Origin of the sequence: Georgenia wangjunii, from assembly GCF_036421975.1 — a bacterium.
Classification (GTDB): Bacteria; Actinomycetota; Actinomycetes; order Actinomycetales; family Actinomycetaceae; genus Georgenia_A; species Georgenia_A wangjunii.
The window spans coordinates 455744-513282 of sequence record NZ_JAZGON010000001.1; the positions used below are offsets into that span (position 1 = coordinate 455744).

The 57539-nt window shown below is 73.8% G+C and carries 55 protein-coding genes and 1 tRNA gene (2 of these 56 running past the window's edge); 31 read left to right on the top strand and 25 right to left on the bottom strand.

From position 1 onward, the window contains the following. A protein-coding gene (locus V2J63_RS02045; RefSeq protein ID WP_331229308.1) for a Na+/H+ antiporter subunit A crosses the window boundary here: on the bottom strand, positions 1-358 show its start. Its footprint begins 2693 nt before the window's first position; the window shows 358 of its 3051 coding nt (coding positions 1-358); its start codon is at positions 356-358; its stop codon lies beyond the left edge, outside the window. A gap of 574 nt (positions 359-932) precedes the next feature. Here V2J63_RS02045 and V2J63_RS02050 point away from each other — a divergent pair. From V2J63_RS02050 to V2J63_RS02060, 3 genes are read left to right on the top strand one after another with little or no spacing between them, the layout of a single operon-like run. Continuing rightward, positions 933-1820: a hypothetical protein gene (locus V2J63_RS02050; protein ID WP_331229309.1), complete on the top strand. Its 888-nt coding sequence runs from the start codon at positions 933-935 to the stop codon at positions 1818-1820. A 20-nt stretch (positions 1821-1840) separates the two neighbouring features. Continuing rightward, positions 1841-2341 (top strand): phage holin family protein, encoded by a 501-nt coding sequence (locus V2J63_RS02055; protein WP_331229310.1) that lies wholly within the window; start codon positions 1841-1843, stop codon positions 2339-2341. Further along, positions 2338-2946: a DUF3618 domain-containing protein gene (locus tag V2J63_RS02060; RefSeq protein ID WP_331229311.1), complete on the top strand. Its 609-nt coding sequence runs from the start codon at positions 2338-2340 to the stop codon at positions 2944-2946. Before V2J63_RS02055 ends, V2J63_RS02060 begins: the two co-directional genes overlap by 4 nt. Positions 2947-3052: 106 nt before the next feature. Here V2J63_RS02060 and V2J63_RS02065 read toward each other — a convergent pair whose 3' ends face one another. Next, complete coding sequence (locus V2J63_RS02065; protein ID WP_331229312.1) at positions 3053-4093, bottom strand: hypothetical protein; 1041 nt, start codon at positions 4091-4093, stop codon at positions 3053-3055. Then, complete coding sequence (dcd, locus tag V2J63_RS02070; RefSeq protein ID WP_331229313.1) at positions 4090-4671, bottom strand: dCTP deaminase; 582 nt, start codon at positions 4669-4671, stop codon at positions 4090-4092. Before dcd ends, V2J63_RS02065 begins: the two co-directional genes overlap by 4 nt. Before the next feature lie 157 nt (positions 4672-4828). Here dcd and V2J63_RS02075 point away from each other — a divergent pair. The 9 genes from V2J63_RS02075 to V2J63_RS02115 all read left to right on the top strand — a co-directional run bounded on the left by V2J63_RS02075 (position 4829) and on the right by V2J63_RS02115 (position 14391). Further along, a tRNA-Gly gene (locus V2J63_RS02075) sits at positions 4829-4902 on the top strand. Positions 4903-5015: 113 nt separating this feature from the next. Then, complete coding sequence (locus V2J63_RS02080; RefSeq protein WP_491062207.1) at positions 5016-6434, top strand: site-specific integrase; 1419 nt, start codon at positions 5016-5018, stop codon at positions 6432-6434. Positions 6435-6587: 153 nt separating this feature from the next. Then, positions 6588-6797, top strand: coding sequence for a helix-turn-helix domain-containing protein (locus V2J63_RS02085; RefSeq protein ID WP_331229315.1), 210 nt, complete (start codon positions 6588-6590; stop codon positions 6795-6797). Then, positions 6794-7951, top strand: a complete 1158-nt coding sequence (locus V2J63_RS02090; protein WP_331229316.1) for a hypothetical protein — start codon at positions 6794-6796, stop codon at positions 7949-7951. Before V2J63_RS02085 ends, V2J63_RS02090 begins: the two co-directional genes overlap by 4 nt. 26 nt (positions 7952-7977) lie before the next feature. Continuing rightward, complete coding sequence (locus V2J63_RS02095; protein WP_331229317.1) at positions 7978-8181, top strand: hypothetical protein; 204 nt, start codon at positions 7978-7980, stop codon at positions 8179-8181. Between the two features lie 92 nt (positions 8182-8273). Beyond that, positions 8274-8945, top strand: coding sequence for a recombinase family protein (locus V2J63_RS02100; RefSeq protein WP_331229318.1), 672 nt, complete (start codon positions 8274-8276; stop codon positions 8943-8945). A gap of 168 nt (positions 8946-9113) precedes the next feature. Continuing rightward, entirely contained in the window at positions 9114-12437 is a 3324-nt protein-coding gene (locus tag V2J63_RS02105) for a type ISP restriction/modification enzyme (protein ID WP_331229319.1), read from the top strand. Positions 12438-12581: 144 nt separating this feature from the next. Then, the gene (locus V2J63_RS02110; RefSeq protein WP_331229320.1) at positions 12582-13298 is read left to right on the top strand and encodes a PIN domain-containing protein; all 717 of its coding nucleotides are present in this window, start codon (positions 12582-12584) and stop codon (positions 13296-13298) included. Between the two features lie 463 nt (positions 13299-13761). Beyond that, complete coding sequence (locus tag V2J63_RS02115; protein WP_331229321.1) at positions 13762-14391, top strand: hypothetical protein; 630 nt, start codon at positions 13762-13764, stop codon at positions 14389-14391. 65 nt (positions 14392-14456) lie between these two features. Here V2J63_RS02115 and V2J63_RS02120 read toward each other — a convergent pair whose 3' ends face one another. Then, positions 14457-14984, bottom strand: coding sequence for a MarR family winged helix-turn-helix transcriptional regulator (locus tag V2J63_RS02120; protein WP_331229322.1), 528 nt, complete (start codon positions 14982-14984; stop codon positions 14457-14459). 222 nt (positions 14985-15206) lie between these two features. Beyond that, a complete protein-coding gene (locus V2J63_RS02125) occupies positions 15207-15932 on the bottom strand; it encodes a M50 family metallopeptidase (RefSeq protein WP_331229323.1) in 726 nt (241 codons plus the stop codon). Between the two features lie 65 nt (positions 15933-15997). Between V2J63_RS02125 and V2J63_RS02130 the strand changes: the two genes are divergently transcribed. The 6 genes from V2J63_RS02130 to V2J63_RS02155 all read left to right on the top strand — a co-directional run bounded on the left by V2J63_RS02130 (position 15998) and on the right by V2J63_RS02155 (position 23395). Then, positions 15998-16978, top strand: coding sequence for a TIGR03885 family FMN-dependent LLM class oxidoreductase (locus V2J63_RS02130; RefSeq protein WP_331229324.1), 981 nt, complete (start codon positions 15998-16000; stop codon positions 16976-16978). Between the two features lie 8 nt (positions 16979-16986). Beyond that, on the top strand, positions 16987-18657 hold the full coding sequence (locus tag V2J63_RS02135; protein ID WP_331229325.1) for an alpha-amylase family protein: 1671 nt from the start codon (positions 16987-16989) through the stop codon (positions 18655-18657). A 272-nt stretch (positions 18658-18929) separates the two neighbouring features. Then, the gene (locus V2J63_RS02140; protein ID WP_331229326.1) at positions 18930-21497 is read left to right on the top strand and encodes a circularly permuted type 2 ATP-grasp protein; all 2568 of its coding nucleotides are present in this window, start codon (positions 18930-18932) and stop codon (positions 21495-21497) included. Next, positions 21494-22609 (top strand): transglutaminase family protein, encoded by a 1116-nt coding sequence (locus tag V2J63_RS02145; protein WP_331229327.1) that lies wholly within the window; start codon positions 21494-21496, stop codon positions 22607-22609. Before V2J63_RS02140 ends, V2J63_RS02145 begins: the two co-directional genes overlap by 4 nt. Then, on the top strand, positions 22509-22976 hold the full coding sequence (locus tag V2J63_RS02150) for a PPOX class F420-dependent oxidoreductase (protein WP_331229328.1): 468 nt from the start codon (positions 22509-22511) through the stop codon (positions 22974-22976). The genes V2J63_RS02145 and V2J63_RS02150 overlap by 101 nt, the downstream gene beginning before the upstream one ends. Before the next feature lie 5 nt (positions 22977-22981). After that, entirely contained in the window at positions 22982-23395 is a 414-nt protein-coding gene (locus tag V2J63_RS02155) for a (deoxy)nucleoside triphosphate pyrophosphohydrolase (protein ID WP_331229329.1), read from the top strand. A gap of 59 nt (positions 23396-23454) precedes the next feature. Here V2J63_RS02155 and V2J63_RS02160 read toward each other — a convergent pair whose 3' ends face one another. The 8 genes from V2J63_RS02160 to V2J63_RS02195 are packed head-to-tail and all read right to left on the bottom strand — an operon-like array spanning position 23455 to position 30675. Further along, positions 23455-24420 carry a variant leucine-rich repeat-containing protein gene (locus V2J63_RS02160; RefSeq protein WP_331229330.1) on the bottom strand — a complete coding sequence of 322 codons (966 nt, stop codon included), beginning with the start codon at positions 24418-24420 and terminating at the stop codon, positions 23455-23457. Further along, the gene (gene aroD, locus V2J63_RS02165; RefSeq protein WP_331229331.1) at positions 24417-25208 is read right to left on the bottom strand and encodes a type I 3-dehydroquinate dehydratase; all 792 of its coding nucleotides are present in this window, start codon (positions 25206-25208) and stop codon (positions 24417-24419) included. Before aroD ends, V2J63_RS02160 begins: the two co-directional genes overlap by 4 nt. A 44-nt stretch (positions 25209-25252) precedes the next feature. Next, positions 25253-26164 carry a hypothetical protein gene (locus V2J63_RS02170; protein ID WP_331229332.1) on the bottom strand — a complete coding sequence of 304 codons (912 nt, stop codon included), beginning with the start codon at positions 26162-26164 and terminating at the stop codon, positions 25253-25255. Further along, the gene (locus tag V2J63_RS02175; RefSeq protein ID WP_331229333.1) at positions 26161-27324 is read right to left on the bottom strand and encodes a vWA domain-containing protein; all 1164 of its coding nucleotides are present in this window, start codon (positions 27322-27324) and stop codon (positions 26161-26163) included. The genes V2J63_RS02170 and V2J63_RS02175 overlap by 4 nt, the downstream gene beginning before the upstream one ends. Next, positions 27321-28337, bottom strand: a complete 1017-nt coding sequence (locus V2J63_RS02180) for a vWA domain-containing protein (protein ID WP_331229334.1) — start codon at positions 28335-28337, stop codon at positions 27321-27323. Before V2J63_RS02180 ends, V2J63_RS02175 begins: the two co-directional genes overlap by 4 nt. Beyond that, positions 28337-28789, bottom strand: a complete 453-nt coding sequence (locus V2J63_RS02185) for a hypothetical protein (RefSeq protein ID WP_331229335.1) — start codon at positions 28787-28789, stop codon at positions 28337-28339. The genes V2J63_RS02180 and V2J63_RS02185 overlap by 1 nt, the downstream gene beginning before the upstream one ends. Beyond that, complete coding sequence (locus V2J63_RS02190) at positions 28776-29663, bottom strand: DUF58 domain-containing protein (RefSeq protein WP_331229336.1); 888 nt, start codon at positions 29661-29663, stop codon at positions 28776-28778. Before V2J63_RS02190 ends, V2J63_RS02185 begins: the two co-directional genes overlap by 14 nt. Positions 29664-29676: 13 nt before the next feature. Beyond that, entirely contained in the window at positions 29677-30675 is a 999-nt protein-coding gene (locus V2J63_RS02195; RefSeq protein WP_331229671.1) for an AAA family ATPase, read from the bottom strand. 208 nt (positions 30676-30883) lie between these two features. Here V2J63_RS02195 and V2J63_RS02200 point away from each other — a divergent pair, with 208 nt between their 5' ends. Then, the gene (locus tag V2J63_RS02200; RefSeq protein ID WP_331229337.1) at positions 30884-33022 is read left to right on the top strand and encodes a bifunctional copper resistance protein CopD/cytochrome c oxidase assembly protein; all 2139 of its coding nucleotides are present in this window, start codon (positions 30884-30886) and stop codon (positions 33020-33022) included. Positions 33023-33237: 215 nt separating this feature from the next. Here the strand turns inward: V2J63_RS02200 and V2J63_RS02205 are convergent, their stop codons facing one another. Continuing rightward, on the bottom strand, positions 33238-33942 hold the full coding sequence (locus V2J63_RS02205; RefSeq protein ID WP_331229338.1) for an LmeA family phospholipid-binding protein: 705 nt from the start codon (positions 33940-33942) through the stop codon (positions 33238-33240). A 66-nt stretch (positions 33943-34008) separates the two neighbouring features. On the opposite strand from V2J63_RS02205, the gene V2J63_RS02210 reads away from it, so the two are divergent. Both V2J63_RS02210 and V2J63_RS02215 read left to right on the top strand, forming a co-directional pair. Further along, positions 34009-35301, top strand: a complete 1293-nt coding sequence (locus tag V2J63_RS02210; RefSeq protein WP_331229339.1) for a hypothetical protein — start codon at positions 34009-34011, stop codon at positions 35299-35301. Between the two features lie 67 nt (positions 35302-35368). Further along, positions 35369-35611: an LPXTG cell wall anchor domain-containing protein gene (locus V2J63_RS02215; protein WP_331229340.1), complete on the top strand. Its 243-nt coding sequence runs from the start codon at positions 35369-35371 to the stop codon at positions 35609-35611. A gap of 60 nt (positions 35612-35671) precedes the next feature. Here the strand turns inward: V2J63_RS02215 and V2J63_RS02220 are convergent, their stop codons facing one another. The 5 genes from V2J63_RS02220 to V2J63_RS02240 all read right to left on the bottom strand — a co-directional run bounded on the left by V2J63_RS02220 (position 35672) and on the right by V2J63_RS02240 (position 40869). Then, entirely contained in the window at positions 35672-36535 is an 864-nt protein-coding gene (locus V2J63_RS02220) for a hypothetical protein (protein ID WP_331229341.1), read from the bottom strand. Between the two features lie 96 nt (positions 36536-36631). Further along, positions 36632-37273, bottom strand: coding sequence for a signal peptidase I (lepB, locus tag V2J63_RS02225; RefSeq protein ID WP_331229342.1), 642 nt, complete (start codon positions 37271-37273; stop codon positions 36632-36634). Further along, a complete protein-coding gene (locus tag V2J63_RS02230) occupies positions 37270-38157 on the bottom strand; it encodes a DUF305 domain-containing protein (RefSeq protein WP_331229343.1) in 888 nt (295 codons plus the stop codon). Before V2J63_RS02230 ends, lepB begins: the two co-directional genes overlap by 4 nt. Before the next feature lie 145 nt (positions 38158-38302). Beyond that, positions 38303-40045: a copper amine oxidase gene (locus V2J63_RS02235; RefSeq protein ID WP_331229344.1), complete on the bottom strand. Its 1743-nt coding sequence runs from the start codon at positions 40043-40045 to the stop codon at positions 38303-38305. Positions 40046-40059: 14 nt separating this feature from the next. Next, the gene (locus V2J63_RS02240) at positions 40060-40869 is read right to left on the bottom strand and encodes a hypothetical protein (RefSeq protein ID WP_331229345.1); all 810 of its coding nucleotides are present in this window, start codon (positions 40867-40869) and stop codon (positions 40060-40062) included. A 261-nt stretch (positions 40870-41130) separates the two neighbouring features. Between V2J63_RS02240 and V2J63_RS02245 the strand changes: the two genes are divergently transcribed. Both V2J63_RS02245 and V2J63_RS02250 read left to right on the top strand, forming a co-directional pair. Beyond that, the gene (locus V2J63_RS02245) at positions 41131-43260 is read left to right on the top strand and encodes a S9 family peptidase (RefSeq protein WP_331229346.1); all 2130 of its coding nucleotides are present in this window, start codon (positions 41131-41133) and stop codon (positions 43258-43260) included. A gap of 84 nt (positions 43261-43344) precedes the next feature. Beyond that, entirely contained in the window at positions 43345-44568 is a 1224-nt protein-coding gene (locus V2J63_RS02250; protein WP_331229347.1) for a PP2C family protein-serine/threonine phosphatase, read from the top strand. A gap of 3 nt (positions 44569-44571) precedes the next feature. Here V2J63_RS02250 and V2J63_RS02255 read toward each other — a convergent pair whose 3' ends face one another. From V2J63_RS02255 to hisC, 4 genes are all read right to left on the bottom strand, one after another. Next, positions 44572-46035: a dihydrolipoamide acetyltransferase family protein gene (locus tag V2J63_RS02255; protein ID WP_331229348.1), complete on the bottom strand. Its 1464-nt coding sequence runs from the start codon at positions 46033-46035 to the stop codon at positions 44572-44574. A 23-nt stretch (positions 46036-46058) separates the two neighbouring features. Next, on the bottom strand, positions 46059-47063 hold the full coding sequence (locus tag V2J63_RS02260) for an alpha-ketoacid dehydrogenase subunit beta (protein ID WP_331229349.1): 1005 nt from the start codon (positions 47061-47063) through the stop codon (positions 46059-46061). Then, on the bottom strand, positions 47060-48268 hold the full coding sequence (gene pdhA / locus V2J63_RS02265; protein ID WP_491062005.1) for a pyruvate dehydrogenase (acetyl-transferring) E1 component subunit alpha: 1209 nt from the start codon (positions 48266-48268) through the stop codon (positions 47060-47062). Before pdhA ends, V2J63_RS02260 begins: the two co-directional genes overlap by 4 nt. 260 nt (positions 48269-48528) lie before the next feature. Continuing rightward, the gene (gene hisC / locus V2J63_RS02270) at positions 48529-49614 is read right to left on the bottom strand and encodes a histidinol-phosphate transaminase (RefSeq protein ID WP_331229351.1); all 1086 of its coding nucleotides are present in this window, start codon (positions 49612-49614) and stop codon (positions 48529-48531) included. A gap of 49 nt (positions 49615-49663) precedes the next feature. Between hisC and V2J63_RS02275 the strand changes: the two genes are divergently transcribed. Continuing rightward, entirely contained in the window at positions 49664-50041 is a 378-nt protein-coding gene (locus V2J63_RS02275; protein ID WP_331229352.1) for a phage holin family protein, read from the top strand. A 40-nt stretch (positions 50042-50081) separates the two neighbouring features. Here the strand turns inward: V2J63_RS02275 and V2J63_RS02280 are convergent, their stop codons facing one another. Then, positions 50082-51650 (bottom strand): hypothetical protein, encoded by a 1569-nt coding sequence (locus V2J63_RS02280; RefSeq protein WP_331229353.1) that lies wholly within the window; start codon positions 51648-51650, stop codon positions 50082-50084. Continuing rightward, entirely contained in the window at positions 51647-51946 is a 300-nt protein-coding gene (locus tag V2J63_RS02285) for a hypothetical protein (RefSeq protein ID WP_331229354.1), read from the bottom strand. Before V2J63_RS02285 ends, V2J63_RS02280 begins: the two co-directional genes overlap by 4 nt. Positions 51947-52133: 187 nt before the next feature. Here V2J63_RS02285 and V2J63_RS02290 point away from each other — a divergent pair, with 187 nt between their 5' ends. The 7 genes from V2J63_RS02290 to V2J63_RS02320 all read left to right on the top strand — a co-directional run. After that, entirely contained in the window at positions 52134-52649 is a 516-nt protein-coding gene (locus V2J63_RS02290) for a low molecular weight protein-tyrosine-phosphatase (RefSeq protein ID WP_331229355.1), read from the top strand. After that, positions 52646-53449, top strand: a complete 804-nt coding sequence (locus tag V2J63_RS02295; protein WP_331229356.1) for a fructosamine kinase family protein — start codon at positions 52646-52648, stop codon at positions 53447-53449. Before V2J63_RS02290 ends, V2J63_RS02295 begins: the two co-directional genes overlap by 4 nt. A 191-nt stretch (positions 53450-53640) precedes the next feature. After that, the gene (purB, locus tag V2J63_RS02300; protein WP_331229357.1) at positions 53641-55104 is read left to right on the top strand and encodes an adenylosuccinate lyase; all 1464 of its coding nucleotides are present in this window, start codon (positions 53641-53643) and stop codon (positions 55102-55104) included. A gap of 77 nt (positions 55105-55181) precedes the next feature. Then, on the top strand, positions 55182-55814 hold the full coding sequence (locus V2J63_RS02305) for a vitamin K epoxide reductase family protein (RefSeq protein ID WP_331229358.1): 633 nt from the start codon (positions 55182-55184) through the stop codon (positions 55812-55814). A 92-nt stretch (positions 55815-55906) separates the two neighbouring features. After that, a complete protein-coding gene (locus V2J63_RS02310; protein ID WP_331229359.1) occupies positions 55907-56188 on the top strand; it encodes a metal-sensitive transcriptional regulator in 282 nt (93 codons plus the stop codon). Between the two features lie 58 nt (positions 56189-56246). Continuing rightward, the gene (locus V2J63_RS02315) at positions 56247-56501 is read left to right on the top strand and encodes a heavy-metal-associated domain-containing protein (RefSeq protein ID WP_331229360.1); all 255 of its coding nucleotides are present in this window, start codon (positions 56247-56249) and stop codon (positions 56499-56501) included. A gap of 167 nt (positions 56502-56668) precedes the next feature. Further along, positions 56669-57539, top strand: the 5' portion of a protein-coding gene (locus V2J63_RS02320; RefSeq protein WP_331229361.1) for a heavy metal translocating P-type ATPase. It continues 1769 nt past the right edge of the window; 871 of the gene's 2640 nt are visible here — the first part of the coding sequence; its start codon is at positions 56669-56671; its stop codon lies off the right edge, out of view.

Here is a 57539-nt window from a genome sequence, read left to right on the forward strand (position 1 = left end):
TCTTCGCGCTGGCCGAGAAGTAGGCCGCGCAGTAGACGAGGACGAGGGCCCCGACGCCGCCGACGAGCAGCACGAGGAGCCACGCGAGCGTGTCGAGACGGAAGTCCAGGGACAGCCCGAGCGCGGGCACCCAGGACACGGTCTGCGTCGGGAACGGGCTCCCCACGACAGGCATCGGGCTGAAGCCGGAGCTCGCGGCATCGCCGGCGCTGAGGACGGCCGGCGTCTTCGTCAGCGCCCACACGAACGCCGTGGCCGGGACCAGCGCGAGGACGGCGAAGAACCGCCGTCCCCAGACCTTGACGCATGCAGGTGCGACCATCGCCACCACGAGGTGGATGATCAACAGCTGCAGCACTGGCCGCTCCATGGTCGTCAGCGGGTCGGTCAGGACGTTTCCCCGGACGGCCGACGCGTGCGTTGACCATCCGGACGGCCGACGCGGGCGTTGACCATGACGGCGGGCCACAGCTGGGCCGAGATTCGCCTGCACAGGGCGGTTGCATCCTAACAAGCAGTTCACCGGCCTCGCCCCTCCGCCGCTGCGGTGGTCGCCCCGGGCGCCGGAGGGGTGAGAGACGCCGCGGGCGCCCCGCCAGGCGCCCCGCCCCGGCCGCGCCGAGACCCTGCGCACCGGGAACTTGTGCAACGGTTGTGAACAACCCTGTGGACGGCAGGTGAACGTCCGGTGCGCGCCGGTGGGCACGGCCGGTCGCGACCGACGGACGACGGACGTGAGCGGTGGACTAGCCGCGGTTCCGCCCGGTTCCCGCTCCACATCCGCCGCCCCACCGTCCGCCCCAGAGAGGCGCACGGGCACGTCGTCGCCCGCTCGAGAGGCGCAGATCACGTCGAGGGTCCACGATGGTCCGGTGAGTTCGCGTCAGTAGTGGTGCGAAACCGATTCAGGTCCATGACCGAAGGGACTGACAATGACTGACGGATACACGCGGCCGGCTGGCGACCCCGATCTTCTCGGGGGTCCCGTCCCGCCGCCCCCCACACCTCCCGCCCCGACGACCCCGCCGGCCCCGCCCTCGCCGTACGAGCAGACCTCGTCCGACTCCGGCGGCGTCAAGGACGCCGCCAAGGGTGAGGCGTCCAACGTCGCGCAGAACGTCGGCGACAACGCCAAGAAGGTGGCCGGCACGGCCGCCGAGGAGGCAAAGAGCACCGTCGCCGAGGCATCCCGCCACGCGAAGGGCCTCCTCGACCAGACCCGCACCGAGCTGAGCGACCAGGCCGGCAGCCAGCAGCAGCGGCTCGCCGGTGGCCTGCGCGCCTTCTCCGGCGAGCTCAGCCAGATGGCCGACGGCGCCGAGCAGCCCGGTGTCGCCTCCGACCTCGCCCGCCAGGTCTCGCAGTTCGTCGAGCAGGCCGGCGACTGGCTCGAGCAGCGTGACCCGAGCGCCGTCCTCGACGAGGTGCAGCGTTACGCGCGCCGCCACCCCGGGACCTTCATCGCCGTCGCGGCCGGTCTCGGCATCGTCGCCGGCCGCCTCGCCCGCAGCCTCAAGGACAACGCGTCCGACGACGGCGCTGACGTGCCCCGTTACGGCACGACGGCGCAGGGCGGGTCCGGCTACACCGGCACGACGACCGCACCCACGGGCTACGGCACCGCGTACGGAGCCGGCGCCGGAACGACGCACGGCTACAGCACCGCGGCGACGACCGGCGGCACGCCGTCGTCTGCCACCGGCTACACCGCCCCGCCGAGCGACGACCCGGCGCTCTACGACGCCCCGGCCGAGTCCGGCCCCGGCGGGCCGTCCGCGCCCGGCGCGAACCCGTACCAGAACCCGGGTGGCGGGCTATGACAGCGTCGAACGAGCCGGGCATGCCCCCGACGATCCACCCGCCGGCCGGAGCAGTGCCCCCCGCCGGCGCGTCACCGGCCGGCGGGGCGACGCCTCCGCCGGGCACGCGCGCGGCCGACCCGAGCAACGCCTCGGTCGGTGAGCTCTTCAGCCACGTGAGCGAGGACCTCTCCACGCTCGTACGGCAGGAGATCGCCCTCGCCAAGGCCGAGGCAACCCAGACCGCGACCCAGGCGGGCAAGGGCGCCGGCATGTTCGCCGGTGCCGGCGTCGCCGGGCACTTCGTCCTGCTGTTCCTCTCCCTCGCGCTGTGGTGGTTGCTCGGCGCGTGGATCGGCGACGGCGGCGACCGGCCGGCCCTCGGCTGGTCGGCGCTCATCGTCGCCGTCATCTGGGGCGTCATCGCGGCCGTGCTGGCCTCGATGGGCCGCAAGGAGCTGAAGCGCGCGAAGGGCATGCCGCAGACAGCGGACACCATGAAGAAGATCCCGGACGCTCTCAAAGGACAGGAGCACGCATGAGCACCAACGACCCGGACCAGATCCGCGCTGACATCGAGCGCACCCGGAGTGCACTGAGCAACGACGTCGACGCGCTCACCGACAAGGTGAACCCGAGCAACATCGCGCACCGCCAGACCGAGAAGGTCAAGGACACCGTCGCCGGCGTCAAGGACAAGGTCTTCGGATCTGCCTCGTCGGCCTCGGACAGCGTCCGCGGCACGGCGGGCTCGTTCAGCGACTCCGCCGGCTCGCTCGCCGGCTCCGCGAAGGACGCCCCGCACCTGGCCAAGCGCAAGGCGGAGGGCAACCCGCTCGCCGCCGGCCTCATCGCCTTCGGCGTGGGCCTGCTCGTCTCCTCGCTCATCCCGTCCTCCGAGAAGGAGCGGGACATCGCCGAGCAGGCGAAGTCGAGCCAGGCGGTCAAGGACGCGACCGAGGCGGCCAAGAGCGCCGCCAAGGAGAGCGCCGAGCACCTGCGTGAGCCCGCACAGGAGGCCGCCCAGCAGCTCAAGGAGTCTGCGACGGAGTCCGCCGAGCGCGTCAAGAGCGAGGGCACCGACGCGGCCGGCGACGTCAAGGACACGGCGCAGCAGTCGAAGGAGAACGTCCAGGACGCTCGCTGACGCCCGCGGGCGCCGGTCCAGCGGCGCATGCGGACGACGAGGACCCCGGGCCCATCGGCCCGGGGTCCTCGTACGTCAGCGGGCGGGAGCCGCGGGCAGCGCCCGCTCAGCCGGTGCCGCCCAGCTCGGTGGGCGCGACGAGGAACCCGTCGTCGTCGCAGATCTCGCCGCCGGCCACGTCGTGGAGCGCGACGGCCACCCGCTCGACGAGCGCGCGGACGCGGTCCCGGGCGCGCCGCAGCCCCAGCGGCGGCCGCGGCCCGAACGCCACCTCGGGGTCCACCGGCCGCCAGCGCACCTCGTACGCGACGACGCCCCGGCGCGCCCAGGCGGCACCCCGCAGGATCGCGGGCGCCTGGTCCTGACCCGCCGCGGCGACCTCGAGGAGACCGTCCGGGCCGAGGTCGGCGACGGCGGCGTACCCCTCGAGGACGTCCTGCCGCTCGAGCGCCGCGGTGTCGAAGGCGTCCGCCTCTGCGTGCAGCCACGCCCGTTCGTCCGGGTTCATCTCGGCTACCGCGGCGGCCCGCGGTCCTGCGGGGTCCACGGCGAGCCGGTCGGCGCCGGGCACGCCGCCGGCGTCGGGAAGGTCATCGATCGCCGACCGTATGCCTGGCAGGACGGGCTCGAGGACGCGCACGCACGCCTCCGGCTCGAGCCACACCGGGGAGTAGAGGGTGAGGTCGACGGCGGTGGCCGGGTCCGGCACGAGGACCGCACCGGAGCCCGCGACCCGCAGGGCTCCCCCGAGCCGGCGAGCCTGGGCGAGCAGGTGGTCGAGCACCACGCCCTCGAGCCCCGTCGGCGGCCCCTCCGGGAACGCGTCGAGCAGCCCGCCGAGGCCGAGGAGCTCGGGCGGCACCGGGCCGGAGCGCTGGACGGGGCAGCGCAGGAGGAAGGCGAGGACGGCCCAGGGCGGCAGGTCGAACGCCCGGCGGAGGGCGTCGTCGAGGCCCCAGGGCCCGGTGAGGTGGGCGTCGCCGGTGACCCGCAGCGTGGTCGGGCCGAGCCATCCCGCGTCGTCGAAGTGGCTCGCCGCGAGCGCGTCGACCTCCGCCACGTCGACGTCGGGCGGGAGGACGAGGAGGTGGCGCGGCTCCGCGAGCGCCCGGTCGAGCGCGGGGGCGTCGGCGGGCGGGACGGTCACGGCGCCAGGTCGATCCGGTGGAAGCTGAGGTGGGAGCGGGAGGCCGTAGGGCCGCGCTGACCCTGGTAGCGCGAGCCGCTGGCGCCGGAGCCGTAGGGGTGCTCGGCCGGGCTGGAGAGCTGGAAGAAGCAGAGCTGGCCGATCTTCATCCCCGGCCAGAGGAGGATCGGCAGCGTCGCGGTGTTGGACAGCTCGAGCGTGACGTGACCGGTGAAACCCGGATCGATGAAGCCGGCGGTCGAGTGCGTGAGGAGGCCGAGCCGACCGAGGGAGGACTTCCCCTCGAGGCGCGCGGCGACGTCGTCGGGCAGGGTGACGAGCTCGTACGTGGCCCCGAGGACGAACTCGCCCGGGTGGAGGACGAACGGCTCGCTCGGTCCGACGTCGACGAGCCGGGTGAGGTCAGGCTGCGGCGCGGACGGGTCGATGACCGGGTACTTGTGGTTGTCGAAGAGGCGGAACCACCTGTCGAGCCGGACGTCGACGCTCGACGGCTGGACCATCGCCGGGTCGTAGGGGTCCAGCTGGACGCGGCCGGAGTCGAGCTGGGCGCGGATGTCACGGTCGGAGAGCAGCACGCGTGCGATTGTGCCGCACGACGGCGCCGCGGTCATCGCCGGGGCGCCGACCGGGGCCGGCGGGGGCCGCTCGTGAGCCGTCGCGCGCGCCGTCCCCGATTTCGACGCCCGGCGCGGGGCCGGGTATAGTGGGGCGCCGTACCGGCTGGCCCGGCACGCGGGTGTAGTTCAATGGTAGAACTTCAGCTTCCCAAGCTGATAGCGCGGGTTCGATTCCCGTCACCCGCTCCACACCATCACTGCAGGTCAGATAGCCCGCGCACTCCCCCCGCTACGGTTTTCTGGCGGCGTCCTTCTCGGCGTTCGTGCCACTACGTGCCACTACGCCTGACAGGAACCCCTCCGTGCCCCGAGCACCCAAGCGCCACCGACGCCAGTTCGGCACCATCCGCACGCTCCCGTCGGGCAGACACCAGGCCCGTCATCGCACCCCCGATGGGGAGATGGTCGCCCTCGGCACCTTCGCCACCCGGGCCGAGGCGGATGACGCGATCGCCGTCGCCCAGGCCGGCATGGCAACCGGCACGTGGCACGACACGAGAAACGGCGACCGCAGCCTCGCCGAGTACATCGATCACCTGATCGATACCCGCGGTGAGCTTCGCGACCGCACCCGTGCCCTGTACCGCCGACTGCTCACAGAGTGGGTCGACGCCCCGCTGCAGTCGGTCGCCAGCCGGGGCGCCGCACGTGTCGTCCACCTCGGCGCACGGCACCTCAGCGACCTCGCCTCGGCAGATATCCGCGAGTGGCACGCCGCGGTACAGGCCGAGGCTCGACGCCGCGCCGTCGACCGGCATCACCGGGCGCAGACCTCACCGAAGCAGACCAACTCGGCGATCCGCACGTGGGCACGAACGCAGGGCCACACGGTCGCTGACACCGGCCGCATCTCCGCCCACCTCCGCGACTCCTGGGAGCGCGCCGGGAGCCCGGCCAAAACACCGCCAACGCCGCCTCCCATGAACGCCGGGAGCACCGAGACAGCTCAGGCCTACCGGCTCGTGCACATGGCTCTCGCCCACGCGGTCGAGGACGGCCTTATCCGCGCCAACCCGTGCAAGATCAAGAACGCCGGCCAGGGTGACGAGCGGGACCGCGCTGAACGCGTCCCGGCCACAGCCGAGCAGGTCGCACGCATCGCCGATCACATGCCCGACCGCTACCGTGCCGCCATATGGGTGGCCGCGCTCAGCGGGCTACGCGCCGGCGAACTCTTCGCGCTCCAGCGCAAGCACGTCGACCTGCGCTCGGGCGAGCTGCGGGTCGTCCAAGCCCTTGAGGCGCCGGGGAACGGGCGCCTATTCGGCCCGGTCAAGTCAGCCGCAGGTCGACGCACCGTCACGATCAGCGAACCCGCCCTCTCGCACCTCGCGGCCCATATGGACGAGTTCACCGGCCCTGACGCCGAGTCGCTGATCTTCGCCACCGCGAGCGGGCGCCCACTCAGTGGTGGGCACCGCACCAAGATGTTCACTCGCGCTCGCGAGGCGGCCGGCAGGCCGGACCTCCACTGGCACGACCTACGTCACACCGGTGCCGTCTTCGCGGCGAAGGTAGGAGCAACCCTGCCCGAGCTCCAGGCACGTTTCGGCCACGCGAGCGCCCGCGCCGCCCTCCGCTATCAGCACGTCCTACCTGGGGCTGACTCGCGTATCGCGGAGGCCATCGCTCTCCTCTTCGACGACGAGGCCGAACACCCCTCAGCACGACCCGTTCCAGAATCCGAGCTGACGATCGCGGAGGCGACACCAGCCGCGTAATTCCGCCGCTTCCCGGCGCGCGACTCGCGCCAAGTTGGGTCGTCGATGCGCCCGAGCCACCGCGGTCGCCCTCGCTGGCGCGCCGCACTTCTTACCTTTCCACCCATGACCACGGCTACCCATAGTGATCCCCCCGCGCACACCCGACCCGGCATGCCTCGGCTACTCCGCGTCCCGGAGTGGGCCGAGTACGTCGGGTTCAGCGAGCGCACGGTCCGCTCGCTGATCGAGCAGCGCAAGGTCGCCGTCGTGCACGTCGGGCGGTCGGTGTACCTCAGGCCTGAAGAGGCCGACCGACTCATCGCCGAGGGCACCTCGGCGAGCCGTCGGCCGGCCACCAACCGCCGGCGGGCTGGGCGGTGACCACCGCGATCCGCGCGATCAGCGACCAACGCTCGCCGCGAACGACGCCCGCATCTGCGCCTACTGACAGGGAGCAGAGGACCCCAGATATTGACATCACTGGCTTCGGCATCGACACGATCCGAGTGTGGGGACACGTCGACGTAGGCGCCTTCGCCCAGCCGGTGCAGCGACTCAAGCAGACAGTGATGCCCGGTGGTGAACTGTCCCCCCTCTTCCCAACAACGAGCTCCGCCCGTCTGCCCGGCGGAGTGGAGCTGACTGTCGCACCGAAGGACGGGCGGGCGACCGCCGTGGCCGAGTTCTCCGTGCCCCGATGGCTACGCGGCGACAACACGCAGCCAGCGACTCTGGAGGAGACTCGCGACGTGATCGCCGAGTTCCACGCCATGGCCGGCACCTACGTCGACTGGGAGTGCAGCGCCGAGGAGTTCGGCCTTCAGCGCCTCGACATCGCCCGCGACTTCGCGCGCGTCCTTCGCCCCGGTGACCTGCTCGAGCGCCTCAGCCACATCAAGGCCCCGCGGTGCACGACGAAGCTCTACCGCACCGAGGACTGCACTGGCACTCAAACCCTCTACCGACGGACCGAACGGTGGACCACCCGGCTCTACGAGCGAGGGCATCAATACGCAGAGAGGGCGACCGCCCGGCCTGGCGAGCGTGCCCACTGGGAAGAGCTCGCGACACAGGAGCACTCGAAGGTCCGGTACGAGGTGCAACTGCGCACCGCGGTCCTGCAAAGCGCCGGCCTGCCGACGGTCCAAGACCTCACGCACCAGGCTATGTGGGCACAGGCCGAGAAGTACTTCCACAAGTCATGCTTCGGCTCCACCGTCGGCGACGGCGCTGCACCGCTCATCGCCGCCGCCACCCGGGCACTCGGGCATGAGGAGGACCCGAGGCTCAAGTATCTCGGTGCCGTGCTAGGCCACGCGTGGCTAGAAACCCTCGGTCTGGCGCCGGCGGTCTCTCGCAACACCGCGGTCAAGTACCGCGGGTACGCCGCAGATTGGAACATCTCGGCACGCGACCTCGTGCACGGAGATTTCCCTCGCGTCCGGCTGGACCTCCGATCAGGGACGCTGGTCCCGGACCAATACCTGCTTGGTGAGGCTGGCGCCCACGTGGCGCCAAAGCACGCGGCGACGTAAGGCAGCAGGGAGGGGAGGATCGTCCCGTGGACCACCCGACGCCCTTCGCGCCCCTCGATGACCGCCCGCCCGACGAGCGGGCGATCCGCCGGGCGCTAGAAGTTCTGCAGCAAGTCCACGAGGACATGGCTCCTGCCACGCCTACCGAGGCGGCCTTCATCGCCGGCGCCACGGCGGCCCTCTCATGGGTCGTGGGCCGAGAGCCAACGGAGCACCCCCTCCACGCCTGATGCGCGTGCCCGACGTCTCCGCGGGGCAACTGTCCGCGCCTGTCGAGAGGTCGAGCCGTATACCAAAGGACCGTTTGGTATACGGTACAGGCATGGCCCGACCGAAAACAGCCCCGTCACGCCCTCGCCCTCTGGCCCTCGCCTACCTCCGGGTGAGCACCCTGGACCAGGTCGAGCACGGCGCCTCGCTAGAGGCACAGCGGGCCGCCCTCACGACAGAAGCGGACCGCCGGGGCTGGGATGTCGAGTTCGTCGTCGACGAGGGCGTCAGCGGCAAGATCAACCCGGTCAAGCGCGCCGGGCTCGGCCCCGCCCTCGCCGACCTGGACACCGGCAAGGCCGACACGCTCATGGCCGTCCGTCTGGACAGAGTCAGCAGGTCGGTGGCGGATTTCGCCGCTCTACTCGACCGCGCGGGCAAGCGGGGGTGGGGGCTCGTGCTCCTCAGCCCCGCCCTCGACCTCGCTGACCCCGCCGGGCGGTTCACGGCCAACGTTCTGGCGAGCGCCGCCCAGTACGAGCGCGAGCTGATCAGCGCTCGCACGCGCGAGGGCCTAGCGCAGCGGCGCGCGGAAGGCGTCCGCCTCGGTCGCCCGAGAACCGTTCCCGCCGACGTCGTTGGGCGCATCCGCGACGCGCACAAGCGGGGGGACTCCTGGCACAAGATCGCCGACGACCTCACCACGGATGGCGTGCCCACGGCGCAAGGCGGCGCCCGGTGGTGGCCCGCCACGGTGCGAAAAGTCGGTCAGACAGAGCGTTAAGCCTGATCTCGGTCCCCTATATCTGCAGTTCTTGCGCCCTCCACACGCGCGCGCAGGCGTACGCGCGTGGGGAGGGCGTTCGCGACAGAAGGGCACACTCCAGGTCAACGACGCGCTCGGCCGATATGGTGCTGGAAGTCAGATGATCACCTACGGAGGTCTCCAACCGTGCCGACAAAGCCGCAGGCCTGGGTGGACGACGCCGTCGCCGCCTTCGGCGCCGCGTGCCAGGCCAAGCTCGCAGGCCCGGGCGACCGGGAAGCCGCGATCCGCTCGCCGCTTGAGGGTCTGCTCGGCGCCGCCGGGGAGCACCTGGGTGTCAAGGCGGTCTTTCACGACGAGGTCCGGGACACCGAGCGTCAGGTCCGCCCCGACTACGGGGTGAGCGTCAAGGGCGCCATCACCGGTTACGTCGAGGTCAAGGCCCCGGGACGGGGCATCGACCCGCTGGGGTTCACCGGGCACGACAAGCGTCAGTGGGAGCGCCAGCGGGACCTGCCCAACCTCGTCTACACCAACGGCACCCAGTGGCGGCTCTACCGCGACGGTGAACTCGTCGCAGGCCCGGTCACCTTCACCGGCGGCACGCTGGAGGAGGCGGGCGCGGACCTGGCGGCGCCACCGGACTTCGAGTCACTCGTCACCGACTTCCTACGCTGGCACCCCGCACCGATCACGTCCGTGGGGGCGCTCGTCCGAGCGATCGCCCCGCTCACGCGGCTGCTGCGCGGGGAGGTCCTCGACCAGCTCGCCGCCGAGCGCCGGGCGATCAAGGACGGCGCCGACGAGTACACCCAGCCGTTCCTCGGCCTCGCCCGGGACTGGCGGGCACTGCTCTTCCCCTCCGCCGACGACGGCACCTTCGCCGACGGATACGCCCAGGCGGTCACGTTCGCGCTTCTCCTGGCCCGGACCGAGGGCATCGACGTCGCCGGCCGGCCCCTGCACGAGGTCGGCGCCGACCTCGGCGACGACCACTCCCTCATGGGCAAGGCGCTCCAGCTCCTCACCGACGACGTCGCCGCCGACTTCCGCGTCACCCTCGACCTCCTCGTGCGCATCGTCGGCGCGGTGGACTGGCCGCGGGTGCGCAAGGGCCGCCGCGACACCTACCTCCACCTGTACGAGAACTTCCTCGAGCAGTACGACAACGACCTGCGCAAGCAGTCCGGCTCGTACTACACCCCGCGCGAGGTGGTCGAGGATATGGTCCGCCTCACCGAAGAGGCGCTCGTCACCCGGCTCGGCAAGGACCGGGGTTTCCGCGACCCAGACGTGCTCACCGTCGACCCAGCCATGGGTACTGGCACCTACCTGCACACCATTCTCGAGCGGGTCGCCGAGCAGGCGTCCGAGGCCGATGGGCCGGGCGCCGTCCCCGGAGTCGTGTCGCAGGTCGCCGAGCGACTCGCCGGCTTCGAACTCCAGATGGGCCCGTACGCGGTCGCCGAACTGCGGGCCACCGACCTGCTCGCCTCGCACGGGGCCGCGGCCCCGCCCGGCGGCATGCACTTCTACGTCACCGACACGCTCGACGACCCCGACGCCGAGCAGAACCAGATCGGCTCCGGCCTTCAGCTCATCGCGCAGTCCCGCCGCAAGGCCAACGAAGTTAAGGCCAAGGCCAACGTCACCGTCGTCATCGGTAACCCGCCCTACCGCGAGCGCGCCGAGGGCATCGGCGGTTGGGTCGAGCAGGGCAGCAAGGCACATGGTGACCACGCGCGTCCCATCCTCGAGGACTTCCGCGATCCGACGACGGCCAGGCACTTCCACAACCTCAAGAACCTCTACGTGTACTTCTGGCGCTGGGCGACATGGAAGGTCTGGGAGTCCACGCTTGACGACGCTGACGACGGCGACGCGGGGGTCGTGTGCTTCATCTCCACCTCCGGCTACATCGGTGGTCCGGGCTTCACTGGCATGCGCAGATACTTGCGCGAGCACGCCAGCGAGGGCTGGATCATCGACCTCACGCCCGAGGGTCAGACCCCAGACGTACGCACCCGCATCTTCCCCGGCGTGCGCCAGCCGCTCGCCATCGGCCTCTTCATCCGGAAACCCGAGGCGCGCGAAGACGCACCCGCCACAATCCACTACCGCGCCGTCCACGGCGTGAGGGCAGAGAAGTTTGCAGCGCTGAGCCGGATAAGGCTGCACGACGACGGCTGGCGCACAACGCGCACTGGGTGGGCGGCGCCACTGACGCCCGCTGCTGAGACAGCGTGGGACGACTACCCGGCGCTCAACGACCTCATGCCCTGGACATCTCCGGGCGTCACCGGCAACCGTCGTTGGCCCTACGCCCCCTCTCGTGCAGTGCTCCAGGCTCGATGGAACACACTGCAGGGCGAGATCAGCCCGGATCGCCGCGCCGAACTGCTCAAGGAGACGGACACCCGGGCCCTGCGCAGTTCCCCAAAACCGCTGCCAGGCTTCGGGCACCGGGACACACTCGTACCGCTGGCGCAGGATCGTGGTGCCCTCACCGAGCCGATCCGGCTCGGGTATAAGTCCTTCGACCGCCAATGGATCATCCCGGACGCCCGTGTGCTCGACCGACCACGGCCAGACCTTTGGGCGTCCCGTGTACCCGGACAGGTGTTCGTCGTCGAGCAGCATTCCGAGCCGATCGACGGCGGTCCCGGCCTAGTTTTCACCGCCCTCATCCCTGACCTGCACCACTTCAACGGTAGGGGGGGCCGCGCCCTGCCCTTGCTCCATCCCGACGGCACCGCGAACGTCGCGTCTGGCCTGCTGCCCGCGCTCGCCGCCCTACAGGCCCGAGACGTCGGGGCCAAGGACGTCCTCGCCTATGTCGCCGCCGTCGTAGCCCACCCCGCCTTCACCCGGACGTTCGCCGATGAGCTCACCACACCGGGCCTCCGCGTCCCACTCACCAGCGAGCGCGCCCTCTTCGCTGAGGCCGTCGCGCTCGGCCAGGCGGTGATCTGGCTGCATACCTACGGCGAGGCGTACGCGGGAGCCGACCGACCCAAGTCGCAAGTGCGCTATCCGCACGGCGATGGCCGGCAGCCACTCGCCCGCACCCCGATCGCGACCATGCCGACGGGAGTGGACTACGACGCCAAGCGCGCCGTCGTCGTCCTTGGGGACGGAGAGTTCGGGCCAGTGCGGCCGGAGGTGTGGGACTACGCCGTCGGCGGCAAGAACGTCATCAAGTCCTGGGTGAACTACCGCAAGGCCGTGCCGGGTGGAAAGAAGACGTCGCCGCTGGATCACATGCATGTCGACATGTGGGACCCGAACTGGACGACCGAGTTCATCGACCTACTCACCGTCCTCACCCGGCTCGTCGAGCTCGAGCCGGCCCAAAGCGACCTGCTCGATCGCGTCCTCGCCGGTCCGGTGCTGACCATGGATGACCTGCGCGCCGCCGGCGTGCGCTGGCCGACCAAGCCCACCGACCGCAAGCCGCGCTACCCGGTCCCGACCGTGCAGAGCCCGGCGCAGGGCATCCTCGACCTCTGAGAGCCTGAGGAACGATGCACTCACACAGCGATGTTCGCCACATCTCCGAAGTCTTGCGGCACTTGAGCAAGTCGGGGTAGGTTCCAGGCATAGCTCCCCACCGTCCTCCGGGACTGGTGGGGCTTTTTTTCTCTGGAGGCGCCGATGCCTGATCTAGCCAGCACGTTGGTGGTCATCGACTACCAGAACGTCCACCTCTCGGGGCACGACGTGTTCGCGCCGTCTGGGCTACCGAAGCATGAGTCCCTGGTGCATCCGCTCCACTTTGCGTCGCAGGTCGTCGCAGCACGCAATCGCGTGTTGTCGATCCAGGCGGTCCGCGGTCAGGACCTCGACCGACCACAAGCCCGCCTCGACAACGTCGTAGTCTTCCGTGGACTACCCAGCAACCTACGGAACCCGAACGCCTACAGGCGCTCACTCGCGCAGCAATCCGAGTGGACCCGAGATCGGCGCGTGTCCGTGAACTATCGAACGCTCCGGTACCACCGCGACGGGTACGACTGGATCCCACAGGAGAAGGGCATCGACGTCCTGGTCGCATTGGAGCTCGTACGAGCCGCCGATCGGCGTACACACGACATCGTCATTCTGGCGTCCCACGACACGGACCTCGAGCCCGCGTTGGCTGCGGCGATCGAGGGCCCAGCGGAAACCGGGATCTCACTCCTGGGCGCGGTGGTGGAGACTTCGGCCGCCCCGGACGCGACGACCGTCGTGGAGGTGCAGCCGCGGCCACATGTCGAGACGGCAGGCTGGCGAGGATGCAAGGTTCTGAAGGCTCCCGGCCACCGGGTATGGCACACCGCACTCGACGCCCAAGCGTTCGTTGCAGCCCGCGATCGCAAGGACTACAGCTAACGCCTCGGCCGTGCGCGTCGTGCCACAACGTGCCACTCACCCGTGTATCTGGACGTCATTCGACGGTTCTCCCCGTATGCTCGACCAGCACGATTCCGCCGACTCGGGCGTCGTGGCAGGCCACCGAAACCGTCGCCCGTCAGCTTCCCAAGCTGATAGCGCGGGTTCGATTCCCGTCACCCGCTCCACTCGGACCCCAGGACCTCGCGTCCTGGGGTTCCGTCGTCCCAGGGGCGCGCCCGATCTCGCGTCCTGGGGTTCCGTCGTCCCAGGGGCGCGCCTGATGACGGCGCCCGCCCGCCCGGCTCCGCCCGTCACGGCACCGACCCGCGCGACCCCTTCCGCCGCGATAGTCGCCTGTCGACGATCGTCACCCTCGCCCGCCGCCCCTGCGGCGTCACCGTCGGCGCGAGCGTCGCCAGGTGGCGTGGAACACCCCGGGCCCCGCGTCCGTTCACCCCGTGTGACCACCGCCGCAGACACCCGCTCCGACGACCCCGCCCATACCGGGCCCGGCCGACCAGCCGCCGACACCGGTGCCGACGCCGGATCGGCCACCGCGCTGGCGCACGCCCGGCGCTTCGTCCAGCGCCGCCAGCCCAGCGAGCACCTCGTGCAGGTGCTCGGCCTCCACGACGAGGCCGACGGCGTCGCCGCGTCCCGCCAGGAGATCATGCGCCGCGTCGAGGGCCTCACCGGCATGCGGCTCGGCGAGATCGAGGCGCTCGCCGCCGTCGCCGCGGGCGCCGAGCACCACCGCGAGGTGGCACGCCGCACCGGGCAGCCGGACCGCGCCGCCGCGGCGACGGTCGACGGGCTCGTGCGCCGCGGCGCGCTCGGGCGCCACCGGCACCCGGCGGAGCCGGACGCCGCGAGGGAGCCGACGCTCGTCCACGTCACGCCGCGGGGTGAGGCGGCTCTGCAGCAGTCCGAGGCGCTGCGCGTCCGCCTGCTCGACGCCGCCGTCGACACCCTCGGGCACGAGGAGCTCACCCGGGTGCGCGCGGCTGCCACGACCCTCACCGACACGCTCGGCGCGACACCAGCGGCGGAACGGCGCGCCATCGAGCGCCGTGCAGCCGAGGCGTCCTGACCCAGCGACCCGGTGCCGCTGGGGGGCAGAGCAACCGAAGGACCCGGAGCCGCGCCCATGCCGGATCAGGCGGAGCGACCGCGACCGCGCCCGTGCCTCGGCTCGTGCCCGGGCGGGCGCACCCGCTCGAGCACCGGGACGAGGACCTCCTCGAGCTGGCGCACCTGGGCGCGCGTAAGCCCGTCGAAGACGAGTGCGCGCACCTCGGCCGCGTGGGCCGGGGCGGCGGCGTGGACCTTGTCCATCCCCGCCTCCGTGAGGACCGCGTTGCGCGCCCGGGCGTTGTGGGGAGAGCGCTGCCGCTCGACCCATCCCTGCTTCTCCAGGCGGGTGATGACGTGCGAGAGCCGTGACAGCGACCCGCTCGTCAGCTCGGCGAGCTCGCTCAGCTGGAGCGTGCGGTCCGGCTGCTCCGAGAGCATCGCCATGACCATGTACTCGTAGAACGTGATCCCCGCGTCGCGCTGCATCCGCGCGTCGAGCGCCGCCGGGAGGGTCGTGATGAGCTCGGCGAGATTGAGCCACGCGGCCATCTCGCCGTCGTCGAGCCAGGGGACGGAGCCGTCGGCCACGTCCGTGCCGTCGTCGGGCATGTCTCCCCCTCGTTTAATTGAACCTTCAACTGCAGTGAATCATCCCTCCTGGTGCACCGCAACCCTGAGGTCGGCACCCTGCACCGGAGCCGGGCGCCGGACCGCGCGGCCGGCGACCCGGGCCGGGTACGGGCGCAGCGTCAGCACCGGTGCCGTACGTGCCCCCGCGGGGTGCTGCCAGGGTAGCGGGCGGCCCCGGTCGCCACGGGGGCACGGAGCCGGTCAGTGGACGAGCAGCTCCCACAGGTGCCGGGCCGTGAGCCAGCTGGCCGCGCCGAGGACGAGCGCGAACGTCGTCGTCCACACCCCGGCCGGCAGGGGCGTGAGCTGGGCGAGGACCGCGGGGTCCGAGCCGCGCTCACGCGCGCCCATGACGGCGCCGAGGTGACGCCACGCGCCGAGGAGGAGGACGACGCCCAGGCTGACGAGGACGAGCCCCTGGGCCGCCTCGCCCCCCGCCCACCACAGCCACCCGGTGCCGGCGAAGGTCGCGAGCACGATGACGGCCGTGAAGAGCGAGCGGGACCGGACCAGCGCGACGGCGAGGAGGACGACGAGCGCGGCGAGGACCGGCGCCGCCCACCCGTGGGACCCGGCGTGGACGAGCCCGGCGCCGACGATCGCCGGCGCCGGGTACCCGGCCCACGTCGTGACGACGCGGCCGGGCCCGCGCGACCGGCCGACGGTGACGGCGTGGCCGGACATGTCCGCGCGCAGGACGAGGCCGGTGAAGGAGCGGCCCACCGCCATGCCGACGACGGCGTGGCCCAGCTCGTGGACGACCGTGACGACGACGCGGAGCAGGCGCCACAAGACGGGCACGAGGACGACCGCCACGCCGGCCGCGAGCGCCGCACCCACCCAGAGGTCGGTCGTCGCGGCCTCGCCGAGCGCCGGTCCCGGGCGCAGGCGGGAGAGGACGTCCTCCCACACGCTCGCCGGATCCATCCGCCCATCCTGCCCGGCGTGCGCCCGGGAGGCGGAACCCGGCCACGCCCGCTAGACAGGACGACGTGACCGTCATCGGCTACCACGCCTCCCACGAGCAGATCCACCCGGCCCAGCTCCTCGCGGACGTCCAGCTCGCCGAGGCCGCGGGCTTCGGCGCCGCCATGTGCTCCGACCACCTCGAGCCGTGGTCGGAGCGCCAGGGCGAGTCCGGCTTCGCCTGGTCGTGGCTCGGGGCCGCGCTCGCGACGACCAACCTGCGCTTCGGCGTCGTCACCGCCCCCGGCCAGCGCTACCACCCCACGGTCGTCGCCCACGCCGCGGCGACGCTCGCCGCCATGTTCCCCGGCCGCTTCTGGGCGGCGCTGGGCAGCGGAGAGAACCTCAACGAGCACGTCACGGGTGCGACGTGGCCCCGCAAGGACGCCCTCCAGCGGCGGCTCGAGGAGTGCGCGGACGTCATCCGGCGCCTCCTCGACGGCGAGGTCGTCTCCCACGACGGGCTCATCACCCTCGACCGGGCGCGCCTGTGGACGTTGCCCGAGATCACCCCGCCGCTCATCGGGGCGGCGCTCAGCGTCGCCACCGCCGAGCGCTGCGCGACGTGGGCGGACGGCCTCGTGACGATCAACGCCGAGCCGGGCCACCTGCGCGACATGCTCGCCGCCTACCGCGACAACGGCGGGCGGGGGCCGGTGATCCTCCAGGTGCACCTGTCGTGGGCGCCGACGGAGGACGAGGCGCTCGCGATCGCCCACGACCAGTGGCGCTCGAACGTCTTCGCGCCGCCGCTCATGGCGGACATGCCGACGGTCGCGCACTTCGACGCGGCGGCCGAGCACGTGCGGCCCGAGGACGTGCGGGAGTCGGTGCTCGTCTCGGCGGACCCCGCGCAGCACGCGGAGCGGCTCGCGGACCTCATGAGCCTCGGGTTCGACGAGGTCTACCTCCACCACGTCGGCAAGGTCCAGCGCCCCTTCATCGAGACGTTCGCCGAGCACGTCCTGCCCGAGCTCGCCGGCGCGACGAGCCCCACCGATCCCTGAGGAGCACCGTGCGCATCACCGACACCTCCGACCTGTGGTGGAAGAACGCCGTCATCTACTGCCTCGACGTCGAGACGTTCTTCGACTCCGACGGCGACGGCGTCGGGGACTTCGCCGGGCTCGCGCAGCGGGTGGACTACCTCGCCCAGATGGGGGTGACGTGCCTGTGGCTCATGCCCTTCTACCCCTCGCCCGGGCGGGACGACGGCTACGACATCACCGACGGCTACGGGGTCGACGCGCGCCTCGGCAACCACGGCGACGTCGTCGAGCTCATCCGCACGGCGAAGGACCGCGGCATGCGCGTCATCGCCGACTTCATCGTCAACCACACGTCCGACCAGCACCCGTGGTTCAAGGCGGCGCGCTCGAGCAAGGACGACCCGTTCCGTGACTTCTACGTGTGGCGCGCGGACCCGCCGCCCGACACGTCGGAGAAGGTGGTCTTCCCGGACAAGGAGGACTCGATCTGGGAGCACGACCCGACGACGGACGAGTGGTACCTCCACCACTTCTACTCCCACCAGCCGGACCTCAACGTCGCCAACCCCAAGGTCAAGGAGGCGATCGCCAAGGCCATGGGCTTTTGGCTCCAGGTCGGCTTCGACGGGTTCCGCGTGGACGCCGTGCCGTTCTTCCTCAACGAGGGGGGAGTCGAGCAAGGCGACCTCGAGCAGCCGCACGAGTACCTGCGCGCCATGCGCACGTTCCTCTCGCGCCGCAGCGGGCAGGCCGTCCTCCTCGGCGAGGTCAACGTGCCCTACCCCGAGCAGGTCGCGTACTTCGGCGGGAAGGAGGGCGACGAGCTCAACATGATGTTCGACTTCGTCGCGATGCAGGCGATGTACCTCTCCCTCGCCCGCCAGGACGCGCGCCCGCTCGCCAAGGCGCTCACCGAGCGCCCGATGGCGGAGATCTCGCCCGACTCCCAGTACGCGACGTTCGTGCGCAACCACGACGAGCTCACCCTCGACAAGCTGACCGAGGAGGAGCGGCAGGAGGTCTTCGCCGCCTTCGGTCCCGAGCCGGAGATGCAGGTGTTCGACCGCGGGCTCAAGCGGCGGCTGCCGCCGATGCTCGACGGCGACCCGCGGCACGTCAAGATGGTCTACAGCCTCCTCTTCGCGCTGCCCGGGACGCCGACCCTCTTCTACGGCGAGGAGATCGGCATGGGCGAGGACCTCTCGCGCGAGGGCCGGCTCGCCGTCCGCACCCCGATGCAGTGGACGGGCGGCGAGAACGGCGGCTTCTCCACCGCCGAGCCCGAGGCGCTCGTCGCCCCGGTTGTCACCGGGGCGTACGGGCCCGAGCACGTCAACGTCGCCGACGCACGGCGTGACCCAGACTCGCTGCTCCACCACATCACGACGCTCGCCCAGCGCTACCGCGAGTGCCCCGAGCTCGGGTGGGGCGCGGTGGAGATCCTCGACCAGCCGCACCGGGCGGTCCTCGCGCACCGGTGCACGTGGGGCGAGGCGAGCATGGTGCTCCTGCACAACTTCAGCCCCGAGCCGGTCACCGTCGCGCTCGAGCTCGACGACGCCGAGGGGACGGTCTTGTCCGACCTGCTCCAGGACGACGACCACCGGGTGGGCGAGGACGGCGTGGAGATCGCGCTCCAGGGCTACGGCCACCGCTGGCTCAGGGTCCAGCACCCGGGCGACCGCCGCCTCCCCTGACGTCCGTGCTCCCACTGGCCAGCCCGCGCCCCCAACCCCCGGCGATCATGCAGACGTGCCGGCGCCCGACCGCCCGCCCACGCGAACAACCGCTCGTGATCATGCAGACGTGCCGGTGGCGCGGGGCACTTCTGCATGATTACGAGGGGGCGGGTCGAGGAGGTGGCCGGGCGGCAAAGGTCGGGTAAAGTTCGACGGGAATCCGACGGCCCCCGCGCTTGACCAGTCCTTGGCGGGAGTCGCGAGCCGATCCGGGCGGGCGGGAGCGCGCGATGACCGACCTGCTCGCTGCCTACGCCGCCGCCGGCCCCGGTCACGACGAGATGCTCCAGGCCAGCGGCGCGGCACGCACCGCATGGGACCGGCTCGCCGCCCGCGCGCACCTCGGCAACGGTGAGGAGCTCGCGGCGCGCGCGGAGGAGGTCACCTCCCTCCTCGCCGACCACGGCGCCACCGCACCCGGCACGGGTGACGCCTGGCAGCTCGACCCGCTCCCGGTCCTTCTCGACGAGGTCGAGTGGACCCGGCTCGAGGACGCCGTCCGTCAGCGCACCGAGCTCCTCGACGCCGTCCTCGCCGACCTCTACGGCCCCCGGCGCCTGCTCTCCTCCGGGATCCTCCCGCCAGAGCTCGTCCTCAGCCACCCCGGGTTCGTGCGAGCCGCCGACGGCATCCGCCTGCCCGGCGCGCACCAGCTCGTCGTCGCCGGCGCGGACGTCGCACGCAACGCCGACGGCTCGTGGGTCGTCATCACCGACCACGCGCAGGCCCCGTCGGGCATGGGCCACGCGATGGAGGACCGGCGCGTCGTCTCCCAGGTGCTCGCCGGCCTCTACCGCCACTCCCGCATCCGGCGCATCGGTCCGTTCTTCCACGCGCTCGGGCAGGCCCTCGCCGGCGTCGCCCCGGAGGCCGCCGGGGACGGCGCGCGGGTCGCCCTCCTGACGTCGGGCCCGTCCTCGCCCACGGCCTTCGACGAGGGCTACCTCGCCGCGATGCTCGGGATCCCCCTCGTCCAGGGCACCGACCTCGTCGTCGAGGACGGCCGCGTGTGGGCGCGCGCCCTCGACGGGCGCGCGCCGGTCGACGTCCTCCTCCGGCGCGTCGACGCCCGCGACTGCGACCCGCTCGAGCTGCGCGGGGGCACCGGACTGGGGACGCCCGGGCTCGTCCAGGCCGCCCGCACCGGCACCGTCTCCGTCGTCAACCCCTTCGGCAGCGGCGCCCTGGAGAACCCCGCGCTGCTCACCTACCTCCCGCGCCTGAGCCGCGCCCTGCGCGACGAGGAGCTCACGCTCGGCTCCGCCGTCACGTACTGGTGCGGCGAGCGCTCCATGTGCTCGCACGTCATCGCCAACCTCGCCCGCCTCGTCATCAAGCCCATCGGGTCCGCGCCCGGCTCGACGGTCCACGGGTGGGAGCTGACGAACGGTGAGCGCGCGGACCTCGCCGTCCGGATCTCCCACCGCCCCTGGGCGTGGGTGGGCCAGGAGCCCGTCGAGGCGTCGACGACGCCGACCGTCGAGGGCCGCGGCCTCCGGGCCTACCCCACGGTCCTGCGCACGTTCGCCGTCGCGCGCGGGGAGACCTACGACGTCATGGCCGGGGCGCTCGGGCGGGTCACGCCCGACGGCGGCCGCAGCCTGAGCGCACCGCACCCCGCGGGGGCTGCGAAGGACGTGTGGGTCCTGTCGGCCGAGCCGTACGCCGCCGCCGAGTCCTGGCCCGGGGAGCCCGAGCTCCTCCCCCGCCGTGCCGAGGCGACGGGGATCGCCCCGCGGGCGGCCCGGGAGCTCTTCCGCCTCGGGCGCGCCACGGAGCGTGCGGAGGGCACGGCTCGGCTGCTCCGGGCCGTCGCCGACCGGCGGGACGACGAGGGGACGACGACGCGCCCCGGTGCCCAGCACGGCGCGGACCCGGGCGCCGGCGCCGTGCCGATCCTCCTCGCAGCGCTGCGCGGTGAGCCGACCGGGATCGCCGGCGCCGCGGTGGACCTGCCGGGCGACGCACCCGCCCCACCCAGCCCGGCGCGGGACCTGCCGCTGTCACAGGTCGTCACGGACCCGGCCGTCCCGGGCACGATCGCGCACGCCGTCGCCGCGATGGTGCGCAGCGCCGCGTCGGTGCGTGACCTCCTCTCCCCCGACACGTGGCTCGCGCTGTCCTCCCTCGAACGGACCCTCGCGCTCGAGCGCCGCCGCCGCGCGGGCAGCGAGGCAGACACGGAGGCCGAGCTCGGTCTCGGGCCCGTCCTCGGCCGCGTCCTCGAGGGGCTGCTCGCCCTGTCGGGCGTGTTCACCGAGTCGATGGTCCACGACGTCGGGTGGACGCTGCTCGAGGTCGGGCGCCGCCTGGAGCGTGCCCAGCACCTCGTCGCCGTGCTCGCGGCGACCGTGACGACCCGGCACGAACCCGCCGTCGACGCCCTCGTCCAGCGGTCCGTCCTCAGCGCCCACGAGTCGGTCCTCACCCATCGACGGCGCTACCCGGGGCAGCCGCCGCTGCGCGGGATGCTCGAGCTCCTCCTGCTCGACGGCGCGAACCCTCGCTCGCTCGCGTTCCAGCTCGACCGGATCGGCGAGCTCCTGGCGGACCTGCCCGCGGTGAGCCGGGGCCCGCAGTCCCGTGACCAGCTCCTCGCCGACGTCGTGGACCTCCTCACGGAGATGCCGCTCGACGCGGTCGTCGCCGAGGCAGGGCCGGGGGGTGAACGCACGCGACTGGCGGAGACACTCACGTCGATGGCCTGGCGCCTGCAGTCCCTCGGTGCCGAGATCACCGCGGTCCACCTCACGTCCCCCCGGCCCGCGCAGTGGCCCGGAGAGGTGTGGACGCCGTGAGCGCGCGCGACGCGGCGGGTCGTCACTACCGGCTCGTGCACCGCACGACGTACACCTACCCGGAGCCGGTGACGTCCTCGTACGGGCTCGCCGTGCTCACCCCCCGCGACGGGTTCGGTCAGACCGTCCGCGCGAGCACCGTCCACGTGGACCCGGCGCCCGCCGAGCGGGCCGAGCACACCGACACCAGCGGCAACCGCACGACGCACTTCCGTGTCGCCGAGCCGCACACGGTGCTCGAGGTGCGCGCGGAGTCCGTCCTCACCGTCACCCGTAACCCCGTGCAGGTCGACCACGTCCCCCAGCTGGCCTGGGAGGAGGTCGTCGCGGCGGCACGGACGATGCGCACCACCGGCGCCGGACGGCACGGCGAGGGCACGGCCGCCGTCCTCGCCGTCGTCGACGGCGCGCTCCCGTCCGAGCTCGTCGAGCCCGACGACGAGGTGCTCGCCTACGCGCTGCCCTCCTTCCGTCCCGGTGTGCCGCTCGTCCACGTCGTCGCCGACCTCGCCCACCGGATCCGTACCGACTTCACCTACCGGACCGGGTCGACGACGATCCACACCCGCCTGCCCGAGGTCCTCGCCCGCCGGACCGGGGTGTGCCAGGACTTCGCGCACCTCATGTGCGCGTGCCTGCGCGCGCTCGGCCTGCCCGCCCGCTACGTCTCGGGCTACCTCGAGACCCTCCCCCCGCCGGGCCGGCCGAAGCTCCGCGGCGTCGACGCCTCGCACGCCTGGGTCGCCGTGTGGCTCCCGGGCGGCGGCTGGCTCCACGTCGACCCGACGAACGACCAGTTCATCGACGACCGGTACGTCGTCCTCGGCTGGGGCCGCGACTTCCGCGACGTCTCGCCACTGCGCGGCATCGTCCTCACGACGGGCACGGGTTCTACGCTGTCGGTCGGCGTCGACCTCGAGCCGATCCCGCTGGCGGAGGCGCTCGCGGTGACCGACCGGCGCCGCCAGCACGCGGGCGAGGACCGCCCTGGCAGCGACCGAAGGAGCAGAGATGGCACGCACGATCGCGACGACGAGCACGGTCGACCGCGCGGCGATGGAGGAGTTCGTCCGGCCGCGCCACCGCGCGGTCCTGCTCACCCACCGGCGTGACGGCGGGGTCCAGATGTCCCCGACGGCGTGCGGGATGGACGCGCAGGGGCGCCTCGTCGTCTCGACGTACCCGGACCGCGCCAAGGCGGTGAACCTGCGCCGCGACCCGCGCGCCTCGGCGTGCATCCTCTCCGAGGACTGGAACGGTCCCTGGATCCAGCTCGACGGCACCGCCGAGGTGCTCGACATGCCCGACGCGCTCGAGCCGCTCGTCGACTACTTCCGCGTCATCTCCGGCGAGCACCCGGACTGGGACGAGTACCGCGAGGCGATGCGCGCCCAGGACAAGTCGCTCGTCCGCGTGACGGTCACCCGCTGGGGACCGGTCGCCACCGGCGGCTTCCCCGCCCGCCTCGTCGAGGACTGAGGGGCGTGCCCGCGCGGCTCGTCGCCGCCGCCGCGATCCTCGACGACCTCGCCGCCCCGACGCGCATGCTCGCCGCCCGCCGGTCCGCGCCGCCCGAGCTGGCCGGGCAGTGGGAGCTGCCGGGCGGGAAGGTCGAGCCGGGCGAGAGCGCGACGCAGGCCCTGCACCGCGAGCTCTCCGAGGAGCTGGGCGTCGCCGTCGTCCTCGGCGAGCGGGTGGTCGGACCCGCCGACGGCGACTGGCCCATCCTGCGTGGCATGACGATGCGGGTGTGGCTCGCCGTCGTCGCCACCGGCGAGCCGCAGCCCCTGCTCGACCACGACGAGCTGCGCTGGGTGGAGCGCTCCGGCTGGCGCCAGCTCCCCTGGCTCGCACCGGACCGCCCCATCCTCGAGGCGATCCTCTCCCTGCGGCCCTGACGTCGGTGGCGCGCGGGGGCGCCGGCGGGCCCCGCCCCAGCGCCAGCGGCGTCAGGGCCTCAGAGCACCGACTCGCACCAGACCGTGCTCGGCTCGTAGCGGTAGCCGCACGTGTCCCCGAACTCCTCGTACTCGGAGCCGAGCGGGGAGTCGCGGTAGAGGTCGTCGCAGGCCACGCCGTCGCCCTGCTCGCAGGCGTCCCACAGCCGGTCGAGCTCGGCGTCGTCGCCGTAGCCCTGGGGGCCCAGCGAGCCGAGCGCGAAGATCGCGACCCCGCCCAGGACGAGGAGGACCACGATGCCGCCGACGACGGCCGCGACGATCGCGCCGGTCCGACGGCGGGGCTGGGGCGCGTCCCAGGGGGGCGAGGTGCCGTACGAACCGGCCGGAGCGCCGTACGGGGCCGGCGCGCCGGAGTACGGGTCGGCCGGGCCCGAGTACGGGTCGGCCGGTCCGGTGTACGGGTAGGGACCCTCGCCGGCCGGGCCGGAGCCCCCTCCGTACCCGCCTGCCCCGCCGTACGAGCCGGGCGCCGCGGGCCCACCCTGCGCGGCGTACGCGCCGGGCGCGGCGCCGGGACCCGCGGTGTACGGGTTGTCCGAGGCAGCACCGCCCCGTAGCGCGGACGGCGCGGCAGCGGGGGCGGGGAACGACGTCGACCGGGTGCGCGGCCCGGTTGACCCCGCGCCGGGCGAGGTCGCTCCCGGCGCCGGAGGCCCGTGCGTGGGCTGCCCGCCCGGAGCCGGCAGGGAGCCGTCAGCGGGCCGCCCGCCCGGGGGGCCGTACGCCGGGGCGACCGGTCCTGCGGTGGTCGGCGGCGCGCCCCCGGGCCGGCGGGCGAGCGCCGCGCGCACGGCCGGGTCCGCGAGGGTCCCGAGCCACTGGAGCACGACGGGCGGCGCGGACGGGTTCGCCGCGACGAGCTGGCGCAGGTCCGGGCGCTGCGCAGCCATGGCGGAGAGCGTCTCCGGCGCCGTCCCGGGGTCCGTCGCCTGGTGGACGGTGAAGTCCTGCGGCCCGCTCATCGGGCTTCCCCCTCGGTCGCGGCGTCCGAGAGGTAGCGGTGGACGAGCCCGACGACGGGCGCGAGCAGCGCGACGTCGACCTGCCCGGGGGCCGAGGCCCGGTCGAGGGCGCCGAAGGTGAGCGCCGACCCGAAGATCTGCCCGCCCAGGCGGGACACGACGCCCGCGGCACCCATGGCGATCGTGATGACGGGCGGCCCGAGGCGGCCGGAGGCGGTGAGCGTGGCGTCGAGCAGGGTGAGCACGTCGCGGGGCTCCCGCGGCGTCACGGCCACCTTGAGCAGGTCCGCGCCGAGGTCCGCCATCCGCGCGAGCCGGGCGACGATCTCCGCCGCCGGCGGGGTGCCCGCGAGGTCGTGGCTGGAGGCGAGGACGGCGACGCCCCGGGCGCGGGCCGCGTGGACGAGCGGCGCGAGGAGCGCCGGGGGGCGGCCCAGCTCGAGGTCGACGGCGTCGGCGTGACCGGAAGCGAGGACGGCCTCGGTCAGGGCGGCGTACGCCGCGTCCGTGACGTCGGCACGCCCGCCCTCGGCGACGCTGCGGAGCGTGACGACGAGCGGGACCTCCCCCAGGGCTGCCCGGATCGCGGCGAGCGCGGCGAGGACGGCGCCGGCGTCGTCGTGGCGGTCGAACAGGTCCACCCGCCACTCGGCGACGTCGACCGGGGCGACCGCGAGCCGCGCGGCCTCGTCGCGCAGCGCGGGTGCCGCCGGGGAGGTGAGGGAGACGGCCACCTTGGCCCGTCCCTCACCGACCCGCACGCCCCGCAGGTTCACCGCGTCCACCACGTGCCCGCTCCCTCGTCCGCGCTCATCCGTGCCGCCCTGACTGTCTACCAGTTCTGGCCCCCGCCGAAGCCGCCGCCCTCGCGCTGCTGCTGCTCCTGGCGGTCCCGCTCGGCCTCGCGGTTGCGCTCCTCGAGCTCCTCCTGCTGCTCGTCGGGCGTGGGCTCCGCGCTCGGCTCGGGCGTCGGCGTCTGCGTCGGGTCCGGCGTCGGCTGCTCGCCGGGGTCCGGGGTGGGCGTCGCGCTCGGGTCGGGCGTCGGCTCCTCGGTCGGGCCCTCGCTCGGGTCCTCCGTGGGGTCCTCGCTCGGGTCGGCGCTCTCCTCCTCCTCGGCGCTCTCCTCCTTGCTCTTCTGCCGCTCGCTCGTCTCCTGGTTCTCCTGCGAGGCGGCGCACGGGTCGAGGACCTCCCATGCCTCGGCGAAGTGCGCGGCGGCCATGGCGTCGTCACCGACCGCGACGGCGTCGTCGCCCATCGCCTCGATCGCGAGCGAGAGGTTCGTCCGCACCCGGCACTCGGGGCTGCGCGGGTCCTTCGTGCCCTCCGGCGCGTCGGGCAGCGGCCCCGCCTCGGGGACCTCGACGAGGGCGCCGCGCAGCGCCTCGACGGCGAGGAACGTCTCCCCGGCACGGTAGTGGGCGGTGCCGGCGTTGAAGGGGGCCTTCCACGGCTCGACGAGGCGCGCCCACGGCTGCTCCTGGGCGGCGTACTGGTCGGCGGCGTCCGCGAAGCGGCCGGCGTCGTAGTGACGCGTGCCGAGGACGTTGCCGAGGACCGTGCCGAGGAGGACGCCGCCCGCGAGGAGGAACGCGAGGACGACCGGGGCGGACCACGCGAGCAGCCGGCGGCGGCGCTGGAACCGTGGCGCGAGCGGCGGGTGGCCAGTGGCGCCGGGGCCGCCGCGGGTGCGGCCGCCGCGACGGGCGCGCGCGTCGTCGCTGCGGGGTCGGATGCGGATCATCGGCGTGCCCTCCTGCCCGGCACCGGCACGGCGGCGGGCGCCCGACCAGGAGTCGGCGCGGCTCCCGCGGGTGCGGCCGCGGTCGGCGCGGGCGCGGCGGGCGCCGGAGCGCCCGGTGCTGCCGCCGCCGGCCGCGGACTGCCCGCGCCGGCCCGCGGGAGCCGGCGCGCGAGGAACCACGCCTCCCACGCGAGGAGGGCGGCGAGCGCCGCGGCGGCCGGCCAGTACACGTCCGCGTAGACCGAGACGTCCCGCCGGCCGTCGGCGGCGATGTCCTCGACGTCGACCCCGGCGACGAGCGGCGTGACGTCACCTGGCTCGATCCGGTGGACGTAGTCGACGCCGAGCTGCTCGGCGATGCGGCGCAGCGTGGTCTCGTCGATGCGGGAGACCGCCGGGGGGTTCCCCGGCTCGGTCGGGTCGACGATCCACGGGGCGTCGGTGCCCGGTCCCGTGCTCGGGGTGCCGTCGTAGAAACGCATCTGACCGCCCTCCGCGGTGCCGTAGCCGAGGACCGCGCCGCCGTCGACGAGTGGCGCGAGCCCGGCGAACGACGCCGGCTCGGCGTCCCCGGTGGAGGCGTCGCCGTCGGTGTTCTCGCCGTCGGAGAGGAAGAAGACGAGCCGGACGTTCTCCGGGTTGCGCTCGGCCGCCCCCTCGAGCGCCGTCGTCAGCGTCGCGAGCGGGCGGTCGACGGCGGACCCGGCGGAGTAGGCCGTGATCTCCTGGACGAGGGTCTCGGCCCACGTCCGCACCGCGCGCGAGTCCGTCGTCAGCGGGAGCTGCCGCGTGGCCTGGCTGTCGAAGGCGACGACGGAGTACCGGGCACCGGGCATGGCGTCGACGAGGGCGACGACGTCGTTGCGCACGCCCTCGAGCCGCGGCTGCCCGTCGTCGTAGTCCTCGGCGGCCATCGAGCCGGTCCGGTCGACGACGAAGAAGAGCTCGGCGTTGGACTGCACCGTCGTCGTGCTCGCCGGCACGGCCGGCGCGAGCGCGACGACGGTGAGGCAGGCGACCATGCCGGCGCGCCGCAGCCAGGCGAGGGCGGTCCCGTCGCCGCCGCGCCGCGCCCGGTAGGCGAGGACGGCGCACACGAGGAGCAGCGGGCCGAGGACGCTGACGATCGCCCACAGGGGCCAGGCCATCCGCAGGATCATGTCCGCAACCTCCAGCCGAGGAGGACGAGGCCCGCCACGCCGAGCACGGCCACCCACAGGACCGACTCGGGCCGGTCGGTGATGACGACTTCCGGCTCCGCGTCGAGCTCGACGGCCTGCTGGGAGCCGATGTCCTCGATGATGCCCTCGACGGCGGCCGGGTCGTCCGCGTCGTAGAAGAGGCCGCCGCGATCGGTGATCGCAGCCCGGAAGTCCTCCTCGTTCTGCGGGGAGTAGGACTCCTCCGAGGAGGCGAACAGGCCGTAGAGGCGCACGTCCATCTCCGCGGCGAGCTCCGCCGCCTCGTCGAGCTCATAGATGGGGGTACCGAGCACCTCGTTGTCCGTCGCGAGGATGATCGAGCGCGACCGGTCGGTGTCTCCCGCGTCGAAACCGAGGGCGCACGTGGCCAGGCCGTCCCCGACGAGGGAGGAGGCCTCCTGGTCGAGGGAGACGGTGCCCGTGATGAAGTCCTCGAGCCGCGCGAGGTCGGCGGGGTCGTAGAAGACGGAGTCGAGGTCGACGTCGAGGGCGACGGCGGCCGCGTCGAGCTCCTCCTTGACGAGCGCGTAGTCGTCCGTGAGCGGGAAGACCGTGCGCGAGGTCGAGTTCCACACCGACAGGGCGATGCGCTCGCCGTCGAAGCTCTCGACGAGCTCGGAGAACTTCTGCACGATCTCGGTGTCGAACTCGATCATCGAGCCGGAGACGTCGAGGCACAGGACGATGTCCCGCGTCGCGAGGATCTCGGCGCGCACCTGCCGCTCGACCGGACGGGCGACGAGGACGGCGCTGCCGACGGCCGCGACGAGGAGGAGGACGCCGAGGGCGCCGAGCCCCGCGCGCAGGAGCCGCATGCGGCGGTGGTAGGCCGGCAGGCGGGTGAGGTAGGCGCTGTTGGCCACCCAGCGCACGTCGTCCTCGGCACGCGGGGGGCGCGCGAGGAACCAGCCGGCCACCGCCGCGGCGACGACGAGGGCGACGACGACGGGCAGGAGCCACTCGTGCTGCATCACCACTGGTTGATCACCGCCCGGGCCTGGTCGGCCGCGGCAGCCGCCTCGGCGTCGCTGCGGCGCGCGAAGGAGGGCTCCTCCCACACGGCGAGGAGGTCCCCGATCTGGCGGGTCGGGTCGTAGGAGGCGACGTCGGCGCGGGTCCACGAGCTGACGTCGCGGCCGATGCGCTCGGACGCGAACGCGCGCATCGTGCGGGCGAGCTCGAGGTGCAGGCCGCGCAGGTCGAGCTCGTCGTGGCGGTACCGCTCGACGGTCTCCGCGACGACGCGCTCGTAGCGCGCACGCCCGGCCGCGTCCATGTCCGGCGTCTTCGCGGCGCGCTCGCGGCGGGTGCTCAGGAGCACCCACGTGTACCAGCCGGCGACGGCGAGGAGGAGGAGCGCGCCGAGCGCCGGCACCCACCCCGTGTACGCCTCGGGGGGCAGCAGGGAGTCAGCGCCGGACACGTCGTTGCCTCCGGAAGAGGTCGAGGAGGGCGTCGACGACGTCGTCCGAGCTCGCGGCGACGACCTGCTCGATGCCGCGGCGGCGCAGCATGGCGCGCACCTCGGCCTTGCGCTCGGCGACCGCCGCCGCGGCCGCGGCGTGCAGCTTCTTGTCCGCGCGCAGGAACGCGGGCAGGGCGACCTCCCCGTCGATGTCGGCGACCGGCCCCTCGCCGGGGGTGGTCGCCAGGGCGTCAGCGACCGAGATGACCATGATCTCGTGGCGGGTCCGCAGCCGGCGCAGCGCGTCCTCGTGCTCGGGCAGCGGGCGGGCCTCGTCCGTGATGACGACGACGAGCGAGCGGCGCGTGAACCACGTGAGGACGCGGTCGAGGACACGGGCGAGGTCCGACGGCGGGGCGTCGAGGGCGAGGTCCTTCTCGAGGATGGTCAGCAGCATCTCCATGTGGCCGGTCCCCCCGCGGGCGGGCACCTGGGTCATCCGCGCCGAGTCACCGGCGACGAGCGCCACGAGGTCACCGCGCGTGCGGGCGAGGTAAGCGACGACGTCGGCGGCGAAGAGCGCGACGTCCGCCTTGCGCTCCCCGCTCGGGGCCGTCGCGGCCATGTTCCGCCCGGTGTCGACCGCGAGGACCATCGCGAGGTTCGACTCGCGCACGAAGCGCCGGATGATCGGGTGCCCCGCGCGGGCGGAGGCGGACCAGTCGATGTCGCCGACGTCGTCGCCCGGGCGGTACTCGACCATGTCGTCGAAGTCCTGCCCGTGGCCCGTGTAGATCGAGCGGTGGCGCCCGTCGAGCAGGCCGGAGGCACGCCGGACCGTGGGCAGGTCCAGGCGCGCGCGGACCTTGGCCAGGCGCGAGGCGGTCGACATCGGGGGCGGCGTCCTACGGGGCCGGGACCGCGGCGAAGACGGCGTCGATGAGGGACTCGGGCGCGACGTTGTTCGCGAGGGCGTCGTACGTGCGCACGAGCCGGTGACGCAGGACGCTGTGCCGCAGCGCCTTGACGTCGTCCGGCACGACGTACGTGCGGCCCTGCTGGAGCGCGTACGCCTGCGCGATGCGCATGAGGGCGATGGCGCCGCGGGGGCTCGCGCCGACGCGCACGTGCTGGGAGAAGTTCGGCAGCGGGCGCGGGCCGCCGCCCCGGGTCGTGTTGATGATCGCGACGATGTACTGCTTGATCGAGACGTCGACGTACACCTGCTGCGCGAGGCGCTGGAGGAAGAGGACGTCCTCGAGCCCGAGGGGCGCGGTCGTCAGCGGGGCCTCGAGGGAGCCGGAGTTGATCCGCTCGAGGATGTCGAGCTCCTCGTTCGGCGTCGGGTAGGTGAGGACCTCCTTGACGAGGAACCGGTCCATCTGGGCCTCGGGCAGGACGTACGTGCCCTCCTCCTCGATGGGGTTCTGCGTCGCCAGGACCATGAACGGCTTGGGCAGCGGGTAGACCTCGCCACCGATCGACGTCTGCTTCTCCTGCATCGCCTCGAGCATCGCGGACTGCGTCTTCGCGCTCGAGCGGTTGATCTCGTCGAGGAGGACGAGGTTGGCGTGGACCGGGCCGAGCTGGGTCGTGAACTTCCCGGTCGCGTAGTTGAAGATCTGCGTGCCGACGATGTCGTTCGGCATGAGGTCCGGCGTGCACTGGATGCGGTGGAAGCTCCCCGAGACGGCGGCGGCGAGCGTGTGCGCCGCGGTCGTCTTCGCGAGGCCGGGCACCGACTCGAGGAGCACGTGGCCGCCGGCGACGAGGGTCGAGACGAGCGCCGTGCGCAGCACCTCCTGGCCGACGACGCGCTGGCCGAAGATGTCGGTGATCCGCCGCAGGAGGACGGCCGCGCGGCGGCTGTCCTCCGACTCGATCGTCGCGGTCGCGGGCGCCATGCCCGTCGCGGTGGCGGACGTGCTGCCCGCCGAGCCCGGTGTGCTCATCGTTCCCCGTTCCTCGCGCGTCCACCCGCAGGTGTCCGCTCTCGTGCCGCGCGTTGGTCCCGCGCGAGTATGCCACCCGTGGCTGACGGCACCGTGCCCGCACCCGCGCCCGCTCGCCGAGCGGAGGGACGCGCCCGCCGTGACGACCTACGCTGAGGGCGTGCCGACCCCGCCGGAGAACCTACGTCTGCCGCGCGCCGCCGTCGTCGCCGGCGCCCTCGTCGGGATCGTCGTGCTCGCCGTCGCGCTCTCCTACTCCGGTGCCACGGCGCCCTCGCTCGTGCTCGACCCGGGCGCGCTCGTGCGCTGGGGCGTCCCGGTGGCGACCGTCGTCGTCGATGCGGCGACCGCCGTGACGATCGGCGCCCTCGCGCTCTGCGCCGTCGTCCTGCCGTTCCAGCGCGTGAGCGCCCGTGCCGGGACCACGACCGGTACGGGCGAGGCGCTCGACGCCGGCGCCCCTGAGCGCGCCGGCGCGCAGGGGCCCAGCCGCGAGCGCGTCAGCCGCGCCGCCCGGGACCGGGCCTCCCGGGACGCCGTCGACGTCGACGGCGGCGCGTGGCGCACGGCTGCCCGCGTGGCCGCCGTCGGGGCCGGCGTGTGGACGCTCGCCTCGCTCGCTCGCCTCGTCCTCGTCTACGCGCGCACGGCCGGCCAGCCCGTGGGCGGCGCCGACTTCGGTACCGGGCTCGCGCAGTTCGCCACCGAGATCCCGCTCGGCCAGAACCAGCTCGTCGCGACCGGGCTCGCCGCGCTCGTCGCCGTCGCCGCCGTTGCCGTCGGCTCGCTGACGACGGCGGCCCTCGTCGCGGCGCTCGCGCTCGGCGCCCTCGTCCCCATCGCGCTCACCGGCCACGCCGCCGGTGCTGCGAGCCACGAGCTCGCCGTCTCCTCGCTGTGGCTCCACGTGGCCGGGGTGAGCCTGTGGGCGGGCGGGCTCGTCGTCCTGTGCCTCGTCGCCCCGCGGCTGCGCGGGGACCTCGTGGCCAGCGTGACCCGCTACTCCACGCTCGCCGGCTGGTGCTTCGCGCTCGTCGGGCTCTCGGGCATGATCAACGGCTGGATCCGCATCGGCTCGCTCGCGGGGCTCGGGACGGAGTACGGCGTGCTCCTGCTCGCCAAGGTCGCGATCTTCGTCGCGCTGGGCCTGGCCGGCTGGGCGCACCGGCGGACGACGATCCCGCGGCTCGCCGAGGTCGCGCCGGGGCGGGCCGCGCGCAGCTGGGCCTTCTGGCGCCTCGCCGCCGGAGAGGTCCTCCTCATGGGCGCCGTCATGGGGGTGGCCGTGGCCCTGGGCTCGACCGCCCCGCCCACGCCGCAGGAGCCCGTCGCGTCGCCGAGCCCCGTGCACTCGGCGACCGGGCACGACATCCCCCCGGAGCCCACCGCCCTCGCCTGGCTCACGCAGGTGCGCCCCGACATCCTCTTCGCCCTCGCCGCGCTCACCCTCGCCGGCGTCTACGTCGCCTGGGTGCGGCGGCTGCGTCGGCGCGGCGACGCGTGGCCCGTGCCCCGCACCGCCGCGTGGCTCGTCGGCTGCGCCCTCTTCCTCTGGGTGACGAACGGCGGCCCGGCCGTCTACGGCTCCATCCTCTTCAGCGCGCACATGCTCCAGCACATGCTGCTCGTCATGGTCGTGCCGATCTTCTTCGTCCTCGGCGCGCCCGTGACGCTAGCGCTGCGCGCCCTGCCGCGGCGGGGGGACGGCACCCGCGGGCCGCGGGAGTGGCTCCTCGCGATCGTCCACTCGCGCTGGGCGGGATTCTTCGCCAACCCGATCGTCGCGGCGGTGAACTTCGCCGGCTCGATGGTGGTCTTCTACTACTCGCCGCTGTTCGAGCTGGCGCTGACGACCCACCTCGGCCACGTGCTCATGGTCGTCCACTTCACCCTCGCCGGCTACATGTTCGCCAACGTCCTCATCGGCATCGACCCGGGGATCAGGCGCCCTGCCTACCCCCTCCGGCTCGTCATGCTCTTCGCGACGATGGCCTTCCACGCGTTCTTCGGGATCGCCGTGACCATGGCGACGACCCTCTTCGCCGCCGACCACTTCGCCGGTCTCGGCCTGCCGTGGCGGGTCGACGCCCTCGCGGACCAGGACATGGGTGGCGCGATCACGTGGGGCATCGGGGAGATCCCCACGCTCGTGCTCGCCGTCGCGGTGGCGGTGAGCTGGGCGCGGGACGAGGAGCGCGCCGCCCGGCGCGGGGACCGCAAGGCCGACCGGGACGACGACGCCGACCTCGTCGCCTACAACGCACAGCTCGCGCGCCTCGCGGACCGCGACGCCCGCTGAGCGGCCTCAGCCCGCCTCCGCCGGTGGGACCACCCCACATGACGACGTTCGCGTCACCCGCCTCGGTGAGACCGCACGGTCAAGGGCGAGACCGCACCTGGCAGCGCCGCGGCGACCCAGAACCGTGCGGTCTCACCGCCACCGGGGCTCCGGTGCGGTCGCTCCGCCACCGGGGCTCCGGTGCGGTCGCTCCACCGACCGCAGCGGAGGGTGTCTCAGCGACTGCCGCGGTCAGCCACCTCGATGAGGCTGACGTCCTCGCCCTCGGCCCGCACGCGCACGCCGCCCTCGATGACGTCGACGCGCGTGAGCGCGAGTCCCTCCGGCAACCCCGGGACCGGCAGGCTCAGGCCGGCGAAGAGGTCCGAGACGACGCTCGGGAGCTCGTCCGCACCGACGCTGCGCCCGCCGACGGCGATCTCCGCGAGCTCGAGCTCGACCGCCGCCCCCGCCGCCACGGGCTCAGCGCCGACGGCGATCGCGGTGCCGAGCACGTCGATGCCCAGCCGGACCCGCTCGCCGTCGAGGTCGAGCCGCAGCCCGCTGCCCGGCGCCGCCTCCTCCAGCGCCGCGCGCAGCGTCGCGAGCGGCACGGTCGCATTGAGCTCGACGGTGTCCGACACGTGTGGCTCCGACGTGTCGACGCCGCGCGCGGCGACGCGGACGTCCTCGAGGCGAAGCCCCTCGACGAGGACGCCGTCGGCCGTTCCCCGCACCTCCGCGAGGGAGCCCGCGAGCACCTGGGTGAGGAACGGGAAGCCGTCGATCGTCACGTCCATCGCGCCGTCGACCTCGACCTCCTCGCCGATCGCGGCCGCGAGGTCCTCCTCGGTGCGGGCGTGGACGAGACGGTCGACGACCGCCCCGCCGGCGAGGACGACGAGCGCCAGGACGAGGACCACAGCAGCAAGCCGGCGCATTCCCCTACGGTAGGGCTTCAGCACGGACGCGGTGGGGCGCGTTCCCACTGGCAGGAGGGCGAGGCGGTGTCCGAGGACGAGGACCGCACCCCCGCGCGCCCGCACCTCCCTGGTGCGGGCGGCCCGGCGGCGGGAGACCCCGGCACACCCGCCGGCCCGGTGCCCCCGACCGGGCACCGGCCGAGCCGCCGGGAGCTCCGCGAGGCCGCGGCGCGTGCCGCCGCTGCGGACGCCGCCCCCGCCGCGAGCGCCGAGCCGGGACACTCCGCCGCCGGCGAGCCCTCACCGCCGCCGGCCGGTCGCGACGAGCAGGCGCCCGCCGACGAGCACGACGAGCACGTCCCGCACCCGGACGAGCCCGCCGGAGCGGCCCTCGTCGGGGTCCGCGCCGCGCGCGCCGAGCCGGACGACGACGTGCACGGCGGTGCCACCGCCGTGCACGTCGCGCACCTGGGAGCGGGGGGCTCCGGCGGCGAGACCCGCGCCCCCGCACCCCCCTTCCTCTGGGTCGTGCTGGGCGCGGTCCTCATCGCCGTCTCGCTCGCCATCCTGTGGGGCGCGAGCCAGCGCGTCCCCGACGGCACCGGCCGCGCGTCGGACGTCTCGCCCACCGGTGCCGCGGTGGGCGGCACGCTCGCCGGGGAGGGTTCCGCACGCGAGCCGACCAGTGGCACCGCCGAGGCCCCTACCGCCGCCACCCCCGCCATCGACGACGCGACCATCGCCCAGGCCATGCTCGGCCTCCAGGCGCTCCCCACCGGCTCGGACTGCACCAACCTCTCCGCGGACGCGCAGGTCGTGCACACCTACGCGGACACGCTCCTCGTCGACGGCGCCTGGCCCGACCTGCCGACGTCCCGGCTCATCCCCGTGACGCTCGACGAGCTGGCCGCAGCGTGTGCCGCGGACTACGCCCAGCGCCTCGCCCAGTACCTCGCGAGCGACCCCGCCGCGCACCCCGCCGTCGTCACCGCCGTCCGCGCGCACCACGACGTCATCACCCTCGCCCGCCCCGCGCCCGAGGGTGCCGTCGCCGACGAGGCCTTCCGCACGGCCAGCGGGAACATCCGGTGCACGATCACCCACGACGGCGCCGGCTGCGCCATCCTCGTGCGCAGCTTCGAGAACCCGCCCGGGTGCACCACCCCGACGACCGGCGCGCTCTCGGTCGCCCTCTTCGGCGACGACGTCCTGCCCTGCGTCGGGACGGTGGAGGGGGGGCCGTCACAGCTCGAGGTGGGGGCGACCTCGGCGGTCGGCGACTACGCGTGCACGAACGACGGTGCGTCGGTGACGTGCTGGCACACCGTCTCCGGCGCCGGGTTCACGCTCAGCCCGGAGGCGCTGACCGAGCTCTGAGGCTGCCCGGCCCCGGACCGGCCCCCGCTCCGTCGCACGTCCGGACCCGGCTGCTACGGTCGACGCGATGCGCGACGAGTCGCGCGTGCCGACCACGATGGAGTGTGCGATGAGCTCGTTCTCGATGTTCCTGACGACGTCCGCCGGACGCGCCGTGGAGGAGGCCACCCTCGCCGGCGCGCCCCTCGGCTCCCTGCCGAGCACGGGCGCCGAGGTGACGTGGATCGTCGTCGCCGCGGTCCTCGTCGTCGCCGCCGGCGTGGGCGCCTACCTCCTCAGCCGCCGCGGCCGTCGCAACCGCGAGGACTGACCGCCGGACGCCAGGGCGGCGGCCACCGCCGACGTCCGCGGCACCGGCGTCCGCGGCACCTCAGGGTCGCTCGGCGTCCTCGGCCGCGTCGATCCGGCTGCTCACCTGGGCGAACCAGTCGAGCGCGTCCATCCCGGTGTAGCCGAGGTGGTCGGCGACGGCGAGGAGCACCTGCTCGCGCTCGGCGACGAGTGCGTCGCTCAGCGTGACGTCCGGGGCTGCGAGCGCCCGGCGCAGCCGCTCGGTGAACCACGTCGCCACCTCGGCCGCCACGGCCGAGGGGTGGTCGCCGGCCATCCGCTCGCCCGCGACGACGACGAGCTCGACGGCCTGGAGCGCCTGCCGGAGCGTACGCACCTCGACGAGGAGGGGCGCGACGTCGTCGGCGGCCTCGCGCGCGGCACGCTCGGCCCCCTCCGCGCGGGCGTGCTCGAGCAGCTCGGGGATGTCGGTGCCGGGCGGCAGGCCGAGCCGGTGGAGCGCGAGGCGGACGTGCGCGGGACCGGGCACGTCGCCGAACGCCTCGCGGCACAGCGGTGCCACCTCCGCCAGGACTGTCCGGGCCCGGCGCAGGTACGTCCGTTGCGGGTCGGGCGGGAGGAGGTCCCACTCCTGGGCGTAGGGGATGGCGCCGTCCTCGACCGCCATGCGCGCGGCGAGGGTCGGCGCGGCGGGTGCGAGCACGGCGAGCATCCAGGCGTCGTCGTCCGCCCACGGTGGCGTCTCCGCTCCGGCGTGCGGGTCGGACCCGCCCGCCAGTCCGGCACCCCTGGACCTCTCCGCTGCCCCACCGGCCAGGTCCGCCCCCGCCGGCACCTCGCCGAGCCGCTCGGCCCGCTCGCGGCGCAGCCAGCGCACCTCACGCTGGAGCGCGGTGATCGTCCGCACCATCTCGGCGGTGAGGTCGTCCTCGGCGGGTGCCACGGCCCTACGGTAGGGCCGGAACGGGCCCAGCGGCGGTTGCTCGTGCCGGTGTCGGCCAGGGCCGCGCCGCGGCGCCACAGGCCAGCCGGCGCACAGCTACATCCGCGTCCGGACGACGCCGATGAGGTCGTCGACGTCGACCGCTCCCTGCAGCTCCCCGGCCGGGTCCGACCGCGAGTCGCGGGAGACGGCGCGGTGGTCGCCGAGGACCCACACGGCACCGTCCGGGACGACCGTGTCGAACGCGAGGCCGCTGGCGAACCTGCCCCCGGACGGGTGCAGGTAGGGCTCGTCCAGCTCGTTCCCGTCGATGAGCAGCTTCCCGGCCCGGGAGCAGCACACCACCCGCTCACCCGGGAGGGCGACGACCCGCTTGACGACGGTCGCCGGACCCTCGTCGGGCGGCGCCGTAGCGTCCTGCGTACGGCCGTGCAGCGGCGCGCCGAGGGCGGTGCGCTCCGCGTGATCGGCCCAGGAGCCCGGATCGGGGAAGAGCACGACGTCGCCGCGCGCGATGCGGGCGCGCCCGCCGTCGTCGAGGAGCTCGACGACGATGCGGGCGCCCGGGTCCAGGCCCGGCTCCATCGACGGCCCGGAGACGGCGTAGACCTCGTAGTGCTGACCAGCCCACAGCACCGCCCCCGCTCCGACGAGCAGGCCGGTCGCCGCCGACAGGGTCGCGACGACCGCACGGCGCGGCCGGGCGCGGCGCCGCACGGGCGAGGCCGGCTGCCTCACGGCGGGCCGGACCCGTCGTCGGCCGCGGAGGGCGGCGCGGACTCGGAGGACGGCGCGGACCCCGCGGGCGGCGTGGACCGGGAGGGCGGCGCGGACTCGGTCGACGGCTCCGCGTCGGTGCCGTAGGTGAGGTACTCACCCTCGACGTAGGCGTCCGGGAGCCCGAGGTCGCCCGCGTCGAGCGCCGCGATCATCGCCCGGAGCTGCTCGAGCTCGGAGACCTGCTCCTGCACGACGTGCGTGGCGCTCGAGCGGACGAACGTGTTCTCCGCCTCGGCGAGCGCCTCCTCGGCCATCGTCAGGGCGCCCTCGTGGTGCGGGATCATCAGCTCGAGGTAGAGCCGTTGGGCCTGTGCGGCCCCGGCCCCCCGCAGCGCCTCCATCTGTTCGTCCGTGAGCATGCCGTCCATGCTCACGCCATGGACGTGGCTGCAGGACGGCAGCGCGGCCTCGTCCCCGACCACCGGGCCACCGTGTCCGGTGTGGTCCCCGCCGCCCGTCGCCGGGTCGGCAGCCGCCGGTACGGCGCGCGGACCGGAACCGCCCGCGTTCAGCTGCTCCGCCGCGTCGGCGAGCGCCACGTCCCACGCGGCGAGCCACCCCTGCATGGCCTGGACCTCCTGCCCCTGGGTCGCGGCGACGTACCGGGCGAAGCGCTGGCCCCGTTCCCACACCCCGTCCTTGTCCAGGAGGATCTCGCTCATCTCGACCGCCTGCTGGTGGTGCGGCACCATCATCTCGACGAAGCAGACGTCGGCCTCCAGCGGGCGGGCTTGCACGGTCGCGGCCGCGTCCTCGCGGCCCGCCGTCGTCGGCGCGCATCCCGCCGCGAGCACCCCGCACACCACCGCGAGCAGTGCGCACCGGGCCAGTGCTGCCCTCATGCTTCCTCCTTCGGTCCCGGCGCTGGGGCCGGGCGCCGACCGGGCGCCCGGTCGCACCGCCGGTCTCAGCTCTACGCGTCGGGGTGCGCGGTGCCTCGGAGGTCGGGACCCGACCTCCGAGGCGCCGCGCACCCGGTGGGCAGCGTCAGGCGCCGGCCGCGCTCCGCTGACGCAGCACCAGCCCGAGGGCGAGCAGGGCGAGCGCGAGGAGCACCACGCCTCCGGCTGCCGCTCCCGTCATGGGCAGACCGATCCCGCTCGGCAGGGAGATGCTGCTGCCTCCTTCGGCGCCGCTGGCGCCGCTGGGCGGGGCGGCGCCGTCCCCTGCCACACCGCCCGCACCGTCCGGCGCAGTCGGGTCGTCACCGTCCCCGTCTCCCGGTGCGGTGGGGGCGTCCGTCGTGCCGTCGGTCGGCGCGTCCGTCGTGCCGTCGGTGGGCGCGTCCGTCTGGCCGTCGGTCGGGACATCCGTCGTGCCGTCGGTCGGGACGTCCGTCGGGCTGTCCGTCGGCACCTCGGTCGGCTCCGCGGACGGGTCCTCGGTCGCCACCTCGGTCGGCTCCTCGGTCTCCTCCGCGCAGGGGTAGGTCGCGCCCGTCTCGCGCACGTCCCCGTTCATGTGCCGGCGGCACTCCTCCTGCATCGGGTTCATGGCCGAGAAGTCGCGCGGGTACAGCGTGAAGCCCTGCCAGTGGATCGGCATCGGCGACTGGTCCTCGTCGCGGTTGACGTGGTGGAAGCCCACGTTGACCCACGCGACCGGGTCGGTCAGCACCTCGCTGTCGGCGACATAGTCCGTCACGGCCGCATTGGGCTTCGTGGGCACGAGGTTGTAGGACGCATGAATCTCGTCCGGCTTCGGCTGCGAGAATGCGATGTCGTAGTCCGACTCCGGATTGAGGTTGTAGGCGCGGTCGGAATCCATGATGATTTCGTAGCTGCGCGCGTGGCCGTCGGAGTTGAGCGAGTCCGGATTGACGACGCGGACCTGCTCGAGATTGTCGTAGAACATCTTGCCCTCGCGTTCGACGGGCAGGATCTCCGTCTCGAGGATCGCGGTCCTCCCGGTGTCGCCGGTCGTCCCGTACTCGCCGGTCGGCGCGGTGACGATCCGCTCGACGTTCTGCGTGGCGGCGCTGTCGATGCCGAAGTCCACGCGCCAGAAGGCGGAGTGGTAGTGGTTGACCGCGAAGCCCGTCTCCCCCACACCGAGGGGCCACCCGCGGTTGACCGCGTCGGCGAAGTCGTTCGGCGAGAGGTCTCCCGTCGCGCCCAGGCGGACGCTGACCTCGCCGTCGTCGTGGAACCGGTACTCGGTCTGGTACTCGTACCAGCCGATGCGGCTCATCGTGTGGAGCACGAGGTCCGTGCCCTGGGCGATGTAGAGCTGCTCGTTGCCGACGTTGGAGCGGTTCGCGATCCCGGAGTCCTCCTCGGTGATGCACAGGGCCGGGGCGGCGGGCCGGTCCTCGGTCAGCCAGGCGGTGCGGACCTCGCCGTTGACGCAGTCGAGCGCCGTCTGGTCCTGCATGCGGCGGCCGCCGACCTGGTAGGTCGTGACGTCGTTGTACTCGGTGACGCCCGTGTCGTACGGGACGTTGAGCTGGGCGAGGCCGATCGAGTCGAGCACCATGATCGGCTGCTCGGCGTCGTTCGGCTGGAAGGCGACCTGGTCGAGGATGAGGCCTCGGTAGGAGTCGACCCGCCAGCACATCTCCCAGGTCGTCCCGGCAGCGAGCTCGTGCTGCACGAGGCTGTCGCCCGAGCAGGACGCCTCGGTCACGGTCTGGGGGGCGGCGGCGGCCGGGACGGCGAGGGCGGCCACGAGGAGCGGGGCGGCCACGACGGCGGCGGTCGCGGCGATGACGGTCTTCTTGTGTGTGTTCACGTGTTCGTCCCTGCTCAGTTGACGGGGGTGACGGTCTGGGTGGACAGGTTGACCACGTAGGGCGTCGTGGTGAGGAACGGCCCGTCGGGCGTCTGGACGAGGACCTCGACGCAGCGGTCGGTCGCGCAGGCGTCGACGCCCGCGCCCTCCGCGCCACCCGAGAACGAGTGAGCGGTGACGTCCACCGTGTCCTCGGTGAGCGTGGTCTCGCCCGTCGTCTCGGTGAACTCCTGGAGGATCGCCTCACCCGCGACGTCGGAGGCGAGCAGCAGCTCGAACGCCGTCTGCGTCTCGAACTCCGTCGGAGCCGGCTGGACGTCCTGCGCCGCCGTCACGGTCTCGACGCTCTGACCGCTGAGGTCGACGACGTAGTGGAGCAGCTCCTCGGACGCGTAGTCGTAGTACATGAGGGACAGGCGCCGGTGCAGGTCGTCGTACATCCCCGGGTCCGCCAGGTCGGCGCTCAGGTACTGCGCCCCCGCCTCGTCCGTCACGGACTCCGTGCCCGCGTAGGACGGGTGCTGGGCGACGAGGTTCCGGGCGAACGCGACCTCGTCAGCCGAGAGCTGGTCGTACGCGCCCCGGGCCGCGGGCACCGCGACGGTCGCGGACTTCTCGGGTGCGTCGACGTCGGTCGACTCGGCCGCGATGGTGGGCCCTGCCTGCTCCGTGACGGCGGGGCCGGCGGCGTCGGCGGAGCGCGCTGACTCGGTGACGAGGTAGGCGGTGCCCGCGCCCGCGACGAGCGCACCGCTGAGTCCGAGGACGAGGAGGCGGGACGGCCGGCGGCGGAGGGCCACCGGCCCAGGTCCTTCTGCGGTCATAGACGTATCTTTCTGCGAGGCAGATTCGCATCGACGTCGTTCGACGTGCGAGAACGAAACAGCTGGAGGTGCTCTCCGGCCGCGTTCGCAGTCAACCTGCCGCGCATTGCGGGCACATTTCTCGAACGTACGCGAGCCGTAAACTCTTGGCCGGCACGCGACGCATAGTTCGTTTCGGTCGAGAGGAACCCTCGGGGCCGGCATTTTCGCCGGGGAACGCTCGCGGGCGGCACCTGTGCCGCGCGTGATAGGACAGACCTCGTGAACGGATCCGAGCCCACCCCCTTCCACGACCTCGACGACTACGTCGCCCTGCCGCGTCTCGGCGGGTTGGCCCTGTCCCCCGACGGCGACCGGCTCGTCACGGGCGTGAGCACGCTCGACGCCGACCGCACGGCTTACGTCACCGCGCTGTGGGAGGTCGACCCGGCCGGGGAGCAACCCGCAGTACGGCTCACCCGCGGCGCGCGCGGCGAGGCACAGCCCGCGTTCACGGCCGCCGGCGACCTGCTCTTCGTCGCCCGCCGCGCGCACGGGAAGGAGTCCGCCGACGACGCGCCCCCCTCCCTGTGGCGGCTGCCGCGGACGTCGGGTGAGGCGCACCTGCTCGCCGCCCACCCCGGCGGCGTCGGCGGGGTCCGGACCGCGCGCACCGCGGACGTCGTCGTCGTCGAGGCGGGCGCCCTGCCCTCGGCGCCCGACCTGGACGAGGAGAAGCGGCTGCGGGACGCGCGCAAGGAGAAGAAGGTCAGCGCGATCCTCCACAGCGGGTACCCCGTGCGGTACTGGGACCACGACCTGGGCCCGGACTTCCCGCGCCTGTACGCCCTCGACGACCCCGCCGGGGCCGGCGGCACGCTCTCGTCCTCCCCCCCGGCCGCCCCGTCCGCCGACGGCGCGGCCGACGACGCGGCGGCGACCCTGCGCGACCTCACCCCGGAGGCGGGTGCCCACCTCGTCGAGACCTCCCGCGACCTCGCGGCGGACGGCACCTTCCTCGTCTCCACGTGGTCCCTGCCCGAGGCCCTCGGCTCGATCCGCGACTCCCTCGTCCGCATCGACGTCGCGACCGGCACGCGCACGACGCTCCTGTCCGGGCCGGAGCTCGAGCTCGGGACGCCGCGCATCAGCCCCGACGGCACCTCCGTCGTCTACCGCCGCGAGACGCGCAGCACCGCCCACGCCGCCCCGCGCAACTACCTCGAGCTCCTCGCGCTCGACAAGGAGGGCGCCACCCCGCGCGCCGTCGCCGGGCAGTGGGACCGCTGGCCGGCGTCCGTGGCCTGGCTCCCGGACGGCTCGGGCCTCCTCGTCGTCGCCGACGACGACGGGCGCAGCCGCCTCTTCCACGTCGACCTCGCCACGGACGAGGTCACGCGCCTCACCGACGAGGGCGCCCTCACCGACGTCGTCGTAGCCCCCGACGGCACGGCCGCCTACGCCCTGCGGGCGTCCTACGGCTACCCCGCCGAGGTCGTGCGCATCGACCTCACCGGCCTCGGTGGGGACGAGATCACCGCCGGTGGTGCGACGGTCACCCGTCTCCGGGGCCCGGTCGAGCGACCGGCCCTTCCCGGCACGCTCACCGAGGTCGAGACGACGACGGCCGACGGCGCCCGCGTGCGCGCCTGGCTCGCCCTGCCCGACGGTGCCACCGACGCCGCACCCGCCCCGCTCCTCCTGTGGATCCACGGCGGCCCGCTCGGCTCGTGGAACGCGTGGAGCTGGCGGTGGAACCCCTGGATCATGGTCGCCCGCGGCTACGCCGTGCTCCTGCCCGACCCCGCCCTGTCCACCGGCTACGGGCAGGACTTCATCCAGCGCGGCTGGGGCGCGTGGGGCCAGGCGCCGTACACCGACCTCATGGCGATCACGGACGCCGTCGAGGAGCGGCCGGACGTCGACGCCTCCCGCACCGCAGCCATGGGCGGGTCCTTCGGCGGGTACATGGCCAACTGGGTCGCCGGGCACACCGACCGCTTCCGCGCCATCGTCACCCACGCGAGCCTGTGGGCCCTCGACGCGTTCGGCCCGACGACGGACGCCGCCTTCTACTGGGGCCGGGAGATGTCCCCCGAGATGGCCCTGGCGAACTCCCCGCACCTCCACGTCGGGAGCATCCGCACACCCGTGCTCGTCATCCACGGTGACAAGGACTACCGGGTGCCCATCGGCGAGGGCCTGCGGCTCTGGTACGAGCTCCTGTCCGCCTCCGGCCTCCCCGCCGACGACGAGGGCCGCACCCCGCACCGCTTCCTCTACTTCCCCGACGAGAACCACTGGATCCTCACCCCCCAGAACGCGAAGGTCTGGTATGAGGTGGTCCTCGCCTACCTCGCCGAGCACGTGCTCGGCGAGGAGCCGCCGGCCCTGCCGGAGACGCTCGGCTGAGGCGTGGGCGCCCGGGGCCGTCCTGGGACCGCGACGAGCGCGACCCGCCTGCGTCCAGGTCCCGGCCCTGCGTACAGTTGCTGGGTGGACCCTGAGACGCGTGACCTGCCCAGCCCTGACGCGGCCACGCTCGCGGCCGTCGCCTGGCTGCTCGACGGCACACACCTGAGCACCCCGGACCGGCTCCCCGGCACGGTCGCCGAGGCGGGCCGCGCGCTCGGGTGGGACGTCGCGGTCTACCTCGTGACGTTCAACCAGCGCCAGCTCGTGCCGTTGCGGCTGCCGGCCAAGGGCCTCCCGACTCACGACATCACGCAGGGTGCCGCGGGGCGGGCCTTCCGGTCGGTGCGCACGGTCACCGACGGCGACGTCGCCTGGGTCCCGCTCCTCGACGGTGTCGAGCGGATCGGGGTGCTGCGGATCCAGTTCCCCGAGCCCGCCGAGGACGCCATCACCGCCCCCGGCGTGCCCGAGCAGATCCGCTGGTTCTCGCTGCTGGTCGGCCACCTCGTCTCGATCGTCTCCGCGCACGGCGACACGATCACCCTTGTCCGGGGCGGCGCCGACCGCACGCTCGAGGCGGAGCTGCTGTGGAACCTCCTCCCGCCGCTCACGTTCGCGTGCGACCGGGTCGTCATCGCGGGGCTGCTCGAGCCGAGCGAGCGGGTGGCTGGGGACGCCTTCGACTACGCCGTCGACGGTGACGTCGCCACCTTCGCGCTCTTCGACGGCAGCGGGCACAACCTCCACTCGGGCCTGCTCACCTCGGTGACGGTGGCGACCTACCGGAGCCAGCGGCGCCACGGGGCGGACCTCGCGGCGACCGCCCGCGCGATCGACGAGGTCCTCCTCGCGCACACCGACGGCTCCGGCTTCGCCACGGGTGTGCTCGCCGAGCTCAACCTGGACACGGGGCTCCTGCGCTTCGTCAACGCCGGCCACCCCCGGCCCGTCCTCCTGCGGGACGGGCGCTTCGTCAAGTCCCTCGACCACGCGGGCCGACCGATCTTCGGCCTCGGCGACGCCGCCGTCACCGTCGGGGAGGAGCGTCTGCGCCCGGGTGACCAGCTCGTCTTCTACACCGACGGCATCACCGAGGCACGCACGGACGACGGCGCGTTCTTCGGGCTCGACGCCCTCATCGGGCTCCTCGAGCGGTGCGCGGCGGAGCGGAGCCCGGCGCCGGAAACCCTCCGGCTCACGGTCGAGAACGTACTCGCCCATCAGCGCGGCATCCTCCAGGACGACGCGACGATACTGCTCGTCGAGTGGGCCAACCTCGGCGGGGAGCGCCTCGGACCGGAGTGACGCTCAGCCCCAGACGAGCCCTTGCGCCGGGTCCTCGAGCACGGCCGCGACGTCGGCGAGGACCCGCGAGCCGAGCCCGCCGTCGACGAGCCGGTGGTCGAAGGACAACGCCAGCTGGGTGACCCAGCGCGCCTTGATCTTGCCCTTGTGCACCCACGGCTGACGGCGGATCGCACCGAACGCGAGGATGGCCGCCTCCCCCGGGTTGAGGATCGGCGTGCCCGTGTCGATGCCGAAGACGCCGACGTTCGTGATCGTCACGGTGCCGTCGGTCATGTCCTGGGGGGTGGCGCGGCCCGCGCGCGCGGTCGCGGTGAGGTCGGCAATCGCCCCCGCGAGCCCGTGGAGGTCGAGGCGGTGGGCGTCCTTGATGTTCGGCACGACGAGGCCGCGTGGGGTGGCCGCCGCGATGCCGAGGTTGACGTAGTGCTTGTAGACGATCTGCTGCGCCTCGTCGTCCCACGAGGCGTTGATCTCGGGGTGCCGGCGCACGGCGAGGAGGAGTGCCTTGGCCGTGACGAGCAGCGGCGTCACCCGGACGTCCGCGAACGCGCGGTCCTCCTTGAGCCGGGCGACGAGGTTCATCGTCCGGGTGACGTCGACCGTGTGGAAGACCGTGACGTGCGGGGCCGTGAAGGCGGAGTTGACCATCGCCTCAGCGGTGCGGCGGCGCACGCTCCGGACCGGGACGCGGGTCTGGCGCCCGTTGGCCGAGACGATGCCGTCGGCCAGCCACGGGCTGTCGTCACCGGGGTAGGTGGCGAGGGTCTGCCCCTCGGCCTCCTTGGCGTACGCGAGGACGTCCTCCCGCGTGATGATGCCGCCCGGGCCGGTCGCCGCGACGGCCGTGAGGTCCACGCCGAGGTCCTTGGCGAGCTTGCGCACCGGAGGCTTGGAGAGCACCAGTGCGTCCGCTCCAGCGCGCGCCGGGGCCGGCTGGGCGGCGGGCACCCCTGCTGCAGCCGGAGCCGGAGCCGGGCCGACAGTCTTGGCGGAGGTCGCCGGAGCGGGCGGGGCGGGGGTTGCCGGAGCGGTCGCGGCGCCGGGAGCCGCCGCCGGGCGGCGGGGACGCCGCGTCGTCGGTGCGCTCCTCGTCCCGTACCCGACGAGGACGTCACCGCTCGGGGCGGCCGCACCGTCGTCGTGCGCGTTGACGGGCGCCTCGGGGCGGGTGGGTACGTCCTGGGCGTCGATCGCGGGGGTGGCCGGGACCTGACCGCCCGGGTCGATGTCGACGACGACGATCGGCGTGCCGACGTCGACCGTCTCGCCCGCGGCGACGAGGATCTCGCTCACGACGCCGTCCCACGGGCTCGGGAGCTCGACGAGCGACTTCGCCGTCTCGATCTCCGCGATCGGCTGGTTGACGGCGACGGTGTCGCCCACGGCGACGCGCCACTCGACGATGTCGGCCTCCGTGAGGCCCTCGCCCACGTCCGGCAGGCGGAACGTCTCAAAGGTAGGCAATGGATCTCCTCGTGCGTGGGTCGTCAGAAGGCGAGAGCGCGGTCGACGGCGTCGAGCACCCGGTCCAGCCCGGGCAGGTACTCCTCCTCGATACCGGAGGCAGGGTAGGGGGTGTGGAAGCCCCCGACACGCAGGACGGGCGCCTGGAGGTGGTAGAAGCAGTCCTGGCTCACCCGCGCCGCGAGCTCCGCGCCCGCACCGAAGAACGTGGGCGCCTCGTGGGCGACGACGAGCCGGCCCGTGCGCCGCACCGAGGCGGCCACCGTCCCGACGTCGAGGGGGGAGACGGAGCGCAGGTCGATCACCTCGATGCTGGTCCCCTCCTCGGCCGCGGCCGCCGCGGCACCGAGGAGCGTCTTGACCGTCGGGCCGTAGCCGGCGAGCGTGACGTCGGTGCCGGCGCGGACCACCCGGGCGCCGTGGAGCCCCGTCGTCACGCCCTCCGCGGAGAGGTCGACCGGCGCGTCGAGGTCGACCTCGGCACGGTCCCAGTAGCGGGCCTTCGGCTCGAGGAAGAGGACCGGGTCCGGGGAGGCGATCGCCTGCTGGATCATCGTGAAGGCGTCGGCGGGCGCGGCCGGGGAGACGACGCGAAGGCCGGCGGTGTGGGCGAACAGCGCCTCGGGGGACTCGCTGTGGTGCTCGATCGCGCCGATCGCGCCGCCGTAGGGAACCCGGATGACGACCGGCATCTCCAGCCGCCCGGCCGAGCGGTACGTCAGCTTGGCGAGCTGGGTCGTGATCTGGTCGAAGCCGGGGAAGATGAACCCGTCGAACTGGATCTCGCACACGGGGCGGTAGCCCGCCATCGCCAGGCCGATCGCCGTCCCGATGATCCCGGACTCCGCGAGCGGGGTGTCGACGACGCGCTGCGGCCCGAAGTCCCGGTGGAGGCCGTCCGTCACGCGGAAGACGCCACCGAGCGGGCCGATGTCCTCGCCCATGAGGAGGACCTTGTCGTCCCGCTCGAGGGCGGCGCGCAGACCGGCGTTGATCGCCTTCGCCATAGGGGTCCCGGTCGCCCTCATCGGGTGCCCTCCCGCGAGCCGGCGCCAGCCGTGGCGGTGCCGTCGGCAGCGTCGTCGGCGAAGGACCGCTGGTAGGCGGCGAACAGTGCGCGCTCCTCCTCGACGAGGGGGTGCGCGGCGCTGTAGACGTGGTCGAACATCGACTCCGGTGCCGGCGGGGTGAGTGCGCGGCAGTACTCGCGCGTGCTCTTCCCGAGCTCCTCGGCGCGCTCCTCGACCGCGGAGAAGAACGCCTCGTCCGCCGCGCCGCTCGACTCGAGGTAGGCGCGGAGCCGGGCGATGGGGTCGCGGCCGCGCCACGACTCCTCCTCCTCCGAGGTGCGGTACCGCGTCGGGTCGTCGGACGTCGTGTGCGCGCCCATCCGGTACGTGTACGCCTCGATGAAGGTCGGGCCGCCGCCGCTGCGCGCACGCTCGAGGGCCTCGGCCGTGACGGCGTAGGTGGCCAGGACGTCGTTGCCGTCCACCCGTACCGACGGGATGCCGACGCCCTGGCCGCGGCGCGCGAGCGGCACGCGGGCCTGGCCGGTGGTCGGTACCGAGATCGCCCACTGGTTGTTCTGGCAGAAGAAGACGACAGGCGCGTCGTTGACGGCCGCGAAGACCATGGCCTCGTGGACGTCGCCCTGCGACGTGGCACCGTCCCCGAAGTAGGCGACGACGGCGCGGTCCCGGTCCGGCTCGCCCGTGCCGACGTCGCCGTCGCGCTGGACTCCCATGGCGTATCCCGTGGCGTGGAGGGCGTGGGAGCCGATGACGAACGTGTAGAGGTGGAAGTTGTGGGCCGTCGGGTCCCAGCCTCCGTGCTCGACGCCCCGGAAGACGCGCAGGAGCCGGCGGACGTCGAGGCCGCGGGTGTGAGCCACCCCGTGCTCCCGGTAGGAGGGGAACACGAAGTCCTGGCTCGCCATCGCCCGCCCGGAGCCGACCTGGGCCGCCTCCTGGCCGAGGCTCGGCGGCCACAGCCCCAGCTCTCCCTGACGCTGGAGCGAGGTCGCCTCGGCGTCGAACCGGCGGGTGAGGACCATGTCCGCGTAGAACCCGCGGAGGGACTCGTCGTCGAGCCCGGCCGCGAGCGGGCCGTACACGTCATGGTCGAGGCGGCGACCCTGGGCGTCGAGCAGCTGCACGAGCGCGTCGGGATCGTCCGACTTGCTCGTCATGGCCAACGTGGGGGCTGAACCCGTGGTGGTGGGGGCATCCATCGGTGGTCACGCACTCCTCACGCCGGGGGGGTCGGGCCTCGAACCTACGCCAGCGTAGGCTACGGGTGCGTAGGTCGCGGTTGTAGGACACCCACAGTTCTCCGCGGCGTCACTTGTGCGCCGCTGCGCGCCCGCCGGCGTTCCGGCCCCGCCCAAGCCCGGTTCCGCCCTTCCCGCCCTCGGCCCGCCGCCGATCCGCCCCGCCCAGCTGCTACGCGGTGCGTGCAGACGCCGGCATCAAGGAGGGCCTGGGGACCCGCTCAGCGGAGGAGGGCGGTGCGCTCGCGGCCCGTCGCGGCGATCCGCAGGAAGGTGTCGTTGGCGTCGTGCTCGCCGATGCTCACGCGCACGCCGTCGCCGGCGAAGGCCCGCACGAGAGCACCCTCCGCGGCGCTCTCCTGCGCGAAGGCGAGCGCTCGGTGGGCCAGCGGCAGCCAGATGAAGTTGCCCTGCGCGTCCGGGACGTCCCAGCCCTGGTCGCGGAGCGCCGCGACGACGCGGGTCCGCTCGGCGACGACGAGCTCGACCCGTTCGAGCAGTGCGGCCTCGGCCCGTAGCGAGGCGAGGGCGGCCACCTGCGCGAGCGCGTTGACCCCGAACGGCGTCGACGCGGACCGCAGGCCGCGGATGAGCCGGGGCCGGGCGAGGGCGTAGCCGACCCGCAGGCCGGCCAGGCCGTACGCCTTGGAGAACGTCCGCAGGAGGACGACGTTCTTGTGGTCGCGCAGGAGCGCGAGGCCGTCGACGACGTCGGGGTCACGCACGAACTCGACGTAGGCCTCGTCGAGGACGACGAGCACCTCGCGCGGGACCTGCGCGAGCAGCTCCCGGACCTCGGCCTCGCGCAGGGCCGGACCCGTCGGGTTGTTGGGGCTGCACAGGAGGACCGCGCGGGTCCGCTCGGTGATCGCGGCGGCCATGGCGGGCAGGTCGTGCCGGCCGTCCGCCCTGAGCGGCACCGTGACGGAGCGTGCGCCGGCCACCTGGACGGCGATGGGGTAGGCCTCGAACGTGCGCCACGCATGGACCACCTCGTCGCCCGGGACGCACGCCGCCGTGAGGAGCGTCTCGAGGACGCCGACCGACCCGTTCCCGACGACGACGCGCTCCGCACCGACCCCGAGCCGCTCCCCGAGCGCCTCGACGAGGTCCGTGGCGTACATGTCCGGGTACCGGTTGAGGTCGGCCGCGGCGTCCGATACGGCGGCGAGCACGCCCGGCAGGGGCGGGAACGGGTTCTCGTTCGAGGAGAGCTTGTAGGCCGTCGCGCCGGCGGCCGGGCGGCCGCCCGGCACGTAGGCGGGGAGCGAGGCGACGTCAGGACGCAAGCGGAACGCGGGTGCCATGGGTCAAGGATGCCCCCTCCCGGGTGGTGCGAGGTGGGACGATCGGTGCATGGGCTTCCTCATCCGACTTCTCGTCAACGCCGTGGCCATCTGGCTGACCGCGTTCTTCCTCGACGGCGTCACCCTCACGCAGGGCGAGACGACCCTCGACCAGGTGCTCGTCGTCGCCGTCGTCGCACTCGTCTTCACGCTGGTCAACGCGGTGGTCAAACCGGTGGTCAAGCTGTTCTCGCTCCCGCTGACGATCCTCACCCTCGGCCTGTTCACCCTCGTCATCAACGCGCTCATGGTCATGCTCACGAGCTGGATCACGAGCTTCACCGACTGGGGCATGGCCGTCGAGGGCTTCTGGTGGGCGCTCGGCGCGGGCCTCGTCATCTCGATCATCACGGGCCTCCTCAACCTCCTCCTCCCCGGCAAGCGCTGAGCGCCCCGACGACCGCTGCCCCCCCCCCCCCCCGCGGCTCTCACCCGGCGACCCGGCTCACCTGGAACACCGTCGACGTGACGGTCGCGCCGGGGCCGCCGGCGATGCGTGCGGTGCGCTCGGCGAAGTAGCTCACCGAGGCGTCGCCGCTCACCTCGGCGAGGTCCGCCGTCTGCGCGTAGGTGCCGAGCGCGTGCGCCGAGGAGAACGTGACGGCGGTGCCGGCCGGGCCGGTGGTCCCCGTCGTGAGCGAGCGCGCGACGGTCGTGCGCCGCAGCTCGCGCGGAGCACTGACGCCGTCGAGCCCCGGGACCATGTCCTCGAGGTGCTCGAGGTGGAGGACGTCCACGCCCGGCGGCGTCGGCATGTGCCCGACGGGGCTCCCGGCGGTGAGGACCGTCGCGACGGTGAACCGCAGCGCGACGACCGGGTCGGCGGCGAGCCGCATGGCGGTCATCCCGCCCTGGCTGTGCCCGACGAGCGCCACCTCCTCCCCGGGCGGGATGCCGGCCTGCTCCATCGCCCGGACGACGCCCGCCTCGACATCCGTCGAGAGGCCGGCGTACGCCTCGACATTCGTCAGGTTGTCCATGGGGTTGCGCCCGCCACCGCCCTGGTTCTGGGTACCGGGGACGAGGACGGTCCACGTGCGCCGGCCGTCGCGGTGGACGGTGCGACGGACCTCCACCGTGCCCGGCGCACCCCCGCTGCCCGGCATGAGCCGGGCCATCGCCCGCAGCGTGTCTCCCGCCCCGCGCGCCGGCGGCACGCGGCGCGGCGGCAGCACCGCGGTGACCTCGACGCCGTACCGGCCCGCCGCGTCCCCGACGACGAGCGCCGGCAGGACGCCGGCACCGAGGGCGAGCGGGAGCAACGCGCGCTCTCCCGGCGACATCTCGCCCGGGACGAGGCGCCTGCCCCCGACCGTCAGCTCCTCCGGCAGGAGGAACCACGGCACGTAGTGCTGCGCCTCCGCACCGGCCTCCCGCACCGCGCGCTGGGTGGCGACCCCGTGCGGGGTGCGGCGCTCACGGCCCGGCACGTGGAGCGTCGTCAGCGCGAGCTCGAGGCCGGAGCGGTCCGGCAGGACGGTCAGCGGTCGCCCGGCGAGCATGCCCGTGCTCACGACCGCCGAACCGACGGCACGCCCGATGAAGGCCCCCGGCGAGAGCAGCCGCTGGAGGAACGCGAACGCCGACGGCTCGCTGAGGGCGCCGACGAGGGGGCGCGAGCCCTCCTCGGCCTCGGCGTAGAAGATCCGCGCCTGGCACAGGCAGGCCTCGAGATGCTCGACGTCGCGGTCGAGCGTGGCAACGGCGACGCTCCCCTCGAGCGCCTCGTCCGCCGCCCGCACCACCCCCGGGGCCGTCGCTGGGGCGAGGCCTGCCTCGAGGCGCGCGTGGCCGCGCGCCCTGAGCAGCGACGTCTCGACGTTGCGCAGCAGACGGCGGGCCTCGTCCAGCGCCTCCCCGAGCCGGACCAGCTCCGCGGTGTCCACCCGGGTGCGGCCGACGCCGCCGTAGACGTGGACGGCCATCAGGTCCAGGTCGCCGGTCGCGGGCAGGAGGATTGAGCCCTCGCCGTCGCGGCTGCGCCAGTGAGCCGTCACGGGCCGTCCCCGCTCATCCGCGCCCGGGCCACCGCCACCTCGCGCGCGAAGAGGAGCGCTGCGGCACCGACGCCCTCGATGGCCTCCCCCAGGCGGTGGGAGCGTCCGAGGAGGTCGATGAGAGCGCCGCTGTACTCCTCGGCCGCAGGTGAGACCCACTCGGTGGGCAGGGCCGCGCGGAGGGCGTCCTGAACCTCCTCGAGGAAGCGCGTCGCCAGGCCGACGTCCTCGAGTGCGGCGCCGCTGCCGTCCCACGACGGCGGTGGCGCACCTACGCAGATCGACGGTTCGCTCACGGCGGGCTCCCTCCGCACCGGGCCGGTCCCGGCTGGTGCGCACGACGGTAGGAAGCACCACCCGCACGGCTCCGGCCGCACGGGCCCCCGCCGGGACGCACTCGCGCCGCGCCGCCCTGTGGAGGAACGGCTCGAGAGCAGGAGGGGCCCGGTGGAACCGCACGCACGGACGGGCGACAATGCGGCCATGAGCCCCCGCCCGTACACCGTGTCCTTCGTCTGCACCGGCAACATCTGCCGATCACCCATCGGGGAGGTCGTCCTGCGGGACCTCATCGCCGAGGCGGACCTTCCGGCCGACGTCGAGGTCGTCTCGGCGGGTACGGGCGACTGGCACGTCGGCGGCCCGGCCGACCCGCGCGCCGTCGCCACCCTCTCCGAGCTCGGCCACGACGGCTCCGCGCACCGGGCCCAGCAGTTCGTCCGCGAGAGCTTTGCCGAGGCCGACCTCGTCCTCGCCCTCGACCGCAGCCACGAGCGGGCGCTGCGCGCCATGGCCCCGACGGCGCAGGACGCCGAGAAGGTCCGGCTGCTGCGCGCCTTCGACGCCGAGGCCGTCGCCGCGGGCGAGCTCGAGGTCGACGACCCCTACTTCGGCGACGACGCCGGCTTCCGCCGGACGTACGAGGAGGTCCTTCCCGCCTGCCGCGGCGTCGTCGAGCACCTGCGCACCGTCCTCACCGAGGACGCCGCCCGGCGGTGAGTCCGCGCACCGTCCGCAAGGAGGGCCCGCCCGGCGCGATCGCCGCCGAGGTCGCCGGGCTGCGCTGGCTCGCCGGCGCGGAGCCCGACGGCGGCGCACGCGTGGTCCGCGTTGCCGGCACCGGTCCGGGCTGGCTCGAGACGGCGCACGTCGCGCAGACCGCGCCGGATGCCGCGGCCGCCGAGGCCTTCGGGAGGAGCCTCGCGCGCACGCACGCCGCCGGGGCTCCGGCGTTCGGCAGCGCCCCGCCCGGCGCCCCGGCGGAGGGCGTCATGGGTGCGGCGCCGCTGCCCTGGCACCGCGACCCCGCGGACGCCCGTGCGACGTGGGGCGAGTTCTACGCGGCGGAGCGGCTCCTGCCGTACCTCGCGGACGCCGTCGGGAACGCCTCGCTCGACGTCGCCGGGGCACGCGTCGTCGAGCGATGCGCCGCCCGCGTGGCCGACGGGCGCTTCGACGCCCCCCAGCCCGCGCTCGTGCACGGCCCCGCCGCCCGGCTGCACGGGGACCTGTGGAGCGGGAACGTCCTCTGGGCCGCTCGCGGCAGCGGTGCGGAGGCCGTCCTCATCGACCCGGCGGCGCACGGCGGCCACGCGGAGTCCGACCTCGCCCAGCTCACCGTCTTCGGCGCCCCGCACGAGGAGCGGATCCGCGCCGCGTACGACGAGATCTCCCCGTTCGCGAACGGCTGGCGCGAGCGCGTGGGGCTGCACCAGCTCCACATGCTCCTCGTCCACGCCGCCCTCTTCGGCGGCGGGTACGGGGAGCGCACCGTCGACGTCGCGCGCCGTTACGCCTGATCGCAGCGACGTGCCGCGCGGGCCGGCTCGCGCCGCCGCCTGCGCGCCCGGACGCGGTCAGCCGCTGGGCATCTCGCCTCCGTCCGGTCACCCGGACGTGGTCAGCCGCCAGACGTCGCGCTTCCGACTCCCCTGGATCGCCTCGCGGACGCGCCCGCCGCGAGGCCCGCCGGCTCTGGGAGGATGGACCCATGAGCGCCGTCGACCGTCCCCAGCCGGATCCCGCAGCCCGCGTCAACCTCGCCGAGCTCGACCCGGCGATCGCGCTCGGCCCGCTCGACGGGCGCTACCGCGGCGTCGTCGCGCCGCTCGTCGACCACCTCTCCGAGGCCGCGCTCAACCGGGCCCGCCTCCACGTCGAGGTCGAGTGGCTCGTCCACCTCACCCGCAGCGCCGCCCTGCCGGGTGCGCCGGACCTGAGCGAGGCGGATGTCGCCTACCTCCGCGGCGTCGTCGCCGGCTTCGGCCAGGCCGAGATCGCCGAGCTGGCCGAGATCGAGCGGGAGACCCGCCACGACGTCAAGGCCGTCGAGTACTTCCTCAAGCGCCGGCTCGCCGCCGCCCCCGACCACGTCGGCGCGGGCACGGTGCTGCCGTCGGTGGGCGAGATCGTCCACATCTTCTGCACGAGCGAGGACATCAACAACCTCGCCTACGCCCTCACGGTGCGCGACGCCGTCGGGCGCGTCTGGCTCCCCGCCGCGAACGCCCTCGTCGACGACGTCGCGGCCCTCGCGCGCCAGCACGCGGACGTCGCCATGCTCGCCCGCACCCACGGCCAGCCCGCCACGCCGACGACGCTCGGCAAGGAGGTCGCCGTCCTCGCGGCGCGCCTGCGCCGCCAGCTCGAGCGGGTCGGCCGCGCGGAGTTCCTCGGCAAGGTCAACGGCGCCACGGGCACGTACGGCGCGCACGTCGTCTCCGTGCCGACGACCGACTGGGAGGGTGTGGGGCAGGCGTTCGTCGAGCACCTCGACCTCACGTGGAACCCCCTGACGACGCAGATCGAGCCGCACGACTGGCAGGCCGAGCTGTACGCCGACGTCGCGCGCTTCAACCGCGTCCTCCACAACCTCGCGACGGACGCGTGGACGTACATCTCGCTCGGTTACTTCCGCCAGCGGCTCTCCGCCCAGGGGTCGACCGGTTCCTCGACGATGCCCCACAAGGTCAACCCCATCCGCTTCGAGAACGCCGAGGCCAACCTCGAGATCTCGTGCGCGCTCCTCGACACCCTCGGAGCCACGCTCGTCACCTCCCGGCTCCAGCGCGATCTCACCGACTCGACGACGCAGCGCAACATCGGCACGGCGTTCGGCCACTCCCTCCTCGCCATCGACAACGTCCGGCGCGGGCTCGCCGGCCTCGACGTCGACCCCGAGCCGCTCGCACGCGATCTCGACGGCGCCTGGGAGGTGCTCGGCGAGGCCGTGCAGTCGGCGATGCGCGCGGCGTCGGTCGCCGGCGCCCGCGGCATGGCGGACCCGTACGAGCGGCTCAAGGAGCTGACGCGCGGCCGCCGCGTCGACGCCGCGGGGATGCGCGGCCTCATCGCCGGGCTCGGCCTGCCCGCCGACGTCGAGGCGCGGCTCGCCGAGCTCACGCCGGCCGGCTACACGGGCCTCGCGGCGAGCCTCGTGCGCCACCTCGGCTGAGGCGCCGCAACGCGCGGGAGCGCGACCAGTGACCTAGGTCCCACGGAGACCGACAATCCGCCCATAACGATGTGCGCATGACCTCCCTCGATGCGCGGCCGCGGCTCGACCTGCGGGCTCTGCGCCACTCCGACGGCTGGATCTTCGGCACGATGCTCTTCTCGGCGTGCCTGAGCCTGCTCGCCGCGTTCGTGCTCTCCGTGGACGCCGTCGTCCTCGCTGCCGACCCGGACGCCGTGCTCTCGTGCAACATCAACGCGGCGCTCAGCTGCGGCACGGTGGGCGCATCGTGGCAGGCGAGCCTCCTCGGGTTCCCGAACGCGTTCCTCGGCCTCGTCACCGAGCCGGTCGTCATCACGATGGCCGTCGCCGCGCTCGGCGGGGTGCGGTTCCCGCGCTGGTTCATGTTCTCCGCGCAGGCCGTCTACGCCATCGGGCTCGCTTTCGCCTACTGGCTCTTCTACCAGTCGATGTTCGTCATCGGCGCCCTGTGCCCGTGGTGCCTGCTCATCACGATCTCGACCACCCTCGTCTTCTCCACGCTCCTGCACTTCAACATCCGCGAGAACAACCTCTTCCTCTCGCAGCGGACGCACGAGCGGGCCGTGCGGTTCATCCGGGCGGGGTACGACGCCATCATCGTCATGGTGCTGCTCGGGATCCTCGTCGTCGGCATCGTCCTGCGGTACGGGCCGAGCCTCCTCGCCTGACCTGCCTCGCCCGGCGGAATACCCCCGAGGGGTATATCGTTGACCATGTCAGCGGGCCCACGTGCCCGGCGGCAGGAGCGGGAGGAGCTGGGATGGCCGGGTACAGCGGCACCAAGGAGGACTACGCCAAGCGGCTGCGCCGTATCGAGGGGCAGGTCCGCGGGATCGCCCGCATGGTCGACGAGGACGTGTACTGCATCGACGTCCTCACCCAGATCTCCGCCGTCACCAAGGCCCTCCAGGCGGTCGGTATCGGCCTCGTCGAGGACCACCTCGGCCACTGCGTCGTCGACGCCGCCCGCTCCTCGCACGCCGAGGGCGAGGAGAAGGTCCGCGAGGCGAGCGAGGCCATCGCCCGGCTCGTCCGGTCCTGACCGCACACCCGGCGCCGTCGACCGGCGACGCCGCACCACGATGAACCAAGGAGCACCCATGAGCGCCGACCCGGCACCGATCGACCGCACCACCGTCCTCGACGTCGAGGGGATGACGTGCGGCCACTGCGTCTCCGCGGTGACGAACGAGCTCACCGAGCTCCCCCACGTCTCCAACGTCTCCGTCATCCTCCGCAAGGGCGGCGCGTCCGAGGTCACGGTCGTCTCCGACGCCGTCCTCGACCAGGACGCCCTGCGCGCCGCGGTGGACGAGGCGGGCTACACCGTCACCGCCGTCCACGTCGACGACTGACCTCATCGCCCCGGGGCGATCAGCACCACCCGCCCGCACCGCGACCACCCGGCCGCCCGGTGGCGCCGCTGGCCCACCCGGCGGAACCCCCGCCCCGCCGCACCGCCGCCCCACCCGGCGGCACCGCCGCCCCACCCGGCGGCACCGCCGCACAGGAAGGCCCCGTCATGCCCACCGCCCGCCCGCTCCCCCAGCACCCCACCCCCTCTCGCGATCAGGCGGGGGTGCCGGGCGGCACCACCCACCCCATCCCCGGTGATCATGCAGAAGTGCCGGGCGGCACCACCCAGGCGTACGGCGAGGCAGACCTCGCCGTCGAGGGCATGACCTGCGCCTCCTGCGTGGCCCGCGTCGAGAAGAAGCTCAACAAGCTTCCCGGGGCGACCGCAACCGTCAACCTCGTGACGGAGTCGGCGCACGTCGTGCTCACCGAGGATGTCGACGACGACGCCCTGCTCGCCGCCGTCACGAGGGCCGGCTACACCGCGACCGTGACGCGGCGGTCCGGCCGGACCGAGGCGACCGGCGCGCCCACCCGCGAGGCGCTTCCGCTCGGCCAGGAGAGGGCGACCGACGGCACCACCGACCCGGCACCTCTGCATGATCACGACGGGGATGCCGCGCTCGACCCGCCACCTCTGCATGATGACGACGGGGTTGCCGCGCTCAGCGAGGACGGGGAGGGGGTGCTTGCGGGCGGGGGGGCCGACCAGGCCGCCGGCGACGACGTCTCCTCCCCCTCCGAGCGCCGCGCCGCCGACCTGCGGCGCCGGCTGCGCGTGGCCGCCGCGCTGACGGTGCCGGTCGTCGCCCTGTCGATGATCCCGGCGCTGCAGCTCTCGGGCTGGCAGTGGGTCGTCGCGGTGCTCTCGCTCCCCGTCGCCACGTGGGGCGCGTGGCCGTTCCACCGCTCGGCCGCGCGGGCAGCCCGCCACGGCGCATCGACGATGGACACGCTCGTGTCGGTCGGTGTCATCGCGGCGACCGGCTGGTCGCTCTGGGCCCTGCTCCTCGGCGGGGCGGGTGAGATCGGCATGC

Coding starts and splice junctions, on each gene's coding strand:
- V2J63_RS02050 (WP_331229309.1), top strand. CDS start 933: ATGACTGACGGATACACGCGGCCGGCTGGCGACCCCGATCTTCTCGGG.
- V2J63_RS02055 (WP_331229310.1), top strand. CDS start 1,841: ATGCCCCCGACGATCCACCCGCCGGCCGGAGCAGTGCCCCCCGCCGGC.
- V2J63_RS02060 (WP_331229311.1), top strand. CDS start 2,338: ATGAGCACCAACGACCCGGACCAGATCCGCGCTGACATCGAGCGCACC.
- V2J63_RS02085 (WP_331229315.1), top strand. CDS start 6,588: ATGCCTCGGCTACTCCGCGTCCCGGAGTGGGCCGAGTACGTCGGGTTC.
- V2J63_RS02100 (WP_331229318.1), top strand. CDS start 8,274: ATGGCCCGACCGAAAACAGCCCCGTCACGCCCTCGCCCTCTGGCCCTC.
- V2J63_RS02110 (WP_331229320.1), top strand. CDS start 12,582: ATGCCTGATCTAGCCAGCACGTTGGTGGTCATCGACTACCAGAACGTC.
- V2J63_RS02120 (WP_331229322.1), bottom strand. CDS start 14,984: ATGCCCGACGACGGCACGGACGTGGCCGACGGCTCCGTCCCCTGGCTC.
- V2J63_RS02125 (WP_331229323.1), bottom strand. CDS start 15,932: ATGGATCCGGCGAGCGTGTGGGAGGACGTCCTCTCCCGCCTGCGCCCG.
- V2J63_RS02140 (WP_331229326.1), top strand. CDS start 18,930: ATGACCGACCTGCTCGCTGCCTACGCCGCCGCCGGCCCCGGTCACGAC.
- V2J63_RS02150 (WP_331229328.1), top strand. CDS start 22,509: ATGGCACGCACGATCGCGACGACGAGCACGGTCGACCGCGCGGCGATG.
- V2J63_RS02160 (WP_331229330.1), bottom strand. CDS start 24,420: ATGAGCGGGCCGCAGGACTTCACCGTCCACCAGGCGACGGACCCCGGG.
- V2J63_RS02170 (WP_331229332.1), bottom strand. CDS start 26,164: ATGATCCGCATCCGACCCCGCAGCGACGACGCGCGCGCCCGTCGCGGC.
- V2J63_RS02175 (WP_331229333.1), bottom strand. CDS start 27,324: ATGATCCTGCGGATGGCCTGGCCCCTGTGGGCGATCGTCAGCGTCCTC.
- V2J63_RS02180 (WP_331229334.1), bottom strand. CDS start 28,337: ATGCAGCACGAGTGGCTCCTGCCCGTCGTCGTCGCCCTCGTCGTCGCC.
- V2J63_RS02190 (WP_331229336.1), bottom strand. CDS start 29,663: ATGTCGACCGCCTCGCGCCTGGCCAAGGTCCGCGCGCGCCTGGACCTG.
- V2J63_RS02195 (WP_331229671.1), bottom strand. CDS start 30,675: ATGGCGCCCGCGACCGCGACGATCGAGTCGGAGGACAGCCGCCGCGCG.
- V2J63_RS02205 (WP_331229338.1), bottom strand. CDS start 33,942: ATGCGCCGGCTTGCTGCTGTGGTCCTCGTCCTGGCGCTCGTCGTCCTC.
- V2J63_RS02215 (WP_331229340.1), top strand. CDS start 35,369: ATGCGCGACGAGTCGCGCGTGCCGACCACGATGGAGTGTGCGATGAGC.
- V2J63_RS02230 (WP_331229343.1), bottom strand. CDS start 38,157: ATGAGGGCAGCACTGGCCCGGTGCGCACTGCTCGCGGTGGTGTGCGGG.
- V2J63_RS02240 (WP_331229345.1), bottom strand. CDS start 40,869: ATGACCGCAGAAGGACCTGGGCCGGTGGCCCTCCGCCGCCGGCCGTCC.
- V2J63_RS02260 (WP_331229349.1), bottom strand. CDS start 47,063: ATGAGGGCGACCGGGACCCCTATGGCGAAGGCGATCAACGCCGGTCTG.
- pdhA (WP_491062005.1), bottom strand. CDS start 48,268: ATGGATGCCCCCACCACCACGGGTTCAGCCCCCACGTTGGCCATGACG.
- hisC (WP_331229351.1), bottom strand. CDS start 49,614: ATGGCACCCGCGTTCCGCTTGCGTCCTGACGTCGCCTCGCTCCCCGCC.
- V2J63_RS02275 (WP_331229352.1), top strand. CDS start 49,664: ATGGGCTTCCTCATCCGACTTCTCGTCAACGCCGTGGCCATCTGGCTG.
- V2J63_RS02290 (WP_331229355.1), top strand. CDS start 52,134: ATGAGCCCCCGCCCGTACACCGTGTCCTTCGTCTGCACCGGCAACATC.
- purB (WP_331229357.1), top strand. CDS start 53,641: ATGAGCGCCGTCGACCGTCCCCAGCCGGATCCCGCAGCCCGCGTCAAC.
- V2J63_RS02305 (WP_331229358.1), top strand. CDS start 55,182: ATGACCTCCCTCGATGCGCGGCCGCGGCTCGACCTGCGGGCTCTGCGC.
- V2J63_RS02310 (WP_331229359.1), top strand. CDS start 55,907: ATGGCCGGGTACAGCGGCACCAAGGAGGACTACGCCAAGCGGCTGCGC.
- V2J63_RS02315 (WP_331229360.1), top strand. CDS start 56,247: ATGAGCGCCGACCCGGCACCGATCGACCGCACCACCGTCCTCGACGTC.